The sequence below is a fragment of the Tardiphaga sp. genome, assembly GCF_041424195.1.
GTDB lineage: Bacteria > Pseudomonadota > Alphaproteobacteria > Rhizobiales > Xanthobacteraceae > Tardiphaga.
This window is the reverse complement of sequence record NZ_JBGMOE010000224.1, coordinates 63,493-119,733: the sequence shown is the minus strand read 5'-3', so window position 1 is coordinate 119,733 and position 56,241 is coordinate 63,493. Positions and strand designations below refer to the sequence as shown.

General features: G+C 61.1%; 54 protein-coding genes, 1 tRNA gene and 2 pseudogenes (2 of these 57 cut by a window edge). 40 read left to right on the top strand and 17 right to left on the bottom strand.

Translation table 11 applies throughout. The features are described 5' to 3' along the window. The 9 genes from ACEK02_RS31045 to ACEK02_RS31005 all read left to right on the top strand — a co-directional run. A protein-coding gene (locus ACEK02_RS31045; RefSeq protein WP_371425374.1) for a LysR family transcriptional regulator crosses the window boundary here: on the top strand, positions 1 to 36 show its 3' end. It extends 861 nt beyond the left edge of the window; only the last 36 of its 897 coding nucleotides appear in the window; its start codon lies beyond the left edge, outside the window; it ends in the stop codon at positions 34 to 36. A gap of 184 nt (positions 37 to 220) precedes the next feature. Then, positions 221 to 1,225, top strand: a complete 1,005-nt coding sequence (locus ACEK02_RS31040) for a Bug family tripartite tricarboxylate transporter substrate binding protein (protein ID WP_371425372.1) — start codon at positions 221 to 223, stop codon at positions 1,223 to 1,225. Beyond that, the gene (locus tag ACEK02_RS31035) at positions 1,222 to 2,091 is read left to right on the top strand and encodes an amidohydrolase (protein ID WP_371425370.1); all 870 of its coding nucleotides are present in this window, start codon (positions 1,222 to 1,224) and stop codon (positions 2,089 to 2,091) included. Before ACEK02_RS31040 ends, ACEK02_RS31035 begins: the two co-directional genes overlap by 4 nt. A 28-nt stretch (positions 2,092 to 2,119) precedes the next feature. Beyond that, positions 2,120 to 2,842, top strand: a complete 723-nt coding sequence (locus tag ACEK02_RS31030; protein WP_089267177.1) for a PIG-L deacetylase family protein — start codon at positions 2,120 to 2,122, stop codon at positions 2,840 to 2,842. Further along, positions 2,839 to 3,531, top strand: coding sequence for a 4-carboxy-4-hydroxy-2-oxoadipate aldolase/oxaloacetate decarboxylase (locus ACEK02_RS31025; RefSeq protein WP_371425368.1), 693 nt, complete (start codon positions 2,839 to 2,841; stop codon positions 3,529 to 3,531). Before ACEK02_RS31030 ends, ACEK02_RS31025 begins: the two co-directional genes overlap by 4 nt. A gap of 17 nt (positions 3,532 to 3,548) precedes the next feature. Next, a complete protein-coding gene (locus tag ACEK02_RS31020; protein ID WP_371425366.1) occupies positions 3,549 to 4,397 on the top strand; it encodes an ABC transporter substrate-binding protein in 849 nt (282 codons plus the stop codon). A gap of 151 nt (positions 4,398 to 4,548) precedes the next feature. Beyond that, the gene (locus ACEK02_RS31015; protein WP_371425364.1) at positions 4,549 to 5,499 is read left to right on the top strand and encodes a catechol 2,3-dioxygenase; all 951 of its coding nucleotides are present in this window, start codon (positions 4,549 to 4,551) and stop codon (positions 5,497 to 5,499) included. Between the two features lie 72 nt (positions 5,500 to 5,571). Beyond that, positions 5,572 to 6,993: a cytosine permease gene (locus ACEK02_RS31010; protein ID WP_371425362.1), complete on the top strand. Its 1,422-nt coding sequence runs from the start codon at positions 5,572 to 5,574 to the stop codon at positions 6,991 to 6,993. Between the two features lie 188 nt (positions 6,994 to 7,181). Next, positions 7,182 to 7,255, top strand: a tRNA-Gln gene (locus tag ACEK02_RS31005). Positions 7,256 to 7,425: 170 nt separating this feature from the next. On the opposite strand, the gene ACEK02_RS31000 is transcribed toward ACEK02_RS31005, so the two are convergent. Continuing rightward, complete coding sequence (locus tag ACEK02_RS31000; RefSeq protein WP_371425360.1) at positions 7,426 to 8,244, bottom strand: YdcF family protein; 819 nt, start codon at positions 8,242 to 8,244, stop codon at positions 7,426 to 7,428. Between the two features lie 305 nt (positions 8,245 to 8,549). On the opposite strand from ACEK02_RS31000, the gene ACEK02_RS30995 reads away from it, so the two are divergent. Then, positions 8,550 to 9,245, top strand: coding sequence for a class I SAM-dependent methyltransferase (locus ACEK02_RS30995; protein WP_371425358.1), 696 nt, complete (start codon positions 8,550 to 8,552; stop codon positions 9,243 to 9,245). A 48-nt stretch (positions 9,246 to 9,293) separates the two neighbouring features. Here ACEK02_RS30995 and ACEK02_RS30990 read toward each other — a convergent pair whose 3' ends face one another. Genes ACEK02_RS30990 through ACEK02_RS30970 form a run of 5 tightly spaced genes read right to left on the bottom strand, consistent with a single transcriptional unit; the run spans position 9,294 to position 15,346 of the window. Further along, positions 9,294 to 9,560, bottom strand: a complete 267-nt coding sequence (locus ACEK02_RS30990) for an acyl carrier protein (protein WP_371425356.1) — start codon at positions 9,558 to 9,560, stop codon at positions 9,294 to 9,296. Positions 9,561 to 9,598: 38 nt separating this feature from the next. After that, positions 9,599 to 11,167, bottom strand: a complete 1,569-nt coding sequence (locus ACEK02_RS30985) for a class I adenylate-forming enzyme family protein (RefSeq protein ID WP_371425490.1) — start codon at positions 11,165 to 11,167, stop codon at positions 9,599 to 9,601. Then, entirely contained in the window at positions 11,167 to 13,197 is a 2,031-nt protein-coding gene (gene asnB / locus ACEK02_RS30980) for an asparagine synthase (glutamine-hydrolyzing) (RefSeq protein WP_371425354.1), read from the bottom strand. Before asnB ends, ACEK02_RS30985 begins: the two co-directional genes overlap by 1 nt. Positions 13,198 to 13,202: 5 nt before the next feature. Continuing rightward, positions 13,203 to 14,210, bottom strand: a complete 1,008-nt coding sequence (gene nadE / locus ACEK02_RS30975; RefSeq protein WP_371425352.1) for an NAD(+) synthase — start codon at positions 14,208 to 14,210, stop codon at positions 13,203 to 13,205. Beyond that, positions 14,207 to 15,346: a thioesterase domain-containing protein gene (locus ACEK02_RS30970; RefSeq protein ID WP_371425350.1), complete on the bottom strand. Its 1,140-nt coding sequence runs from the start codon at positions 15,344 to 15,346 to the stop codon at positions 14,207 to 14,209. The genes nadE and ACEK02_RS30970 overlap by 4 nt, the downstream gene beginning before the upstream one ends. 851 nt (positions 15,347 to 16,197) lie before the next feature. Here ACEK02_RS30970 and ACEK02_RS30965 point away from each other — a divergent pair. The 3 genes and pseudogenes from ACEK02_RS30965 to ACEK02_RS30955 all read left to right on the top strand — a co-directional run bounded on the left by ACEK02_RS30965 (position 16,198) and on the right by ACEK02_RS30955 (position 18,694). Beyond that, on the top strand, positions 16,198 to 17,889 hold the full coding sequence (locus tag ACEK02_RS30965) for a methyl-accepting chemotaxis protein (protein WP_371425348.1): 1,692 nt from the start codon (positions 16,198 to 16,200) through the stop codon (positions 17,887 to 17,889). 305 nt (positions 17,890 to 18,194) lie between these two features. Next, positions 18,195 to 18,324, top strand: a pseudogene (locus ACEK02_RS30960) (chemotaxis protein CheR); the annotation flags it as partial. A 43-nt stretch (positions 18,325 to 18,367) separates the two neighbouring features. Further along, positions 18,368 to 18,694, top strand: a complete 327-nt coding sequence (locus tag ACEK02_RS30955; protein WP_371425346.1) for a PilZ domain-containing protein — start codon at positions 18,368 to 18,370, stop codon at positions 18,692 to 18,694. Here the strand turns inward: ACEK02_RS30955 and ACEK02_RS30950 are convergent. Next, on the bottom strand, positions 18,670 to 18,927 hold the full coding sequence (locus ACEK02_RS30950) for a response regulator (protein ID WP_371425344.1): 258 nt from the start codon (positions 18,925 to 18,927) through the stop codon (positions 18,670 to 18,672). The two genes, ACEK02_RS30955 and ACEK02_RS30950, sit on opposite strands and share 25 nt — an antisense overlap. Before the next feature lie 189 nt (positions 18,928 to 19,116). Between ACEK02_RS30950 and ACEK02_RS30945 the strand changes: the two genes are divergently transcribed. After that, entirely contained in the window at positions 19,117 to 19,842 is a 726-nt protein-coding gene (locus tag ACEK02_RS30945) for a spermidine synthase (protein WP_371425342.1), read from the top strand. A gap of 12 nt (positions 19,843 to 19,854) precedes the next feature. On the opposite strand, the gene ACEK02_RS30940 is transcribed toward ACEK02_RS30945, so the two are convergent. Both ACEK02_RS30940 and ACEK02_RS30935 read right to left on the bottom strand, forming a co-directional pair. Next, the gene (locus tag ACEK02_RS30940) at positions 19,855 to 22,998 is read right to left on the bottom strand and encodes a multidrug efflux RND transporter permease subunit (RefSeq protein WP_371425340.1); all 3,144 of its coding nucleotides are present in this window, start codon (positions 22,996 to 22,998) and stop codon (positions 19,855 to 19,857) included. A 2-nt stretch (positions 22,999 to 23,000) separates the two neighbouring features. Then, complete coding sequence (locus tag ACEK02_RS30935) at positions 23,001 to 24,164, bottom strand: efflux RND transporter periplasmic adaptor subunit (RefSeq protein WP_371425488.1); 1,164 nt, start codon at positions 24,162 to 24,164, stop codon at positions 23,001 to 23,003. A gap of 336 nt (positions 24,165 to 24,500) precedes the next feature. On the opposite strand from ACEK02_RS30935, the gene ACEK02_RS30930 reads away from it, so the two are divergent. From ACEK02_RS30930 to ACEK02_RS30905, 6 genes are all read left to right on the top strand, one after another. Then, a complete protein-coding gene (locus tag ACEK02_RS30930; protein ID WP_371425338.1) occupies positions 24,501 to 24,740 on the top strand; it encodes a hypothetical protein in 240 nt (79 codons plus the stop codon). Positions 24,741 to 24,974: 234 nt separating this feature from the next. Then, positions 24,975 to 27,353: a TonB-dependent receptor gene (locus ACEK02_RS30925; RefSeq protein ID WP_371425336.1), complete on the top strand. Its 2,379-nt coding sequence runs from the start codon at positions 24,975 to 24,977 to the stop codon at positions 27,351 to 27,353. A 12-nt stretch (positions 27,354 to 27,365) separates the two neighbouring features. Continuing rightward, positions 27,366 to 28,055 (top strand): Fe2+-dependent dioxygenase, encoded by a 690-nt coding sequence (locus ACEK02_RS30920; RefSeq protein WP_371425334.1) that lies wholly within the window; start codon positions 27,366 to 27,368, stop codon positions 28,053 to 28,055. A 2-nt stretch (positions 28,056 to 28,057) separates the two neighbouring features. Beyond that, positions 28,058 to 28,987, top strand: coding sequence for a tonB-system energizer ExbB (gene exbB / locus ACEK02_RS30915; RefSeq protein WP_371425332.1), 930 nt, complete (start codon positions 28,058 to 28,060; stop codon positions 28,985 to 28,987). A gap of 2 nt (positions 28,988 to 28,989) precedes the next feature. Then, a complete protein-coding gene (gene exbD, locus ACEK02_RS30910) occupies positions 28,990 to 29,472 on the top strand; it encodes a TonB system transport protein ExbD (protein WP_371425330.1) in 483 nt (160 codons plus the stop codon). Between the two features lie 15 nt (positions 29,473 to 29,487). Next, a complete protein-coding gene (locus tag ACEK02_RS30905) occupies positions 29,488 to 30,273 on the top strand; it encodes a TonB family protein (protein ID WP_371425328.1) in 786 nt (261 codons plus the stop codon). A gap of 67 nt (positions 30,274 to 30,340) precedes the next feature. On the opposite strand, the gene ACEK02_RS30900 is transcribed toward ACEK02_RS30905, so the two are convergent. The 3 genes from ACEK02_RS30900 to ACEK02_RS30890 form a co-directional block, all read right to left on the bottom strand. Continuing rightward, on the bottom strand, positions 30,341 to 31,087 hold the full coding sequence (locus ACEK02_RS30900; protein ID WP_371425326.1) for an SDR family NAD(P)-dependent oxidoreductase: 747 nt from the start codon (positions 31,085 to 31,087) through the stop codon (positions 30,341 to 30,343). Positions 31,088 to 31,103: 16 nt separating this feature from the next. Next, positions 31,104 to 31,838, bottom strand: coding sequence for an SDR family oxidoreductase (locus ACEK02_RS30895; RefSeq protein WP_371425324.1), 735 nt, complete (start codon positions 31,836 to 31,838; stop codon positions 31,104 to 31,106). Between the two features lie 204 nt (positions 31,839 to 32,042). Further along, positions 32,043 to 33,851: an IlvD/Edd family dehydratase gene (locus tag ACEK02_RS30890; RefSeq protein ID WP_371425322.1), complete on the bottom strand. Its 1,809-nt coding sequence runs from the start codon at positions 33,849 to 33,851 to the stop codon at positions 32,043 to 32,045. 233 nt (positions 33,852 to 34,084) lie between these two features. Between ACEK02_RS30890 and ACEK02_RS30885 the strand changes: the two genes are divergently transcribed. The 14 genes from ACEK02_RS30885 to ACEK02_RS30820 all read left to right on the top strand — a co-directional run bounded on the left by ACEK02_RS30885 (position 34,085) and on the right by ACEK02_RS30820 (position 48,671). After that, entirely contained in the window at positions 34,085 to 35,152 is a 1,068-nt protein-coding gene (locus ACEK02_RS30885; RefSeq protein ID WP_371425320.1) for an ABC transporter ATP-binding protein, read from the top strand. A 71-nt stretch (positions 35,153 to 35,223) separates the two neighbouring features. Continuing rightward, the gene (locus ACEK02_RS30880) at positions 35,224 to 36,549 is read left to right on the top strand and encodes an ABC transporter substrate-binding protein (RefSeq protein WP_371425318.1); all 1,326 of its coding nucleotides are present in this window, start codon (positions 35,224 to 35,226) and stop codon (positions 36,547 to 36,549) included. 97 nt (positions 36,550 to 36,646) lie between these two features. Beyond that, positions 36,647 to 37,060, top strand: coding sequence for a RidA family protein (locus ACEK02_RS30875; RefSeq protein ID WP_371425316.1), 414 nt, complete (start codon positions 36,647 to 36,649; stop codon positions 37,058 to 37,060). Positions 37,061 to 37,130: 70 nt separating this feature from the next. Continuing rightward, a complete protein-coding gene (locus ACEK02_RS30870) occupies positions 37,131 to 38,090 on the top strand; it encodes a carbohydrate ABC transporter permease (RefSeq protein WP_371425314.1) in 960 nt (319 codons plus the stop codon). Then, positions 38,083 to 39,000 carry a carbohydrate ABC transporter permease gene (locus ACEK02_RS30865; protein WP_371425312.1) on the top strand — a complete coding sequence of 306 codons (918 nt, stop codon included), beginning with the start codon at positions 38,083 to 38,085 and terminating at the stop codon, positions 38,998 to 39,000. Before ACEK02_RS30870 ends, ACEK02_RS30865 begins: the two co-directional genes overlap by 8 nt. Positions 39,001 to 39,143: 143 nt before the next feature. Beyond that, positions 39,144 to 40,130, top strand: a complete 987-nt coding sequence (gene denD, locus ACEK02_RS30860; RefSeq protein WP_371425310.1) for a D-erythronate dehydrogenase — start codon at positions 39,144 to 39,146, stop codon at positions 40,128 to 40,130. 5 nt (positions 40,131 to 40,135) lie between these two features. Next, complete coding sequence (locus ACEK02_RS30855) at positions 40,136 to 41,062, top strand: sugar kinase (protein WP_371425308.1); 927 nt, start codon at positions 40,136 to 40,138, stop codon at positions 41,060 to 41,062. A 13-nt stretch (positions 41,063 to 41,075) separates the two neighbouring features. Continuing rightward, positions 41,076 to 41,738, top strand: coding sequence for a bifunctional 4-hydroxy-2-oxoglutarate aldolase/2-dehydro-3-deoxy-phosphogluconate aldolase (gene eda / locus ACEK02_RS30850; protein ID WP_371425306.1), 663 nt, complete (start codon positions 41,076 to 41,078; stop codon positions 41,736 to 41,738). 49 nt (positions 41,739 to 41,787) lie between these two features. Further along, entirely contained in the window at positions 41,788 to 42,957 is a 1,170-nt protein-coding gene (locus ACEK02_RS30845) for an acetyl-CoA acetyltransferase (RefSeq protein ID WP_371425304.1), read from the top strand. Positions 42,958 to 42,972: 15 nt separating this feature from the next. After that, positions 42,973 to 44,511 (top strand): class I adenylate-forming enzyme family protein, encoded by a 1,539-nt coding sequence (locus ACEK02_RS30840; RefSeq protein ID WP_371425302.1) that lies wholly within the window; start codon positions 42,973 to 42,975, stop codon positions 44,509 to 44,511. Between the two features lie 247 nt (positions 44,512 to 44,758). Then, positions 44,759 to 45,982, top strand: a complete 1,224-nt coding sequence (locus ACEK02_RS30835) for a CaiB/BaiF CoA transferase family protein (protein ID WP_371425300.1) — start codon at positions 44,759 to 44,761, stop codon at positions 45,980 to 45,982. 3 nt (positions 45,983 to 45,985) lie between these two features. Beyond that, a complete protein-coding gene (locus ACEK02_RS30830; RefSeq protein ID WP_371425298.1) occupies positions 45,986 to 47,152 on the top strand; it encodes an acyl-CoA dehydrogenase family protein in 1,167 nt (388 codons plus the stop codon). A gap of 17 nt (positions 47,153 to 47,169) precedes the next feature. Further along, on the top strand, positions 47,170 to 48,306 hold the full coding sequence (locus tag ACEK02_RS30825; protein ID WP_371425296.1) for a thiolase family protein: 1,137 nt from the start codon (positions 47,170 to 47,172) through the stop codon (positions 48,304 to 48,306). Further along, the gene (locus ACEK02_RS30820) at positions 48,303 to 48,671 is read left to right on the top strand and encodes a Zn-ribbon domain-containing OB-fold protein (protein ID WP_371425294.1); all 369 of its coding nucleotides are present in this window, start codon (positions 48,303 to 48,305) and stop codon (positions 48,669 to 48,671) included. The genes ACEK02_RS30825 and ACEK02_RS30820 overlap by 4 nt, the downstream gene beginning before the upstream one ends. Before the next feature lie 148 nt (positions 48,672 to 48,819). Here the strand turns inward: ACEK02_RS30820 and ACEK02_RS30815 are convergent, their stop codons facing one another. After that, the gene (locus ACEK02_RS30815) at positions 48,820 to 49,947 is read right to left on the bottom strand and encodes an S-(hydroxymethyl)glutathione dehydrogenase/class III alcohol dehydrogenase (RefSeq protein WP_371425292.1); all 1,128 of its coding nucleotides are present in this window, start codon (positions 49,945 to 49,947) and stop codon (positions 48,820 to 48,822) included. A gap of 101 nt (positions 49,948 to 50,048) precedes the next feature. Here ACEK02_RS30815 and ACEK02_RS30810 point away from each other — a divergent pair, with 101 nt between their 5' ends. Next, positions 50,049 to 50,936, top strand: coding sequence for a DMT family transporter (locus tag ACEK02_RS30810; RefSeq protein WP_371425289.1), 888 nt, complete (start codon positions 50,049 to 50,051; stop codon positions 50,934 to 50,936). Between the two features lie 105 nt (positions 50,937 to 51,041). On the opposite strand, the gene ACEK02_RS30805 is transcribed toward ACEK02_RS30810, so the two are convergent. Further along, positions 51,042 to 51,437, bottom strand: a complete 396-nt coding sequence (locus tag ACEK02_RS30805; protein ID WP_371425287.1) for a hypothetical protein — start codon at positions 51,435 to 51,437, stop codon at positions 51,042 to 51,044. A gap of 44 nt (positions 51,438 to 51,481) precedes the next feature. Further along, a complete protein-coding gene (locus tag ACEK02_RS30800) occupies positions 51,482 to 52,960 on the bottom strand; it encodes a deoxyribodipyrimidine photo-lyase (protein ID WP_371425285.1) in 1,479 nt (492 codons plus the stop codon). A 123-nt stretch (positions 52,961 to 53,083) separates the two neighbouring features. Between ACEK02_RS30800 and ACEK02_RS30795 the strand changes: the two are divergent. Beyond that, positions 53,084 to 53,487, top strand: a pseudogene (locus ACEK02_RS30795) (DUF2177 family protein). A 182-nt stretch (positions 53,488 to 53,669) separates the two neighbouring features. On the opposite strand, the gene ACEK02_RS30790 reads toward ACEK02_RS30795, so the two are convergent. Further along, complete coding sequence (locus ACEK02_RS30790; protein ID WP_371425283.1) at positions 53,670 to 54,329, bottom strand: peroxiredoxin; 660 nt, start codon at positions 54,327 to 54,329, stop codon at positions 53,670 to 53,672. A 68-nt stretch (positions 54,330 to 54,397) separates the two neighbouring features. On the opposite strand from ACEK02_RS30790, the gene ACEK02_RS30785 reads away from it, so the two are divergent. The 4 genes from ACEK02_RS30785 to ACEK02_RS30770 all read left to right on the top strand — a co-directional run bounded on the left by ACEK02_RS30785 (position 54,398) and on the right by ACEK02_RS30770 (position 56,059). Further along, a complete protein-coding gene (locus ACEK02_RS30785; RefSeq protein WP_371425281.1) occupies positions 54,398 to 54,619 on the top strand; it encodes a hypothetical protein in 222 nt (73 codons plus the stop codon). Between the two features lie 94 nt (positions 54,620 to 54,713). Then, on the top strand, positions 54,714 to 55,280 hold the full coding sequence (locus tag ACEK02_RS30780; RefSeq protein ID WP_371425279.1) for a hypothetical protein: 567 nt from the start codon (positions 54,714 to 54,716) through the stop codon (positions 55,278 to 55,280). Positions 55,281 to 55,374: 94 nt separating this feature from the next. Then, positions 55,375 to 55,677, top strand: a complete 303-nt coding sequence (locus ACEK02_RS30775; RefSeq protein ID WP_371425277.1) for a type II toxin-antitoxin system HigB family toxin — start codon at positions 55,375 to 55,377, stop codon at positions 55,675 to 55,677. Positions 55,678 to 55,687: 10 nt separating this feature from the next. Then, complete coding sequence (locus ACEK02_RS30770) at positions 55,688 to 56,059, top strand: type II toxin-antitoxin system HigA family antitoxin (protein ID WP_371425275.1); 372 nt, start codon at positions 55,688 to 55,690, stop codon at positions 56,057 to 56,059. 47 nt (positions 56,060 to 56,106) lie between these two features. Here ACEK02_RS30770 and ACEK02_RS30765 read toward each other — a convergent pair whose 3' ends face one another. Beyond that, on the bottom strand, positions 56,107 to 56,241 hold the 3' end of the coding sequence (locus ACEK02_RS30765) for an alkaline phosphatase family protein (protein WP_371425273.1). 1,695 nt of this gene lie beyond the right edge of the window; only the last 135 of its 1,830 coding nucleotides appear in the window; its start codon lies beyond the right edge, outside the window — the gene reads right to left on this strand; the stop codon is at positions 56,107 to 56,109.

Genomic DNA, 56,241 nt, shown 5'->3' with positions numbered 1-56,241 from the left:
GATCTGACCCGCAAATACTTCCAGTCAGCGGGATAGTCCGCCCTTGAGGGATATATGCAGGAAACTGCACGATTATCCCAGATTTCTCATTTGTTTCATATATCGGAATTGGATACTGCCGTAAGCGGAACGGTCCATGGCATGGTCGCGATGACGTGACGGCCATTGGTGCCGACATAAAAACGGCGAGGGTGGACGCGTGAGGCGTCTTCGATCCATCATGACGCTCTGCTTTCCGACCAAACTCAAGCATTTGCTGAGCGCCGCGCAATGGGCGCTCGGCGTGATATTTCTCACAGGCGCGGTGTCTTTGGCGCAGGCGCAGTCCGGCTATCCGACCAGGCCTATTCGCGTGATCGTGCCGTTTGCGGCCGGTGGTGTCGCTGACATCACCATCCGCATCGTGGCCGACAAACTCGGCGACAATCTCGGCCAGCGCCTCGTGATCGAAAACATGCCGGGTGCCGGCGGCGTCGCCGCAGCGCGCGCAGTGCTGTCGTCGCAGCCGGATGGCTATACGCTGGCGCTGCTCAGCAACGGCACCGCCGTCAGCGTGCCGCTGTTCAAGAGTCTGCCATTCGACCCCGTGAAGAACTTCGCGCCGATCTCCAGCATCGGCTTCTTCGATTTCATCGTCGGCACCAATGCGAATTCGCAGCACAAGACGCTGGCCGACGTCATCAGGTTTGCGCGCGACAATCCGGGCAAATTGAATGTCGGCACCATCAGCGTCGGCAGCACCCAGAACCTGTCGGCCGAACTGCTCAAATCCACCGCCGGGATCAACTTCCAGATTGTGCCCTATCGCGGAACGCCTGAGGTCATTGTCGGGCTCCTGCGCGAAGACATCGATCTCATGATCGACAATTATGTCGGGATGAAATCCGCGCTGCAGGACGGCAAGATGCGTCCAGTCGGGACCACGGGCGAATCCCGTTCGGTGATCCTGAAAGACGTGCCGACGATGATCGAGGGGGGCGTGAAGGGATACGACGTGGTCTCCTGGAATGCGCTGTTCGCGCCATCAGGCACCCCGCCCGAAGCTGTCGCGCGATTGAATGCCGGTCTGCGCGAGGTGTTGGCACTGCCCGATGTGAAGCAGAAGCTGCTCGATCTCGGGATCGAGGCGAAAGCCAGCTCGCCCGAGGAATTAAAGGCCCGGCTGGTCGACGACATCGCGAAGTGGACCGCCGTGATCGACAAGGCAGGAATTCCGAAACAATGACGAAACCAACCGTCCCGGGTCCCGATCCGCACACCAAGGTGCCGAAGTTCAAGCTGCCGCCGCTGGCCTGCGACGCGCATACGCATATCTTCGGGCCCGGCGCCAAATATCCCTATGTGGGTTCCTACATTCCGCCCGACGCGCCGCTGGAAGATTTTCGGGCATTGCACGGGAAGCTCGGCATCGGCCGTGCCGTTATCGTCAATGCCAGCGTGCACGGCACTGATAACCGCGTAGCGCTGGACGCCATCGCGGTGAGCGGCGGCCGCTACCGTGCGGTGGCCAATATCGATGGCACGATCACGGAGCAGGGACTCCGCGAACTGCATGAAGGTGGTTTCCGCGGCTGCCGCTTCAATTTCGTGCGGCATCTCGGCGGCACGCCGGACATGAAGGTGTTTCATCGTATCATCGACATGATCGCGCCGATGAACTGGCATGTTGATCTGCATTTCGATGCGGTCGATCTGCCCGACTATGCCGACCTGCTGGCGAAGCTGCCGGTGATCTACACCATCGATCATATGGGCCGCGTCAAGGCCGGCGATGGCCTGGAGCAGCGGCCGTTCCGCACCTTGATCGACCTGATGAAGCGCGACGAGAAATGCTGGGTGAAGGTCTCGGGCTGCGAGCGCGTGACCTCCATGGGCCCGCCCTTTACCGATGCCGTGCCGTTCGCGAAGACAATCTGCGAGACCGCGCCTGATCGTGTGATCTGGGGCACCGACTGGCCGCATCCCAACGTCAAGGCGATGCCGAACGACGGCGATCTCGTCGATCTGATCCCGCTCTTCGCACCGGATCCGGTGATTCAGCAGAAGATACTCGTCGACAATCCCGCGCGTCTGTTTGAATTCGATACCTGAGCGGCAGAAAGAACCAAGGAAAGATTCGATGTCCAAAGCCAAGACAGGTCTTGTGGTCTCCGCGCATCCTGGCGATTTCGTCTGGCGCGCCGGCGGCGCGATCGCGCTGCATGCGAAGAAAGGCTACCGCGTCAAGATCGTGTGCCTCGCTTACGGCGAACGCGGCGAGTCGCAATTCGCCTGGAAGCAGGCGGGCATGACGCTGGACAAGGTCAAGGCCGGACGGAAAGACGAAGCCGAGCGTGCAGCGGCATCGCTGGGCGCCGAGATCGAATTCTTCGACGCCGGGGACTATCCGCTGCATCTGACGGAAGCCCACAAGGAGCGGCTGATCGATATCTATCGCGAACTCAATCCGAGCTTCGTACTGACGCATTCCCTCGAAGATCCGTACAATGTCGATCATCCCGCAGCGACCGCCGCTGCGCAGGAGGCCCGCATCATCGCGCAGGCGATGGGGCACAAGCCGGAGGCGGAATATAGCTACTCCGCGCCCCCGGTGTTCCTGTTCGAGCCGCATCAGCCCGAGATGTGCAATTTCAAGCCGCAGGTAATCCTCAACATCGATGAGGTCTGGGACATCAAGCGCAAGACGTTCGAAATTCTCGCTGCGCAAAAGCACCTCTGGGCCTATTACGAGCGTGTGGCGCTTCAGCGCGGCATGCAGGGCGGCCGCAACACCGGCGCGGCGATGACCTATGGCGAGGCCTATCAGCGCCTGTTCCCGATGACCGTGGAGACACTGGCATGAAACCCGTCGTCGTCAGAAACATTCAACGCGCAGATACCGATGTGGTGCAGCGGCTCGGCGCGCTCGGCGTCTCCACTGTCCACGAGGCCTATGGCCGCTTTGGCCTGATGAAGACCTATATGCGCCCGGTGTGGTCCGGCGCGGAGGCTGCCGGCACGGCGGTCACGGTGCTGGCACAGCCCGGCGACAACTGGATGCTGCATGTGGCCATTGAGCAGTGCAGACCCGGCGACATGCTGGTGGTGGCCTGCACCACGGACAACACCGACGGCATGTTCGGCGATCTCCTCGCGACGTCGCTGAAAGCGCGCGGTGGTGTCGGCCTGATCATCGATGCGGGCTGCCGCGATATCAAGACGCTGCGCGAGATGGGTTTTCCGGTGTGGTCACGCGCGATCTCGGCGAAGGGGACGGTGAAGGCGACGCTCGGCGCGGTGAACGTGCCGGTGGTCTGCGCCGGCGCGCAGGTGATGCCGGGTGACGCCATCGTCGCCGACGAAGACGGCGTTGTGGTGATCCCGCGCAAACATGCTGCGGAGGTTGCGGTGAAAGGCGAGAAGCGTTTTGCCGAAGAAGACGCCAAGCGCCAGAAGCTGGCTTCCGGCATTCTCGGCCTCGACATGTACAATATGCGCGAGCCGCTGGCCAAAGCGGGTCTTGTTTACGTCGACGATCCCGATCAAGCGTGAGCGGGGAGGAGGCGGCGATGCGGCTTCGCATATTGCTCGGCGATCATCCGCATACGGCGGCGCTGAAATCCGGCGCGATCACATCAGATCTGGTTCAGCTGGATTTTGCCGACTACACGCCCACCAACAAGGGCTTCAAACCCATGGTGCGTGATGGGGCCTTCGACGTCGCCGAAATGGCCATCGTCACCTATCTGATGGCGAAGAGCTACAACAAGCCGATGGTGCTGCTGCCTGATGTGATGATGGCGCGGCATCAGTTTAGGTTCGCGGTCACCAACCCGGCAGCAGGCATCACCGGGCCGAAGGATCTCGAAGGTAAATGCGTCGGTATTCGATCGTTTACGACGACGACGGGCGCGTGGCTGCGCGGCATGCTCGCCAATGACTACGGCGTCAATCTGGATGCGATCGAATGGATCACCTTCGAGGAGCCGCATGTCGCGGAATATATCGACAGCACCACCAAGGCGCCTGCCGGCAAGCAGATCATGCAGATGCTGTTCGATGGCGAACTGGACGCCGTGCTCGGCGAGAAGAGCGACGACCCACGGGTGACGCAGTTGTTCCCGGACGTCGCCGCAGAAGAGAAAGTCTGGCTGGCCAGGCATGGTGTGGTGCCGATCAACCATATGGTGGTCGTCAGCCAGCAATTGTCCGATACGCGCCCCGATGTGGTGCGCGAAGTCCACCGTATGCTGGGGGCGAGCAGGGCGGCGTCAGCCGGCAAGAGCCTGTCTTTCGATGCGGATGCCATGAATCGTTCGCTGGCTCTCATTACAGACTATTCTGCGCAGCAGGGACTGATCCCGCGCAGGTTCAGCGTTGATGAGCTGTTCGACGACGTGACGCGCGCGTTGCGATAGCGCGCCGTCGCCTTCATCCTGAGGAGCGGTGTCTTCGACCGCGTCTCGAAGGATGAGCGCCCAATTCCTCATGGTTCGAGACGCGCGAAGACGCGCTCCTCGCCATGAGGGGATCGAGTAAGCTCGACTGGAATACTGGAGGAAACGACCAATGACTCCCGAACCGATCTTCGATCTCGCCCATCTCGAATTGCTGACGCCGAAGCCGGACGAGAGCCTGAAATTCTTCGTCGACGTGATGGGCATGACCGTCAGCGGACGACAGGGCGAGTCCGTGTATCTGCGTGGCTGGGACGACTATGAGCGCTATTCGCTGAAGCTGACGGCGGCGAACACCTCTGGCATGGAGCATATGGCGCTGCGCGCACGCAGCCCGCAGGCGCTGGAGCGCCGCGTGGCGGCACTGAAGGGGTCCGGCTACGATATTGGCTGGACCGACGGTGACCTCGGCCACGGGCCGGCATTTCGCTGCCGCGATCCCGACGGACATATTGTTGAGCTCTATTACGAGACCGAATGGTACGAGGCGCCGCCGGAACTCAAGCCGGCGCTTAAAAATCAGGCGCAGCGCTATCCGGCGCGAGGCATCAACGTGCGGCGGCTCGATCACCTCAACTGCCTTGCGGTCGACATCAAGGCCAACCGCGAATTTTTCGAGCAGTATATGGGGCTCCGCCTGACCGAGCAGATCGTGCTCAATGACGGCACGGAAGCGGCGATGTGGATGACCATGTCGAACAAGAGCTACGACTTCGCCTATTCGCGCGATCACTCCGGCACCAAAGGGCGCTTCCATCACGTCACCTATGCGCTGGACAGCCGTGAGGACATTCTGCGCGCGGCTGATATCTTTCTGGAAAACGGCGTCTTCATCGAGACCGGCCCGCACAAACATGCGATCCAGCAGACCTTCTTCCTCTATGTCTATGAGCCCGGCGGCAACCGTGTCGAAGTCGCCAATGCCGGCGCACGGCTGATCCTGGCGCCGGACTGGAAGCCCATCGTCTGGACCGAGGAGGAGCGCAAGAAGGGCCAGGCCTGGGGCCTCAAGACCATTGAGTCGTTCCATACCCACGGCACGCCTCCGGTGCCCCACAAGTAGCAAGCCGCTCTGCCGGGATTGGTACGCGTCTTGCTTTGTTGACCTCAGGCTGTCTTTGACGTGGGGGCGAGCATGACTAACTCTGAGTTGCGGGCCGACATTCACAGTATCGAACCGATCCCCGATGCCGACCGGGATTCCACCGGGCCACAGCAGATGTGGATCTGGGCCGGCGCCAATATCGCCCCGGTGAACTGGGCGCTCGGCGCGCTCGGTATCATTCTCAAGCTCGGTCTGTGGGAGACGATCGCGGTCATCGTCATCGGCAACGCGGCGGGCTCCGCGATCTTCGCCGCCTTCACGGTCATGGGCCACAAGACCGGCGTCAATCAGATGGTGCTCAGCCGCGCCGCCTTTGGGCGCCGCGGTGCCTATCTGCCGAGCCTGTTGATGTTCCTGATGACGCTCGGCTGGATCGGCGTGAACACCTATTTCCCGGTGAAGATCTCGATGGCCATTCTCGGCCAGTTCGGGGTCACCGATAGCTGGTTCGCCAATCTTGTGGTCATCACCATCGTGATGGTGACGCAGGTGCTGATCGGCACCTATGGTTTCTATGCGATCCGCACCTTCGAGAAATACACCGTACCGGTCACGGTTGTGATCATGGTGCTGATGAGCGTGCTGGCCTGGAGCCAGCCTGGCGTCGTCAACTGGAATCTCACGACCTCGCTGCCGCCAGGGCCGCATCTGGCGATGTTGTCGCTGCTGATGACCGCTGTTGGCGTTGGCTGGGGCATTTCGTGGGTGACCTGGGCGTCGGACTATTCGCGCTTCGTGCCGCGCTCGACCTCGTCGAAAGCCGTGTTCTGGTACAGCTACGTCGGCATGTTCGTGCCGTCGGTGTGGCTCGCCGTTCTTGGCGCCACGATCGCCTCGGTGACGCTCGACACGGATCCCGCCAAGATGGTCTCGGCAGTGTTCGGCGGCGTCGCCAGCATCCTCGTGCTGCTGCTGGTGCTGCACGGGCCGATCGCAACCAATATCCTCAACGTCTATTCGTCGGCGCTGGCGGCGCTCAGCATGGGTGTTCGCTTTTCGCGGACGATGCTGGCGCTGATCGTCGGCGTCGCCGGCTATGCGGTGACGGTGTATTTCATCTTCGCACCGTCTTTCGCGAAGGCGTTCGACAACTGGCTGGTCAGCCTGCTGATGTGGATGAGCCCCTATGCCGGGGTGGTGTTGGCCGACTTCTTCGTCAGGCGGAAGAGCCAGATCGACATCGCCGAACTCTACAAGTCGCCGGAGACCAGCATCTATGGCGATATCAACTGGAGCGGCATGATCGCGTTCTTCGCTGGCTTGATCGCCACCTGGCTGTTCCAGGATGGCCTGGTGCCCGCGTTGCAGGGACCCATCTCGATCAACCTTCTCGGCGGCGCGGATCTGAGCTGGCTGGCGGGCATCGTTGTATCAGGCGGTGTCTATCTGGCGCTGGGCAAGCATCTGGCACCGGAGCCGATGGCCATTCCGGCCGGTGGGCCGGGGGAATAAGGGCGAGGCGACCGGGCAGGCCGCGCCCTGCGTGGCCTGTTCGTTGCCAGCGGTGTCAATGAGCCGTCATTTCCGTTCAGAGGCCTTGCGCTTTGTCCGGCGGACGGGCTAGAACCCGCCCGAACGAGATGACATCTCTGTTCCAATCGATTCCAGACCGGGTTTTTCCCCTAAGTCTCTGAATCGTTTGGGGAATGGTGTAACGGTAGCACAACAGACTCTGACTCTGTTTGTCTAGGTTCGAATCCTAGTTCCCCAGCCACATTCAAATTTCCCTTCGCAGATCAAAGGCTTCTAACCCGCAGCCTTTTCGAAAAACCCGGTGATCCGTAACAGCGGCCCACGAGGCTCGAATGGCGTCCGGTCGGCGCCTGGGCGGCGTGGTCATACTGGTTGTCGTTTCCGATGGCGCTGAGGCGCTTGCCGCTTGCCTTATCGCTGGCCCGGAGAATCAATGTTCATCGGCCCCGGCAGCAAGTCGTCGATCCGTCCCGTGGCTCGATAGGCAATCAGCCCAAACCATTCGCGCACCGCAATGTCGGTCCGAGCCAGCCCATCAAGGGCGAGGGTGGTGAAGGAAAGTGTGTCACGGCGACCGCCGACCCACCAGTCGACTGGATAAGCCTCGACCGGAAATCCGGCTTTGCGAAACAAACCAATCGATCGCGGCATATGGAACGCTGATGTCACCAGAACCCAGCGCTCGCCCGGCTTTGGCGCCACGAGCGCTTTGGTGAATTCGGCGTTCTCATGCGTGTTGCGCGATTGCCGCTCCATGATCAATCGCGATCTGTCGACCCCAAGGCTTTCGAAGATCGCCGCGGCGTAATCGGCCTCCCTGGCATCCGACACCAGCCTCGGACTGCCGCCGGTGAACACCACGCGTGCATTCGGATATCGTCGTGCCAGCGCTGCGGCTGCGATCATGCGGTCGGGCGAGCGACGGACGACCGGTGTGTCGCGCGCAAGCGAAACATCGGCTTCGATCGAGCCGCCGAGCACGATGATGCCATCAGGCGCACGCTGTCCGGGATCCCAGGGCGGGAAGCGCGATTCAAGCGGATAGATCAGCAATCTTCCAGCCGGCGAAAACGCGGCCACCACAAGCAGTACGGCGGCTGTGATCATAAGCCCGCGGCCAAGCGAAAAAAAACGTGTTGCCGAAAGGATTGCGCCGAGCACACCGAGGCCGATCAGGAAATTGACCGGCGCGAGCGCGTTGCCAAGAGTCTTGGACAATACAAAAAACAACGTAAGGCCTCGGCCTCGTTGATACCAAGAGCGCCATAGCAGCAAACGGCCAATGAAGCCACCGCTACGAATCGTTAGCTCGCCGGATAGGGTGCCGGATCGCCGCGGATGACGATGCAGCCGGTGGGCTGCCGCATCGGCAAATGCGTATGGATCGTTGCCGAAAACAACTGTATTGCCGCTGCCGGCCCATCTACCTCGTTGTGACTACCGCCATTGCCACACGGGCAGGGCATGATTCTGTCCGGCGCTGGATCACGCCGTATGCAACAGTTGTCGCGCAACGTCCGGGCAGGGTGACCGCAATGAGCGAAGCGATCAACGTGGCCAAAGCTTACGATAAGGGACGCACTCTATTCATGGGAATAGAGCTGCTGGTCGCACCCGGTGCGCTCATCCCCCGGCCTGAAACCGAATTGCTTTGCGCCAGCGCGGTCGATGCTCTGCGTCGGTTAAACGTGCCGGAGCCGCGGGTGATCGACATGTGCTGCGGCGCAGGCAATCTGGCATGCGCCATCGCTCTCAATAATCCCGACGCGCGCGTCTGGGCGAGCGATCTAACCGATGGATGTGTCACTGTCGCACGTCGCAATGTTGCCTATCACGGACTCACGCAACGCATGTCGGTGCTTCAGGGAGACCTGTTCGACGCTTTTTCAGGTCTGCCGCTGGATGGGACCATCGATCTGATCGTCTGCAACCCACCCTATATTTCGGAAACGAGGCTCAGAGGCGACCGTGCCTCCTTGCTCGAACTCGAACCGCGTGAGGCATTCGCAGCGGGTCCCTACGGACTTAGCATCCATATGCGGGTGACGAAGAACGCGGTCAGATATCTGCGGCCCGGCGGTATCCTCCTGTTCGAGGTCGGCATCGGTCAGGCGCGGCAGGTGGCAACCCTTCTTGAGCGCAGCCAAAGCTACGAAAGCATCAGGGTGGTGACGAACGAAACGGGTGAAGGCCGCGTCGTTATGGGATACCGCAGAGGTACAAATACTTGAACCGGTGCGGTGGCATTCGCGACGCGGTCTGGACGTTGCAGACAAGTATCAGCCCTTCTTGCGCATGACGAAGCCTGCAATTCCTTCGATGGAGTCGAGGTTCTCAGGCAAGAGCTCGCTGTCTTCGACCGTGATTCCGAAGGTTTCCTCGATGAAGCCGATGACCTCGAGCACTCCCGTCGAGTCGATGATGCCCTGGTCGAGCAGCGATGTGCCGACCTCAAGCGAATTCGCTTCAGCAACGTAGAAGTTCGACAGCAAGAAATCGCGAACTTGCCTTCGGCAGGTCTCGAGTGGTTCTCCGACTAGCAACATGTTTCAGCTCCAATGCGTAAAGAAAATTCACGATCAGATCATTCGGAAATCGAATCCTGCAGTGCTCTCTTGTTGAGTTTTTCTGTATTCGTTCGCGGCAGTCTGGGCACGATCACAATACACTTCGGCACCATGAAGCTTTCGAGGCGTCGCTGGCACTCTTTCTGAAGCTGCTTCTCGCTCAGTGTTATTCCCTGCTCAATAACGACAAATGCTTTGACCGCCTGACCGAGGAGCTCGTCGGGAACGCCAATGACCGCGGCTTCCCTCACGCCCGGAATATCCATCAGCACGTTCTCCACTTCCTTGGGGGCGATCTTCTCTCCTCGCGACTTTATGATCTCGTCGCTGCGGCCAACGAAGTAGAGGTAGCCTTCCGCGTCCATCCGGCAGTAGTCACCGGTGTACAGAACCTGCTCGCCTGGCAGCGGGCCGGGCTTGAGTTTCCTGGCGGTGGCCTCCGGCTTGCCCCAATAGCCGCGCATCACCGTCGCGCCGCGAATGACAAGCTGGCCGACCATGTCGGGCCCCACGCGTCTGTCGCGCTCGTCGACAATCCACATCTCGGTATTCGGGATGGCGATCCCTACGCTCAAAGGCTTTCGATCGATATCCTCCGGGGGGAGAAAGGTGCAGCGCTTGCATTCGGTGAGGCCGTACATGGAATAAATGCGCGCTTCCGGGAATAGATCCTGCAGCAGACGAATATGCTTCATCGGCAGCGCAGCTCCGGTGTTCGTGACATAGCAGATACTCGAGAGGTCGTGCTCCTTGATCGACTTGAGCCCCGACAGCGTCGAGAAGATCGTCGGCACGCCGGGCAGGCCGGTCACCCGCTCGTCGGCGATAAGGCCGAGAATCTGTGCCGGAAAAGCGAACGACCGTTCGAGGACCAGCCGCGCCCCCATGCGAAAAGCCATGATCATTTGATACAGGCCGTAGTCGAAGGCGAGCGGCAGGACATTCAAAATGACCTCGTCTTCGCGTAGCGCGAGATATGAGGCGATCGACGTGCACGCGGCCAGCATATTCCGGTGCGTCAGCATCACGCCCTTGGGATCGCCCGTCGATCCGGAAGTGTACACGATGGCCGCGAGATCAATATCGATGCAGCAGCGCGCCGGAGCTACGTCGCGACCGGCGGCGCCTGCCTCGTCCCAGCGTATCGCATGGGGCAGCCCCATCAGCTCGGCATCGTCGATGGGCCCGGAAACGATCACCCGGCGTAACGACGGGCATGCCTGCGCGGGCTCCTTGAATATAGGGAAGAGATGCTTGTCGGTGATGAGCGCCGACGGCTGGCAATCATGAAGCAGATAGCCAAGCTTGTCGCGCTTGGTGAGCGGATTGACGATGCACACCACGGCATTCGCCTTCAGCACGGCCCAGAAACTGACGACGGTCTCGACAGTATTGTCGGCGAAGATAATCACCCGATCGCCACGTGCGACCCCGCTTGCGACCAGATAATTTGCGATTGCATTGGAGCGCGCCTCGAGCTCGCCGTAGCTGACGCGATGCTTGCCGCACACCAGCGCCACCTTTCCACCGAGATGACGGGCGGAGTGGATGAGGTAATCATGCAGGAGCGGTACGGGACCATGCATCAGCAAAGGGCCCCCTCAACCCGGTGCTCGCGATCGATATCGACGGTCAGCTCCAGAGCGTGGCGCCCACCAGGGCGGCTCGCGACGAATTGCTGGTGCAGGAGCTGAGTCGATAGCACGCCGACCATGGCCATGTTGTCGGAGTTCGAGAGATTGCCGTTGCCGGTTGCAGCCTGGGTCCGGCACTTGCTGCGCAGGCGCGCGACCGCGCCTGGATCGAAGACGTTGGCTTCGCGAATCGCCGTTTCTGAAATCGCGTCGTCGATATAGGCGGGCGTACCGCGGCCAACGAAACATAGGGCGTCGGGCGCGCGGAATGGCTGCTTCTTGCGGGCGATGATGTCCGACGGCACGATCGATTGTGCGACGCGCTTCAGAACGAGCTTCTCGTCAAGGACGCGGAGCTTGTAGGCAGGCGGCAGCGAATTCGCCAGGGCGACCACGTCCTCGTCAAGGAAAGGAAAGCGTCCTTCAACCGAATGAGCCATGAGCATTCGGTCGCCCTGAGAGGACAGGAGATATCCCGACAGCAATGTCTGGATTTCAAGATATTGATCCTGCGCTAGCGAGCTCCATCGCGTGAATTCCGGAGGCAGACCGGCGATCAAATCGGAAACCGCATTGTGCCTCGCCGACTCCGCGCACATGTCGCTGGAGAATAGTCGTTTGATGCCGCTGGTCGTTCGCCAGCGGGTGTCATGCGCGAAGCCCGGCGTGGCGTGCTCCGACAGATTGCGCCCAAAAAACTGCCGGGCCATTGCCTGCTGCTGTACCGGCGAGCGTGTGAGATAAGGGTAGAGACGCTCAAGCAGTCGCGCGCGGCGTGTCGAAGCGGGTTGCCGCCCCCAGAAACGGCGGACCTTGCCTTCGCGAAAGAGATCGTAGCCGGCAAACATTTCGTCGGCGCCTTCGCCGGACAGCACAACCTTGACGCCGCAGGCGCGTACCAGGCGCGACAGCAGGAACAACGGCGCCGGCGCCGTTCTCAAGATCGGACGCTCGGTGTGGTATATGACCTGCGGAAAGATCTCGGCGATGTCGCTACGCGAAACAACCACTTCATGGTGCTCACTACCGGTGACACGGGCGACCAGTCGCTGGAAGTCGGTCTCATCATATTCGGCGTCGGCAAAACGCAGCGAGAATGTCTGGAAGCGTTCGCCGGCAAACCGGCATCCCATTGCCGCAATAAGCGAACTGTCGAGCCCGCCGGACAAATAGCTGCCGACGCTGACGTCGGAGCGCACCATTCGAAGCGACGTCGCGGATTCGAGCGCGCTGCGCACCTGCGTTACAGCTTCGTCGAGCGAACCGAAAAACCGGCCGTCGCGCGAGCTGGACAATTCTGGATATTGCGGCTTCCAGAACACTTTCTCGCGAATGTTGTCGTTTTCATAGATGCGGAAATGTCCCGGGACGAGCTCCTTGATCCCTTGAAACACGTTCTGCGGCGGCACAACGGTCCAGAAAGTGAATGTCTGGTCGATGCCGGCAGGATCGAAAGTGCGGGGAATCGCTGCGTCCGCCGCGAAGATGGCCTTCACTTCGCTGGCGAAATACAATCGACCTTCGCGCTCGCAGAAATGCAAAGGGCAAATGCCGGTGCGGTCGCGCGCCAACACCAGACGGCGGGCTACCGAATCCCAGATCGCGAGCGCCCACTGTCCGGTCATCCGCTCGAAGGCGTCCTCGCCCCATGCCCGATAGGCGTTGACGATGACCTCCGTGTCGCTGCGGGTCCGGAACCTGTAGCCAAGCCTGATCAGCTTCTCACGCAACTCAACGTAGTTGAAGATTTCGCCGTTGAATACGATCCACGTCGTGCCGCTCGCGTCCGCGAGAGGCTGCTGACCGGTCGAAATGTCGATGATGGACAAGCGGGCATGTGCCAATCCCGCGCGTTCGTCCCGGTATAGGCCGCGCTCGTCCGGGCCGCGATGGGCGAGCGCGCCGAGCATGCGCATCAAGGCCTCGCGCGAGGGTGGCCCTGCGGCGGCGCTTACTGATACTATGCCCGCGACACCGCACATGCAGGTCAGTCCTCGAATACTTGAGTGACGAGCAGGGGTCGTGCGTGGAGGTAGCGTGTCACACGACGCTTGGCGTCAATATCCCTGAATACCAGATCGACCTGGGCTGCTGTCAGTCCGATGGCCTCTGCGACATCGTCTGACAGAATCCCGTGATTCACTGCGTAAAGGCACAGATCCATCTGGTGATACGGCAGCGCAAAATAGAACTCTTCCTGGCTCTGCGGCATCGAGAACGTATCCGTGGTCGGCGGCCTGCGCCGGATCTCCTCCTCGACCTCAAGGTATTTCGAGAGCTGATAGACCTGCGTCTTGTAGAGATGGGCAATTGGCATCACGTCCGCGATTCCGTCGCCCTGTTTGACGAAAAAGCCCAGATCGTGCTCGAGACGGTTCGGTGTGCCGACGACTGCGTATCGGAGGCGGTCGGCGTGGTAGTACTCTGTCATCTTGCGGACGCGCTGCTTGAAGTTGGTCGCGGCGACGATCTGGAGGTAGGCGTTTGACGAGAGGCGAACGGTGCGGGTGCTGCCGTCGCGGCTCTGGACCGTGAGACGGGTGATATTCAATCCGTTGCTCGCGAAAACCGACGGTAGCACCAGCTTGCACTTCCAGCCCTCGTCATATTCAGGAATGACGGTCCGGATTGCCTCGATCTGCCGGCGATAGGCGCCGAGCCCCTCGAGGGCGGGCGATATGTCTTCCAACGCAGTATCGATGCCAAGCTGCGCCGCCCAACTGCGGCCGAGCCTCAGTGAGTCGTCCGAAGAATGGTGCTCGGGCATGAAGACGCCCAAGACCTTGTCCTTGCCGAACGCGCGCACGCATAACGCAGCGACAACGGAGCTGTCGATGCCGCCGGAAAGACCAACGACGGCGCCGCGGCGTCCCAGCACGCCCAGAACCTGTTTGCGTAACGTCTGGACAATCCTCTCGACTTCGGCAGCGGGATCGAGCGCCAATACGTTCTTGCTGAACTCCTGCCCAGGCGGAATGTGCGCAGCGAGGGTCATGACTGCGCTTTCCGCCTGTTAAATTCGGCCGGTGTGTAGGTTTGCATGACCGCACGCTCGACCAAGGGGAGGTTGGTGGCGAGATAGGGCTCGACGACGAGCTCGATATGCGTGCCTGCAATGGGGATCACATCCAAGCTTGCGAGGGCGCAATCCCAGCCGAGCGCGTGCGGCGCTCCATCTCGGTTGCAGCGAAACAGTGTAGCCCCGATCGGCAAAGACGGTTTGGGCGAAGCCAGCCATTGGTAGAAAGCTCGCGACCGCAACACCTCTTGCAGTTCAAGCCTAATTCGGAAGCTGGTGGCGTTGAACTTCCCTCGCGTATAGCGGTGAAGCATCCAGGCAAGGGATGCCTCGCCACCGATTGCAGCCGTAGCCTTTGCGAGTGCTCGGCAGGCTATCCGCGAAATATTCACACGATTGGCGCGGAGCCGTCGCAACGTTCGGGCGAGCGTCTCCCGGTAATCGCGGCCCTCGTTGATGATCGTTGTATCGAGAATCCCCAGGAACCTGATAGACCGCCGTGCTTCCAGCAGCCGCGCCGCAACTTCGAACGCCACCACACCACCAAGGGAATGACCGAGAAGGCGAACATGTCCGACAGGTTGGCTCCGGCGAATTTGCTCCATCGCGGCATCTGCCATGGAAGCGACCGTGTTGTTTCCGTTGAGGATGCTCGCCAGGTCGGGGTATTTGATCGGGACGACCCGGGCGATCTTGCCGAGCCCCGCTGCAAAAGCGGCCATGCTCGGGCCGTACCCCAGGGACCCCGGCAACAGGAACAGGACTGGACGCACATCGGCTTGCACGTCCACGGCTTTGGCGGTTGCCTTCCCGGACACAATCGCCTTGACCATATCGGCGGCTGTCATATCGCGCGCGAAGTTTCCGACTGACAGCTCAAGCCCGGTGGCGCTCTCGATTTCTTGAATGCACCGCAGCAGCCTCGATAGATCGTCCGCTTCCTCCCAGGCTCGAGGCATGTCACGGCTGCCGAAACTCTTGGCCCAGGCATCCTGGACGATTTGATAGATCGTCGGCTCGCGTCCTTGCATCCTTGAGGGATGCAGCTTTGGGTTGACGAACGGATCGGCCGGCCGCTCCGCCATTTCCGGTTGGAGATAAGTCTGAGCCATGGATCACCTGCCGAGCCCACGACTTGTTATTGCCAGCCATGGAAATTTCGACATCCTGCGTTTGAAGGATGTTGCCTTCCGCTGGAAGGTCGGCAGAACGCCATCGCGATCAGAAAACGGCGGCACTACGCCGAGCTTTTCACGCTTGGATTGCCACGATTGTCTTGGGTTGAGCTTGGCCAGGCAGCTTTAACGGTGCGGCTGGGCATTATCTTACCGACTAGGCCCCGGCGCTTAGACAGGTTAGGCAACCATGGTGTGCCACTATGCCGCGGCGCGGCTTGAAGGGTTCCACAGCGGAATCCACGGCGTGCCCGTAGGCCGCCGTGGCTGGACACGACAGCACTGTAGGCCGTTGGTTCCTGATCGGCATCGTGGGCCTGGCTGAAATCCTGGTTCCCCAGGCAACACTTTCAGTCGTACTCCCGCGCCGCTTTGTTCTCTGGCTGACGATGGATAAACTTCAGGTCGGCAATGCTGGCGACTGGGATCAAAGGTTGCGTTCCCGATTCGCTGCTTTGCCCGGAGGCGCGATGTCGTCGTGGACCAAGGCCGGGACGCCTCCACAAGTAGTGAAGTAATAGTCGTCAACTTCAGATGATCGTTGCTAACTGGCTGATATTGCAAGACATCGAAAAAAGCGACGTTCGGTTCATTTTTAATCTGCCAGAATGTCGCACCTTTACCAACGGTTTACGTAATACCTACAAATTGAAGCGCAGGGGCTCGATAACGAGAATGTCATCGAACCCGTATCCGCTGCTTTGCCATCGCACTTCTGCGGACTGCTCAATTTTCACAACACCCCGCACATTGCGGACCAACGGTCGAAAACCGAGGGACCCTTCGTCATGCTCGCCAGCCTGTCCATTCGTGCCAAGATCACTATCGTCCTTTCATTTTTGCTGCTCGCCATGACGAGCATGGGCCTGATCGCCGTCCGAAAAATGCAGGCGATCAATGCCAATGCGGTGGACATCCAGGCAAACTGGCTGCCAAGCGTTCGCGTGCTTGGCGAATTGCGCGCGGGCGTGATCACTTATCGTAACGTGATCCGCCAGCACATGCTGTCTGAAACGCTTGAAGAGAAGCTGGCGAACGAAAAGACCGTGGATAGTGTGGTCGCAAGCAACCTCGCCATCCGCGCGAAGTATGAAAAGCTGATCACTTCGCCGGAAGAACGTGCTCTTTACGAGGAATGGGGCAAGGTGTGGGACGCGTACAAGAAAGGCACGCTCGAGGTGATGGAGTTGTCCCGCAAGAGCGTGGGCAAAGTGCCGCAGGAAGCCATTACGCTGAACACCAAGACCGTGAACCCGATTGGCCTGAAGGCTGACGAGCTTCTCAACAAGGACATCGAACTCAACAACAAGGGCTCCGACGTCGCCGGTGCGGAGGCAAGCGCCAATTACGACGCCGCCTTCACGATGCTCGTGGCCATCCTGGCCGTCTCGGCCGTGCTCGGTATCGGCATCGGCATCTATCTTGTGAAGGACGTCTCCAGCGGCATCGCATCGATCGTCAAGCCGATGCAGGCATTGGGGCAGGGCGATCTGACCGCCATCGTGCCGCATCAGGGCATGAAGACCGAGATCGGCACCATGGGTGATGCATTGCAGGTGTTCAAGCAGGCGCTTATCGACAAGCGTGCGGCGGACGAAGCAGCAGCAGCCGATGCAGAAGCCAAGATCGAGCGTGGTCGCCGCGTCGATAGCATCACCCGCGAATTCGAAGCGATGATCGGCGAGATCGTCGAGACGGTGTCGTCGGCTTCGACCGAACTGGAAGCCTCCGCCGGCACGCTGACCGCGACCGCCGAACGTGCGCAGGATCTGACAACGACCGTGGCAGCCGCATCGGAAGAAGCCTCGACCAATGTGCAGTCGGTTGCTTCGGCGACGGAAGAGATGGCCTCGTCGGTGAACGAGATCAGCCGCCAGGTGCAGGAATCGGCCAGCATCGCCAACCAGGCTGTGGATCAGGCACGTCTCACCAACGATCGCGTCAGTGCCCTGGCCAGCGCGGCAGCACGCATCGGTGACGTCGTCGAGCTGATCAACAACATCGCCGGTCAGACCAATCTTCTGGCACTCAATGCAACGATTGAAGCAGCACGCGCCGGTGAAGCCGGGCGTGGTTTCGCGGTCGTCGCATCGGAAGTGAAGGCGCTGGCCGAGCAGACGGCGAAAGCCACAGGCGAGATCAGCACGCAGATCTCTGGCATCCAGGCGGCGACGCAGGAGTCAGTGGGCGCGATCAAGGAAATCGGCGATACCATCGGCCGCATGTCCGAGATCGCCTCGACGATCGCATCGGCCGTGGAAGAGCAGGGCGCTGCGACCCAGGAAATCTCCCGCAACGTGCAGCAGGCGGCACAGGGTACCATGCAGGTCTCGGCGAACATCACCGACGTGCAGCGCGGTGCGTCCGAGACCGGCTCGGCATCCTCGCAGGTGCTCTCTGCAGCGCAGTCGCTGTCATCCGATAGCACGCGTCTGAAGGTCGAAGTCAGCAAGTTCCTGAACGCTGTACGCGCAGCCTGATAGTACGAAATATCAAGACATCAAAGCCGGCGCGCAAGCGCCGGCTTTTTTGTTATCGATGGGGCGATTTTCTGTTTCCGCAACATCCGGCGGGCAGCACGCGATACCATACAATTCTTTTCAAAGAGCACGCGCCGCAAGCGCACGGTCCGGTTCCGGCGGGATCAGCCACTTCCTGCGACATCTTGGCGATCTCTTAGTCATTTACTGCAATCGTGTGATTGCGCGCTCCCTTTTTGCGCGGAGCAATATACCGTCGTCGCTGCGAAGTTATTCTGACCGGTGTTGCGTCTTAGAAAGAGACCATGACCCCTATCGATTACGAATACTTGCAGAAGATCCTGAAAGATCGTTCGGGGCTCGTGCTATCGGCCGACAAGAAGTATCTGCTGCGAAAGCAGGTTGATGCCGCGATCATGCCCCGCATGGGTGCCGGACTGAAAACGTCTCCCGCCAGTATGCGCGTATAGGAGGGAACATGGCAGACGAAGTTGCTACCAACGGGCGCGTTATCTTCGGGCGCGGCTACAATGTCTGGATCATGGCCATTGACGGGACGTGGCGGCGCAGTTGCGTGCTGAAGGCCGTGTCGAGCTATGACGCCGAGTTGATCCTCGATACCTCCATCGAGGGCCTCAACCTCAAGGAATTCTTCCTGCTGCTGTCATCGACCGGACTTGCCTATCGCCGGTGCGAACTGGTCAAGGTGAACGGCGCCCAGATCGACATTCGCTTCCTGAACACCAAGGGTACCAAGAAGAAATCGCCGGCGAAAAACGATCAAGGGGACATGGCGGACGCTTGATCATCCGTCATCACGCGTGGCGCACGCTGATGGAACACGCGCATGGATTTGAAGCCGCGCATCTCCAGCATGACGATATCGACGATCATCGCATCGAAGCCGGCATCTTCCAGCGCCAATAGACCGGCCTCGTCACCATCGGCCGAGACGGTTTCGGCTCCTTCACGTCCCAGTGCCAGCCTGATGGACATGGAAACGAGCGGGTCGTCGTCGACGACCGGACTGCGCTGCATGGCGGCGCCCCCGGCGGGCTCGAGTGAATCTGCAGTCACTCTCCACGCAACACGCCACCATGACGCAACGAATCGTCGACGACCTCGAATTTCTATCCGTTCTGCTGGAGGTGTCTGTCCAGATTTGCACACTTGGGGCATTTCGTTGTTGCCGCGTTGCACGCGTCATGTACATGGTCGGATATGAGTATGATGTTCGAAGAACTGGATTATCGCCCGACGCCGATGGGCGTCCTGACCCTGCGGCGCCGGCGGAAGCCGGGGACCGATACCGATATCTTTGAAATCAAGCTCGGCGACGAATTTCTGATGTCGAGCGCCTTCACGGCTGCCGAGATTGCGCTCGCGGATATCGGGTTGGCGTCGCTAACCGGCAGCGGGCTGGATGTTGTCGTTGGCGGCCTCGGTCTGGGCTATACCGCGCAGGCGGTTCTCGCGCATGAGAAGGTGGGGTCGCTCGTTGTCATTGACGCGTTGCCTGAAGTGATCGAGTGGCATCAGGCCGGCCTGATCCCGATCGGCCGCGAATTGTCGGCGGACGGGCGCTGCCGTCTCGTTCATGGTGATTTCTTCAAGATGGCGACGTCAACGCACGGCGATCTCGATCCCGATACGGCCGGCCGTCGCTTTGATGCGGTGCTGGTCGATATCGATCATGCGCCGGACAAGCTGCTGCATCCGAGCCATGCTGTGCTCTACACGCCGGCCGGGCTGCAGCGTCTGTCGGAGCATCTCAAACCCGGCGGCGTGTTTGCGCTGTGGTCGAACGATCCACCGGAGGCTGCTTTCACGGCGGTGATGGAGAGCGTGTTCGGCGCGGTGACCGCGCATGTTGTCGCATTCGACAACCTGAACGCCGACGAAGAAGTGTCCAACACGGTCTATGTCGGAACGAAGATCGAAGCGGTCATATAGCGCGCCGGTCTGCTATTCGGCGGCCTGTTTCGCCAGCACCTGCTTATCGGGAGGGGCACCGTCGGCGCGCTTCGATCGTCCCCAGCCCGACATGATGTTCGAAAGCTTGTCGAGATAGACATAGACCACCGGCGTCGTGAACAGCGTCAGAGCCTGGCTGACGATCAGGCCGCCGACCATCGCGTAGCCGAGTGGCTGGCGGATTTCCGAGCCGGTGCCGGTGCCGAGCATCAAGGGCACGCCGCCGAGCAGCGCCGCCATGGTCGTCATCATAATCGGGCGAAAACGCAAGATGGCGGCCTTGCGGATCGCTTCTTCCGGCTCGAGATGTTCGTCGCGTTCGGCGCTGATCGCGAAGTCCACCAGCATGATGCCGTTCTTCTTGACGATGCCGATCAGCAGGATGATGCCGATCAGCGCGATCAGGCTGAAGTCGAAGCCGAACGCCATCAGGATCGCCAGCGCGCCGACGCCGGCCGACGGCAGGGTAGAGAGGATCGTCAGCGGGTGGATGTAGCTCTCATAGAGAATGCCGAGGATCAGATAGACCACCACCAGTGCCGCAAGGATCAACAGTGGCACCGTCGATAGCGATTGCTGGAACGCCTGCGCCGTACCCTGGAAGGTGCCGCGCAAGGTCGAAGGTGCGCCCATCTCCTGCATGGCATTCTGCACGGCGTCGGTCGCCTGTCCGAGCGCAACGCCCTGTGCCAGGTTGAAACTGATGGTGATCGCCGGGAACTGGCCCTGATGGCTGATGGACAGCGGTCGCACGGGCACCGTGGTCCATTTGGCAAAGGCTGATAGCGGCACCATGTCACCGGTTGTCGGCGACTTGATGTAGATCTTGTCGAGCGAATCCAGTTTGCCCTGCATCTCCGGCAGAATTTCGAGAATGACGTGGTAGCTGTTCAACTGGGTGAAATATTGCGCGACCTGCCGCTGGCCGAATGCGTCATACAGCGTGTCGTCGATCAGTTGCGGCTGAATGCCGAAACGCGAGGCGTTGTCGCGGTCGATGGTCAGTGTCAGCGTCGTGCCTTTGGTTTGCTGGTCGGTGGCGACGTCGCGTAGCTGGGGGAGCGTCTGCATCTTGGCCAAAATCTTCGGCGCCCATTCGTTCAGTTCGGCCAGATTGGCGTCCTGCAGCGTATATTCGAACTGGGTGCGCGTGGCGCGCCCACCAAGCCGGACGTCCTGCGCAGCCTGCATGAACAGGCGTGCGCCCTGAACCTTCTCCAGCTGCGGCCGTAACCGTGCAATGATCTGCTGCGCGCTGGCGGTGCGTTCATCGCGCGGCTTCAGCGTGATGAACATGCGTCCTGTATTCAGCGCACCACCACTGCCGCCGATCGCCATCGCGACGGTGGCGACATCAGGATCGGCCTGCACGATCTTGCCGAGTTCTTCCTGATGCACCTTCATGTCCGCAAAGGAAATGTCCTGTGCCGCTTCGGAGGCTGCGGTGATCAGGCCGGTGTCCTGCTGCGGGAAGAAACCCTTGGGGATGATGACGAACAGATAGACCGACAGGCCGAGCGTGGCGAAAAACACCATGAGCGTCGTCAGTCGCCAGCGAAGCACCAGGTCGAGGCCGCGCTCATAGGCGCGCAACATGGCGTCGAAGGCATTTTCGCTGAGCTGATAGAGCCGGCCATGCTTGGCGTGCTTCTGCTCGCGCAGGAAGCGCGACGCCATCATCGGGGTCAGCGTCAGCGACACCACCAGCGAGACGAAGATGGCCATGGCCAGCGTTACCGCGAATTCGCGGAACAAGCGGCCGATGATGCCACCCATCAGCAGCAGCGGGATCAGCACCGCGACCAGCGAGATTGATATCGAGACGATGGTGAAACCGATTTCGCCGGCGCCTTTCAGCGCGGCGGCCATCGGTGCTTCGCCTTCCTCGATATAGCGCGTGATATTTTCCAGCATCACAATGGCGTCGTCGACGACGAAGCCAACCGAGATGGTCAGCGCCATCAGCGACAGGTTGTCGAGCGTATAGCCGAAGACCCACATCAGCGCACACGCGCCGAGCAGCGCCAGCGGTACGGTGACGCTGGGAATGATCGTCGCCCAGACGCTGCGCAGGAAGATGAAGATCACCATCACGACAAGGGCAATGGTCAGCAGCAACGTGAACTGTACGTCGGCTACTGCTGCGCGAATGGTTTGCGTGCGATCGCTCAGCAGCTCGATCTTCACGGTCGGCGGAATTGCCGCCACCAGTCGCGGGAGTTCAGCCTTGATCTTGTCCACGGTGTCGATGACATTGGCGCCGGGTTGCTTGAAGATTACCAGAAACACGCCGCGCTTGCCGTTGGCCCAGGCCGCCTGTTTGGCGTCTTCCGGGCCTGTCACCGCCGTGCCGATATCCTTGATCCGAAGTGGGCCGCCATTGCGATAGGCGATGATGACGTCGTTCCAGTCCTTCGATTCCGGCAACTGGTCGTTGGCGTAGATCGTGTAGCTGCGGGTCGCGCCGTCGATATTGCCTTTCGGGCTGTCGACCGTGGTGATCGCGATCTGGCTGCGGACATCTTCGAGCTGCAGCCCCTTGGCCACGAGTTTGGCGGGATCGATCTGGATCCGGATCGCCGGCTTTTGCTGGCCGCCGATGGAAACCTGGGCGACACCGGAGATCTGGCTGATCTGCTGCGCCAGTTGCGCATCGACACTGTCGCTGACTGTTGTAATGGGGAGTGTATCCGACGTCGCCGACAGCAGCATGATCGGCGAGTCTGCCGGGTTGACCTTGCGATAGGTGGGCGGGCTCGGAAGTGCTTTCGGCAGTTGTCCGCTGGCGGCATTGATCGCGGCTTGCACGTCATTGGCGGCGCCATCGATCGAACGGTTGAGATCGAACTGGATCGTAACCGCTGACGTCCCGAGCGAACTCGTCGACGTCATCTGCGCAACGCCGGGGATCTGCGCGAGCTGTCGCTCCAGCGGCTGCGCCACCGACGAAGCCATGGTCTCCGGACTGCCGCCGGGCAGGGTGGCGGACACCTGGATGGTCGGGAAGTCGACTTGCGGCAGCGGCGCGACCGGAAGCAGCGGATAGGAGACCACGCCGACGAACAGGATGCCGGCCATTAACAACGATGTTGCGATCGGATAGCGAATGAACGGCGCTGAAATTCCTCCGTTCATGGCTACTGGCCCTTCGTCGGAGTGGTCGCAGAGGTTGCGATGGACGTCGCCACCAGCGCGCCCGGCTGAACCTTGTACTGCCCGGCGACGATCACACGCTCTCCCGCGTTCAGCCCATCCTCGACCACGGTGCGGCCATCGGTGGAATTGCCGACCTTGATCTTCTTCAGTTCGGCCTTGTTGTCGGTGCCGACCGCAAAGGCGTAGAGCCCATCGGTGCCGTGCTGAACCGCGTCATCGGGAATGACGGTCGCATCCTTCAGCGTGGTCACCAGCAGCCGCGTCGAGACCGAGAGGCCGGGCCAGAGTACATGGTCCTTGTTGTCGAATACCGCCTTCAGCCGGATCGTGCCGCTGGTGGTGTCGACCTGATTATTGATCACCGACAGCGTGCCTTCCGACAGCACGCGCTTTCCGTCGGTGGTCAGCGCGATCACCTTGAGCGGATTCGCCGCGAGCGACCGGTTGATGTCGACGAGGTTCTGTTCAGGCGCGGTGAAGATCACCGCAATCGGTTCAATCTGCGCGATGGTGACGATGCCCGTCTGGGTCGCCGCATTGACGATGTTGCCCTTGTCGACCTGGCGAAAGCCGACGCGACCGGAGAGCGGCGCCTTGATCGTGGTGTAGTCGAGCTGGGTCTGGGCGTTCGAGATCGCCGCATCATCGGCGGCGATCTGCGCGCTCAACTGCTGCACGGTGGAGCGTTGTGTGTCTGTTTGTTGCCGTGTCGCGAATTCGCCTAGTTTGGTGTAGCGCTGCAGGTCGAGATTGGCGTTGGCGAGATTGGCTTCGTCCTGCGCCTTCTTGGCCTTGGCCTGATCGAGCGCTGCCTGGAACGGGCGCGGATCAATCTGTGCGAGCAGGTCACCTTCCCGAACGATCTGTCCTTCGGTGAAAGCGATCGTGTCGATCTGGCCATCGACGCGAGTCCGCACCACCACGGTGTTGAAGCCTTGCACAGTGCCCAAACCGCCGAGATAAACAGGGAAATCGGTTGTCTCGACGGATGCGATTTTTACCGGGATGGGGGCGGGGCCACGCGGTTTGTCAGCATTCGCCCGCTGCGCTCCGGTAGCCTCGTAGTGGCGCCAGGCGAGGGTTCCGCCGGCGGCTAGGAGCGCCAGAAGGATCAAGCCAGTCCATCGAAAACGGGTACGCGTTATCATGGTGATCCCATCAATCTCTTGGCGACCAGTGAAGCACACATGCGCATCCAATGCGCGCCCGCAGGGTGGCTCTTGATCAGCTAGGTGGCGACTCAAATGCTGTAAACACACGACCGCTTGAACACGTGCTTCATTGCGAAATCTTCATGTTCGCTATGATTTACGCGTGGTTTCTCGCATCGTTCCAGTGGGACATTGCGCCTCATTTTGTGCGGCGTCTTGGACAATCCATCGACGCAGTGAGGCGCGCCTGGTGTTGTAACTGCGCGCTGTATCCGCCATAGGCTCGACCAAGCCGGCATTGCGGCTGCAAACATATCCCGGGAGTGCAATATGGACGAGTTGAACGGGCGGATGATCGCCTGTCAGATTTTGATCACCGGATTGATCGCGAGGGTCGCCAATGACTCGCCAGATCCGCTGCGCTTCCTGACCGACTATCGGGACGAGATCAAAGCCGTCGTGCGTGGCATCAACATCGCCGGAATGGAGAATACGGATCGGGTGAGGCAGGCGGCGCTTCAGACCGTCGATGAAATGTTCTCGCTGATGAAGCCGCCGAGCTCGGATTGAACGAGTTCACTACGGGCCGCTTTTCCCGCAGGTTGGATGGCGCTGGCTTCGTCGTGCTTGCCAAATATTAGAACGATTTCAATATCAGTTTAGAATCGTTTTTATCTGGATGTATTCAAGCGTGTGACTGTCTTGATTCCGCCCGAATGTGTTGACGCTCCCGCTCGCGCCAAGCTACCGCTGCCTCGAATTGGCGCAGAATGAGCTGCGCATGGGACGGCAGGGGCAGAGTTTATGGGGTTAGCGAAGATTCCGGTATCGTTGCGTTCGAGTGTCACGACGGCCACCAACGAACGATCCGATAGCAACCATTCCGCGCGCAAGACCTCTGCAGTTGCCGGGATGATCGCCGTCGCCTCGTTCGGCGGCGCGGAAGCCCAGCAATCGGTACTCCCGCCGGTGACGGTCGATGCACCGGTCGTGCGACCGCGTCCGGCGGTGCGGCCGACACCCGATCAGATACGTGCGCGAACCGCACTACGACGCGCGGCGCGTCGGACCCAGCCAGTGCAAGTCGCGCCGGTGCCTTACCCGAATGCAGGTGGCCTCGCGGCAGACGCCAATCCTTACGCCGACGCTGCAGCGCCTTATAAAGGCGACCGGCTTGCGGGAACGAAATTCTCCGAAAAGCTGATCGACACGCCGCGTACGGTCACCGTGCTGACCAAGGAAATCCTCGAAGACAAGAATGCGACAAGCCTGAAGGAAGTGGCGCGCACCACGGCCGGTGTCACGCTCGGTACAGGCGAGGGCGGTAACGCTTTCGGTGATCGCTTTTTTATCCGCGGCTTCGATGCACGAAACGACATCTTCATCGACGGTGTGCGCGATCCGGCCATCAGCATTCGTGAAAATTTTTTCACCGAGCAGGTGGAGATTCTGCGTGGTCCGGCGTCGTCCTTTGCTGGTCGCGGCACGGCGGGTGGCGCCATCAATATCGTGACCAAACAGGCCGGTGACCGCAATTTCCAGAAGGTCGAAACGACCTATGGCACCGACCAGACCAAGCGCATTACCTTCGACGTCAACCAGGTCGTCAGTCCCACCCTCAGTTTGCGCACCGGCGGACTCTATCAGGATGCCGAAGTGGCTGGCCGGAACTACGTGACGGACGATCGCTGGGGAGCATTCGGTGCTTTGAAATGGACGCCGACAGACGCCTTCAAGGTTACCGCCAACTACGTCCACACCGATCTCAGCGGCCTGCCGGATTTTGGCGTACCCTATAACCGCACCGCGCGTGCGCCCGTGACCGACATCAACGTGCCGCGGGAAACCTATTACGGCTTCGTCAACCGCGACTTTCAGAAGGCCCGGCAGGATTTTGGTACAGTAATCGGTGAATTGAAGATCACGCCCGATATCACACTCACCAATAAGACCCGACTGGAGCGCTCGATCCTCGACTACGTCGGGACGCTGCCCAGCAATGCCACGGCAACCACGGCAACGCTTTCCGCGCAGAGCCGCTACCAGGTTACGGATGTGGTGGCCAACGTCACCGATGCGACGTTCAAGTTTGACGCCTACGGAATCAAGAACACGTTGGTGACCGGCGTGGAGATTTCGCAGGAAAGCGTGATGCGCGATAATTATACGGGTTTGACGTCCGAGCTGAACGGCATTTTGAGCGGTACGCAACTCATCGTGCCGATCGCCAATCCGCCCAACCTGTTCCCATTCAACAATGCGCCCCAGCGCGCGAACAACCCGACCAATATCAATGTGGATACCAAGGCGGCTTACGCCATCCATACAGCGAATTTTCAGGACGTCGTGATCCTGAATGGCGGAATCCGCTACGATGACTATGAGATCAACGGCTCTAACCTGACTTCAAGTACTGGCGTGAAGACCGGCATGGTTAACTACAACCTCGGCGCTGTTCTGAAGCCGGTGCCGTATGGCAGCCTCTATGGCGCATTCGCTACGTCGTCCAATCCGGTCGGAGCTGAACTCGATGCGACTGGCACGGCGTATGGCGGACTTGTGGTCAACAATACGACCTTCCAGGCCTTGGCCCCCGAAGAAAACCGGTCGTCGGAAGTGGGCACCAAATGGGAGCTGTTCGATCGCCATCTGCTGGTCACGGCGGCGCTGTTCGAGACCGTCAAGAGCAATGCTCGCGAAACAAGCGGAAGTGACATCATCGCCGGTGCGCAATATCGCGTGCGCGGCGTCGATCTCGGTATGGGCGGTAAGATCACCCCGAGCTGGAGCATGTTTGCCGGTGCAGTGTTCATGGAATCCAAAGTTCTGAAGTCAATCGATCCGACGCAGGTCGGCGCGCAACTCGCCAACATCGCGCACGAATCCTTCAACTTGCTGACCAAGTACCAGATCACCGAGCCATGGGAGATTGGCGGACAAGCAACTTACGCTTCGCAGATCTACGGAGGGACGTTCGGTGCCGTTAACGGCAATGTGTTGCCGTCACACTGGCGGTTCGATGCTTTCACGGAGTACAGGTTCGACAAGCACCTGAAGGCGAAAGTATCGGTCAACAACATCTTTGATACGGTCTATTATGACGCGTTCTATCGCAGCAATACGCCATTCACGTTCATCGCGCCCGGACGGTCGGTCTGGTTTACTCTCATGGGGTCACTATGATCGCCGGTCGTCATGCTGACCTGCATCCCTGACGTTCTGAGCAAGAGTGATGTGGCGGAGTTCCGCCGCATCATGGATGCGGCCGGTTGGGAGGACGGTCGCTCCACTGCTGGTGCCCAATCCGCACTGGTCAAACGAAATGAGCAACTGCCGCCGGACAGCGAGGTTGCCCGCGCGCTCGGCAATCGCATCATCTCGGCACTGACGTCGAATCCGCGGTTTTTATCTGCGGCAATTCCGCTGCATATCTTTCCGCCGTTGTTCAATCGTTACGTCTCGTCGGATGGACATCACTTCGGCGTGCATGTCGATAATGCGGTGCGCGGCGATCATCTCACCGGAATGCGTATCCGCACCGACCTGTCAGTCACATTGTTCCTCTCTGAACCCGACGAATATGATGGCGGTGAGCTCGTCATCGAAGACAATTACGGCTCGCACGAGGTGAAGCTGCCGGCCGGTCATCTCGTACTTTATCCTGCTTCCAGTCTGCACCTTGTAACGCCTCTAAGGGCAGGTATGCGCGTAGCGTCTTTTTTCTGGCTTCAGAGCATGATACGAGATGCTCACGCGCGCAGCATGATCTTCGATCTCGACAGCGCGATTCAGAGCCTGGTTGAACGTCTCGGAAGGGACGACCCAGAAACGGTCAAATTGACGGGCATCTATCATAATCTCATTCGCTACTGGGCCGAGGTATAAGCTTGTTTAGAACCGTTCTTAAGTCGCTGGCTGTGCTGGCAGTGGTCGCGTTTGCGTCGCCAATCATTGCGCAGCAAGCTGCAAAGCCAGCGGCGCCGGTGGTTGTTCAGCCAGCTCCCGCTGCGACGCAGGCCCCGGTCGTCGCCCAGCCGAGCAGCCCGGCGGCGAGTCCGGCTGCCTCGACCGCTCTTGCGAGCCCGGTGGCCGAGGCCGCGGCGCGACCGATTGTGGCGACCGGCGAGCACGATTTATCGCCCTGGAAAATGTTCATGGGCGCCGACATCATCGTCAAGGCGGTGATGGTGGGTCTGGCTTTCGCATCGATCGTGACCTGGACGGTCGGCATCTTCAAGATGATGGAACTGACCTGGGCCATGCGTCGCCTGAAGGCCGCGCTTCGCAAGATCGGTGAAGCACGCTCGCTGTCCGAAGCGCAGATGGCGCTCGGCGAGCGCGGGACGATCCTGTCGCGCCTGTTGGCGGCGGCGATGCGGGAAGGGCGGATGTCCGCCGGCATTTCGAGCGATGAAGGCATCAAGGAGCGCGCCGCGTCGAGTTTCGGCGAAATCGTCCGCGCTGAAGGCCGCAAGGTGCGCACCGGTATGGGCGTGCTCGCCACCATCGGTGCAACGTCGCCGTTCGTCGGACTGTTCGGCACCGTATGGGGCATCATGAACAGCTTTATCGGCATCTCGAAGTCGCAGACCACAAATCTTGCAGTGGTGGCGCCCGGTATCGCCGAAGCACTGCTGGCCACCGCCATTGGCCTCGTCGCGGCGATCCCGGCTGTCATCATCTACAATCACTTCGCGCGCGTGACGAAAGCCTACATGGAAATCGTCGGCCGTGCGCAGGGCGCCGCCGGTCGTCTGCTGTCGCGGGACCTCGACCGCACACATTCGAGTTCACACACGCGCGCGGCGGCTGAATAACCATGGGCATGTCGCTTTCCGAAGGCTCCGACGACGATGATGATTTCGCTGAAAATCACGAAATCAATGTCACCCCCTTCATCGACGTCATTCTGGTTCTGTTGATCATCTTCATGGTGGCCGCGCCGCTGTCGACGGTGGACCTGCCGATCAATCTACCATCCTCCACGGCGACGCCGCAGAAGAAGCCGGACAAGCCGACTTATGTGAGCATCAAGCCGGATCTCGCTGTGGCGATCGGCGAAAACATGGTCAAGCGCGTCGACCTCGTGCGCCAGCTCGATGCGATGGGCGACGGCAACAAGGATCGTCCGATCTTCCTGCGCGTCGATCGCGGTGTGCCCTATGGCGAATTCTTCGATGTGATGGAACGGCTGCGTGCCGGCGGCTATCAGAAGACCAAGCTCGTTGCGCTGGAAGGTGTTCCGGATGCCGCGGCGGCATCGCCGGCATCGACCTCTGTGCCTGACGCGCCGAAGCCCTGACGTTACGGAAGCGCTATGTCCGAGCTCGATAGGAAGTCGTCTTGGCGACTGTGGCTGATCGCGGCGCTTGTCGCGGTGGTGCTGCATGTCGGCGGCATTGCTGCGGCTGTGTTCGAGATGCAGCAGGAAGACGATGGCGACGGCCTCGGCGCCAATGCCATCGAGGTCGGGATGGAAGTGGTGTCGCCCGACGTCGAGCCGACCGATCTTCCGCAGGGCCCGGATTCGGAGGCCTCGACAGCGTCTCCGGCCGTTCAGGAGCAGAAGGCTGTCGAGAAGCAGAGCGATCTCCCCAGGGAGACGCCGCATGAGAGCGAAGAACCCGATCAGGTCGTGACCGAGAGCAAGGCGACCAAGCCGGAAGAAGAGACACCCGAAAAGGCGCAAAAACAGCAGCAGGCGTCGCAGGAATCCGTCGCGTCGGAAGCCGCCGCACAGCAGAAACTCGATGACTCCAAGACCGGGGAGAAAGCGCAGGCCCAGCAGGCCGGTATCGGCGTCGACAAGAAGCGCTTGTCAGCAAAATGGGAGCGGCAACTCAGCGCCTATCTGGAGAGAAACAAACGCTATCCTGATGTCAAGAAGTTCAAGAACTTGACGGTGAAAATCGGCTTCAGACTAGATCGGATGGGCAAGGTGATGTCCGCCAATGTGGTCGAAGGATCTGGCGATTCAGCCTACGATGAGGCTGCAGTTTCAATCCTGCATCGCGCTAAGAACATGCCGCCACCTCCGCCGGAGCTGGCCGATGAAACATTGAGTTACGTTGTCGACATCCGTTTCACGGAAAAGAAGACCTAATTCATCTACCGGCCGCCCGCCGGCATTTGCTCCAAAGCACCTGCCGGCGATGCCCAAAATCTCTCGGTTAATACGTCGCCCGTCCGCCCGAAATGTCGAACACCGCGCCGGTCGAGAAGGCGCAGTCTTCCGAGGCCAGCCAGGCGGCCATCGCGGCCAGTTCCTGCACCAGCACGAAACGTCCTTTCGGAATCTTCGACAGCATGAAGTTGATGTGCTGCTCCGTCATCTGGTCGAAGATCGCGGTCTTCGCGGCAGCAGGCGTGATGGCGTTGACGTTGATCTCGTGGCCGGCCAGTTCCTTGCCGAGCGACTTGGTCAGCGCGATCAGACCGGCCTTCGATGCCGAATAGTGCGAGGCGTTCGGATTGCCTTCCTTGCCGGCGATGGACGCGATGTTGACGATGCGGCCGTAATTTTGCTTCAGCATCACCGGGACGACGGCCTTGCAGCACAGGAACGGGCCGTCGAGATTGATGCGCATCACCTTGCGCCAGTCGTCGTAATCGATCTCCCACACCGGCTTGTTGAATCCGGTGATGCCGGCATTGTTGACCAGGATATCGATCTTGCCGAACTCCTGAAGCGTCGCATCGCGCGCTTCATCAATTGAAGCCACGTCGGTGACGTCGACTTTGAGGGCAATCACTTCGTCGCCGATCTCGCTCGCCGTTTTTACGGCCAGGTCAATGTCCTGATCCCAGATCGCCACCTTGGCGCCGGAAGCGACGAAACGTTCGGTGATCGCGCGGCCAAAGCCCTGGGCGCCGCCCGTGACCACGGCGCAGCGGCCGTTCAGATCGATCTTGTTCATGATGCGGTGTCCTCGGTTAAAGCGTCCAGCCGCCGTCGATGATGTGCGCCACGCCGGTGGTGAAGGCGCTTTCGTCGCTGGCGAGATAGACGGCGAGGGAGGCGATTTCCTCGGCGGTGCCGAGACGGCCCATCGGTTGCCGGCTCACGAACAGCTCGCGGCCATTCGGGCCTGCGGCCGCGGCGCGGTCGAGCATCGATGGTGTCTCAATGGTGCCGGGGCAGATGGCGTTGCAGCGAATGCCCTTGGTGATGAAGTCAGCCGCGACCGCGCGGGTGAGGGCGGCAACGGCTGCTTTCGTGGCGCCATAGACATAGCGGTTGGGGGCGGCCTTGAAGACGCCTGCAGCGGAGGAGATGTTGACGATCGCGCCATGGCCATTCTCGAGCATGCCCGGCAGAAATGCCTTGATGGTCCGGTGCATGGATTTGACGTTGAGGTCGAACGAGAAGTCCCAGTCGCTGTCGGAACATTCCAGCACAGTGCCGTGATGCACGAAGCCGGCGGCATTGAGCAGGATATCGACAGTGCCGACCTTCTTCGCCATCGCTTCGACGGCGGCGGTGTCGCGCACGTCGAGCCGCGCGGTTTCCGCCACGCCATCCTTGGTGAGCAGGGCGACGCCCTTGTCGTCGATATCGGTGGCGAACACCGTCGCACCTTCGCGTGCAAAGGCCAGCGCGCAGGCGCGGCCGATGCCGACGGCACCGGCGGTGACGAAGGCGCGTTTGCCTTTCAGGCGATCAGTCATGAGAGTTCTCCCTGAATTCTATTTGTGATTTTCTTGCCTGCCAGTGTTTTGCGCCGGCAGTGCACTCCCTCGCCCCGCTCTTGCGGGGAGAGGGTGGGGTGAGGGGCTTTGGCAGAGCTTCGCAGCGGGCTCCCCCTCACCCGGATTACTCGCTACGCTCGCAATCCGACCTCTCCCCGCAAGCGGGGAGAGGTGAAGGAAGCGCTAGTGATTATGGCGCGCCGTTCCGACCTTGCCGGCGATATCGTGATAGCGCGTGGCCAGTTCGAGGCAGGCGCCGGTGGCCTGTTGACCGACGGTGTTGCGGTAAAGCTCCTGCCATGGCGTCTGGTTGGCCGGATACTTGAATCCGCCATTGGCCATCAGTTCGGCGCGACGTCGCTTCAGTTCCTCGTCGGAGATCAGGATGTTCGCCGAGCCCTTGTTGAGGTCGATGCGGACCTTGTCACCCGTTTTCAGGATTGCAAGGCCGCCATTGGCTGCAGCTTCAGGCGTCGCGTTGAGAATCGAGGGCGAGCCTGACGTGCCGGATTGGCGCCCATCGCCGATGCAAGGAAGTGAGTGGATCCCGCGCTTGATGAGTGCCGCCGGTGGCTGCATGTTCACCACTTCGGCGCCGCCGGGATAGCCGATCGGACCGGTGCCGCGCACGAACAGGATGCAGTGTTCGTCGATATCGAGTGACGCGTCGTCGATGCGATGGTGATAGTCCTCCGGCCCCTCAAACACGATGGCACGGCCTTCGAACGCATTTGGATCGTTCGGATTGATCAGATAGCGATCGCGGAATTCCTTGGAGATTACCGAGGTCTTCATGATCGCTGAGTCAAACAGGTTGCCGCGTAGCACGAGGAAGCCGGCATCCTTCACCAGCGGCTTGTCGTAGGACCAGATCACATCATTGTCCGGCACTGGCGACCTGGCGCAGTTCTCGCCCATGGTCTTGCCGTTCACGGTCATTACATCCTCGTGGATGCGCTTGTGCTTCATCAGCTCGCGCACCACGGAGGGGACACCGCCGGCGCGGTGATATTCCTCGCCGAGGTAGAAGCCGGCCGGCTGCATGTTAACCAGCAGCGGGACGTCGTGGCCGAATTTCTGCCAGTCGTCGATGTCGAGCTCGACGCCGATATGGCGCGCCAGCGCGTTGATATGGATCGGCGCGTTGGTCGAGCCGCCAATGGCGGAATTGACCACGATGCAGTTCTCGAAGGCCTTGCGTGTCAGGATGTCCGACGGCTTGAGGTCCTCCCACACCATGTCGACGATGCGGCTGCCTGTCTCATAGGCAATCTGGCCGCGCTCGCGATAGGGCGCCGGAATTGCCGCGCAGCCGGGCAGGGACATGCCGAGCGCTTCAGCCAGCGAATTCATCGTCGACGCGGTGCCCATGGTGTTGCAATGCCCGACCGATGGAGCGGATGACGCGACCAGCGTCATGAATTCCTCGTAGTCGATCTCGCCCGCGGCCAGCCGCTCGCGTGATTTCCAGACCACGGTGCCGGAGCCCGTGCGCTGGCCTTCGTGCCAGCCGTTCAGCATCGGTCCGCCGGACAACACGATCGCGGGGAGATTGACTGTCGCCGCCGCCATCAAACAGGCCGGCGTGGTTTTGTCACAGCCGGTTGTCAACACGACCCCGTCGAGCGGATAGCCGAACAGGATTTCCACAAGGCCGAGATAAGCGAGGTTGCGATCAAGCGCCGCAGTCGGCCGCTTGCCGGTCTCCTGTATTGGATGGACCGGAAACTCCATTACCAGACCGCCGGCGGCGGTAATGCCTTCGCGCACGCGCTTGGCGAGTTCGAGATGATGGCGGTTGCAGGGCGACAGGTCGTTGCCGGTCTGCGCAATGCCGATGATCGGCTTCCCGGACTGCAATTCGTGACGCGTCAGGCCGTAGTTCAGATAGCGCTCAAGATAGAGTGCGGTCATTCCGGGATTGTGGGGATCGTTGAACCATTCGCTCGAACGAAGTTTGCGCTTGGTGGTCCCCGAATTCGGCTTGGTCATCATTTCTCCCGCAGCGCACACTTTTTGAATGGTGCGTCGTCTCTTTTGATTGGTCACGAATGTTTGCACGCCGCCGGATGCTTCGCAACGTTTGCATCGGCAACATTTTTCTACGACTATGATCCAACGACATGTCGCCGGAAATCTGGTAGGATGTCAGACAAGTAAGAACATGCGGCCCCGGCAATCGGAGGACGCAGTCTCTAAAAATGAGACATTTGGGAGGGAAATGTATGGCGTCCGTGCAGATTCACGACGTTCGTAAGTCTTTTGGCGGTTTTGAGGTTCTTCACGGCGTATCTGTCCCCATCGAGGATGGGCAATTCGTCGTGCTTGTCGGGCCATCCGGCTGCGGAAAGTCCACATTGCTGAGAATGCTTGCGGGACTGGAGAAAATCACCTCCGGCACGATTTCGATCGGCGACCGCGTGGTCAATGATGTCCAGCCGAAAGAGCGCGACATCGCCATGGTGTTCCAGAACTATGCGCTTTATCCGCATATGACGGTTGCCCAGAATATGGGCTTTTCGCTCAAGCTGCGCGGTGCCGACAAGAGCGAGATCGATCAGAAGGTCAATCGCGCCGCCGATATTCTCGATTTGAGGCGCTTGCTCGATCGCTTTCCTCGGCAGTTGTCGGGTGGTCAGCGCCAGCGCGTCGCCATGGGCCGCGCCATCGTGCGCGATCCGCAGGTCTTCCTGTTCGATGAGCCGCTGTCGAATCTCGATGCCAAGCTGCGCGTCGCCATGCGTGCCGAGATCAAGGAACTCCATCAGCGCCTGAAGACGACGACGGTTTATGTAACGCATGACCAGATCGAGGCCATGACCATGGCCGACAAGATCGTGGTGATGCAGGATGGCATCGTCGAGCAGATGGGCGCGCCATTGGAACTCTACGATCACCCCGAAAACAAGTTCGTTGCAGGCTTCATCGGATCGCCTGCGATGAATTTTCTCGAAGGCACGCTGAAGGTGAATGGTGGCCAGCCATGGGTCGAGACCGCCAACGGCGCGAAGCTGCCGATCACGGCGGCGCCCGCAACGGCGAACGACAAGTCGGTGACCTACGGCATTCGGCCCGAGCATCTCGAATTTGCTGATGACGGGATCGAGGCCGAGGTCGTGGTGGTCGAGCCGATGGGGTCGGAGACTCAGGTCGTCGCACGCATCGGCACCCAGGATATCATCGCGATCTTCCGTGATCGTCGTCCGGTAGCGCCGGGTGACAGGATTCATCTCAGGCCGCGCGCGAATTCGGCGCATCTGTTCGACAAGGAGACCGGCAAGCGCGTCAACTGACGCGCCTTGCACCCATCAATTTCAAAACATTGGTCGATCAACGAACCAATATCACAGGGAGAAGACGAAAGATGACTGGATTTACACCGGATCGCCGATCTCTGCTCAAGGGCGGGGCGATCACGCTGGCTGCCGCGGCGACCATGTCCGCGGATCAGCTGCTGGGCTACGCCAAAGCCTGGGCGCAGACCTCACAGTGGAAGCCGGAAGCTGGCGCCAAGATCAATCTGCTGCGCTGGAAACGCTTCGTCGAAGCCGAAGACGTGGCCTTCATGAAGATCGTCGACGCCTTCCAGAAGGCGACCGGCGTCACCATCACCGTCTCCAACGAATCCTATGACGACATTCAGCCCAAGGCTTCGGTTGCCGCGAATACCGGGCAGGGCCTCGACATGGTCTGGGGATTGTACTCGCTGCCGTTCCTGTTCCCGACCAAGTGCATGGACGTCTCCGACGTTGCCGACTATCTCGGCAAGAAGAACGGTGGCTGGGCCAATTCCGGCGAGCAGTATGGCAAGTTCAACGGCAAGTGGATCGGCGTTCCCGTCGCTGCCACCGGCGGTCTCGTGAACTACCGCGTTGCTGCGGCCGAAAAGGCCGGCCACAAGACGTTCCCCGAGGATCTGGCCGGCTTCCAGGATCTCGTGAAGGGCATGAACAAGAACGGCACGCCAGCCGGTATGGCGCTTGGTCATGCGTCGGGCGATGCGAATGGCTGGCTTCATTGGGCACTGTGGGCTCATGGTGGCAAGCTGATCGACAAAGACAACAAGGTCGTTGTCAATTCGCCGGAGACCGCCAAGTCGCTGGAATACGTCAAGTCGCTGTATGACAACTTCATTCCCGGCACCGCGTCCTGGAACGACTCCTCCAACAACAAGGCGTTTCTTGCCGGCCAGTTGCACCTCACTGTCAACGGCATCTCGGTCTATGTGACGGCGAAGAAGGAAGCGCCGGCAATCGCCGAGGATATGAACCACGCCCATTTGCCGAAGGGGATGGACGGCAAGCGGCGCGAGCTGCATCTCGGTTTCCCGATCCTGATCTTTTCCTTCACCAAGTTCCCGCAGGCCTGCAAGGCGTTCACTGCCTTCATGATGGAGCCGGAGCAGTTCAATCCGTGGGTCGAATCTGCCCAGGGCTATCTGTCGCCGTTCCTGAATGCCTATGAAAAGAACCCGATCTGGACCGCGGATCCGAAGAACACGCCGTATCGCGACGTTGCCACCTCGGCATCGACGCCAGCCGGCGAGGCGCAGATGAGCGAGAATGCGGCGGCGGCGATCGCCGACTTCGTGGTCGTTGACATGTACGCCAATTACTGCACGGGCCGCGAGGACGTGAAGACCGCGATGTCGTCAGCCGAGCGCGCGGCGAAGCGCATCTTCCGCGCCTGATGACGACCTGCCGGCGCGGAGCGACCCGCGCCGGCATCTCTCCGGAGCAGCCGTGACTTTCGTGTCGCAAAAGGCTGCCTGAACAATGGGAATGGGAATGCCAGAGATCGACTACAAGACTGTTCTCCCCGAGGGCTGGGCACGGCCGCGCGGTTTCGCGCATGCGGTGGTGGCCGGCGGTACGCGGAGCATCCGCATCTCAGGTCAGCTCGGCAAGCGGAACGGGCAGGGCGAGGTCGCCGCGGAATCCGACTTCGGGACGCAGTGGCGCTATGCAATGGAGAACCTCGTCACCGTGCTGAAGGCGGCGGGCGGTGAGCCCGGGCAGATCGTGATGCTGCGTGCCTATGTCACGGACATCAATGCATTCAAGGCATCCGGCGCCGCCGTCGGCGAGGCCTGGGGCGCCACGCTCGGCAAGCATTTTCCAGCGATGACGCTGGTTCAGGTCTCCGCCCTGATCGATCCGCACGCATGTGTCGAGATCGAGGGCGAAGCGATCCTGCCGTAACCGGATAGTGACGCATGACTGACTGCACGACATCAGACCGAAGCCGACATCCGACTGGAGCTATCTTGCAATGACCACGATCCAGACATCGATGCCGGGGGCAGGGAAAGTGATCCCCAGATCCTCGGCCTGGGACCGACTACGGGTCAACCGCAACTGGCTCGCCATGTGGTTCATGTTGCCGGCAGCGGCGTTCCTGATCCTGTTTCTCGCCTATCCGTTGTTTCTCGGCGTCTGGATGAGCTTCACAGACGACCGCATCGGTCGCGGGGGCGTCTTCGTCGGTCTCGAGAACTATGAGTGGTTGCGCGACGATTCCATCTTCTGGCTCTCGGTATTCAATACGCTGCTCTATACGATCGTCGCCTCGGCCATCAAATTCGCCGTCGGCCTCTACCTGGCGCTGCTCTTGAACCGGCATATGCCGTTCAAGGCGCTGATCCGCGCCGCCGTGCTGATCCCGTTCATCGTGCCCACGGTACTGTCGGCCATCGCGTTCTGGTGGATCTACGACTCGCAGTTCTCGATCATTTCATGGTCGTTGATCAAAATGGGGTTGATCGACCACAACATTAATTTCCTGGGTGACAGCAACTGGGCGCGCGCCAGTGTGATCTTCGCCAATATCTGGCGCGGCGTGCCGTTCGTGGCGATCACGCTGCTGGCCGGCCTGCAGACCGTGTCTCCGTCGCTCTATGAGGCGGCGACGTTGGACGGCGCGACGTCGTGGCAGCGCTTCCGTTTCATTACCTATCCGCTGCTGACGCCGATTATCGCGGTCGTCATGACCTTCTCGGTGCTGTTCACCTTTACCGACTTCCAGCTGATCTGGGCGCTGACCCGCGGCGGTCCCGTCAATGCAACGCATCTGATGGCGACGCTGAGCTATCAGCGCGGCATTCTGTCGGGTCGGCTCGGCGAGGGCGCCGCCATCGCGACCGCCATGATCCCGTTCCTCCTGGCAGCCATCGCCATTTCCTGGTTCGGCATGCAACGCCGCAAGTGGCAGCAAGGCACTGACAATGACTGACCACGCTGTAGATCACCGTACTGCCGTCGCCCCGACCGTCGAGAAGGACGATCACAGCGAGGGTATGGCCTATCTGGAGTCGCTGCCGAGGCGCGTCGTCACGCTCTATATTCCGCTGTTCATCATCGTGGTGATCCTGCTGTTTCCGTTCTACTGGATGGCGCTCACCTCGATAAAACCTGATGAACAGCTGATTGACATGGAGCGGTTCAATCCGTTCTGGGTGATCAAGCCGACCTTCAAGCACATCTACAAGCTGCTGTTCGAAACCAACTATCCACAGTGGCTCTGGAACACGATGTATGTGGCGGCGGCATCGACGCTGCTGTCGATCATCGCCAGCGTGCTCGCGGCCTATGCCATCGTGCGGCTGCGGTTTCGCGGGGCGCAGACGGTCGGCGCGCTGATCTTCATGGCCTATCTCGTGCCGCCGTCGATCCTGTTCATTCCGCTGGCGACCGTCATCCAGGCTTACGGCCTGTTCGACTCCCCGCTGTCGCTGATCCTGGTCTATCCAACGCTGCTGATCCCGTTCTCGACCTGGCTGTTGATGGGCTATTTCAAGACCATTCCGTTCGAGCTCGAGGAATGCGCCCTGATCGACGGCGCCTCGCGCTGGCAGATCCTGGTCAAGATCATCATTCCGCTGGCGGTGCCCGGGTTGATCTCGGCCTTCATCTTCTCGTTCACGCTATGCTGGAACGAGTTCATCTATGCGCTGACCTTCCTGCAATCGACCCAGAACAAGACCGTGCCGGTGGCCATCGTCAACGAATTCGTTGATGGCGACATCTACAAATGGGGCTCGCTGATGGCCGGCGCGCTGGTTGGCTCGCTGCCGCTGGTGATCCTGTATGCGTTCTTCGTCGAGCACTATGTGTCGGCGATGACGGGAGCGGTGAAGGAGTAGGCGGCTTACCCAATGTACCGCTCTCATCCTGAAGAGCGGTCGTCTTCGACCGCCTCATTCATGGTTCGAGACGGCGCCAAAGTGGCGCCTCTTCACCATGAGGGCCAGATTCGAATCCAAGAACAACAAGAAGGAGTTTTCCCTTGCACATTCTCATCCTCGGCGCCGCCGGCATGGTCGGCCGCAAGCTCACAGAGAAACTGGTTCGCGACGGCCGTCTCGGCAATCGCGACATCACCCGCATGACCCTGCAGGATGTGGTGGCGCCGGCAAAGCCAGCGGGCGCGTCGATCCCGATCGAACTGGTGACGTCGGATTTCGCCGATCCAAAGACGGCTGCGCCGCTGGTCGCCCACAAACCGGAGGTGATCTTCCACCTCGCCGCCATCGTTTCAGGGGAGGCGGAGGCCGATTTCGACAAGGGCTATCGCATCAATCTCGATGGCACCCGCTACCTGATCGACGCGATCCGCGCTATCGGCGGCGGCTACAAACCGCGGCTGGTCTTCACCTCGTCCATCGCGGTGTTCGGCGCACCATTCCCCGACAAGATCGGCGACGAATTCATTCACACGCCGCTGACCTCCTATGGCACCCAGAAGTCGATCTGCGAAATGCTGATCGCCGACTACACCCGCAAGGGTTTCCTGGATGGCATTGGTATCCGCCTGCCGACCATCTGCGTCCGGCCGGGTGCACCGAACAAGGCCGCTTCCGGTTTCTTCTCCAACATCATCCGCGAGCCGCTGGCCGGCAAGGAAGCCATCCTGCCGGTGTCCGAGGATGTCCGGCACTGGCACGCATCGCCGCGCTCGGCGGTCGGCTTCCTCATCCATGCTGGCACGATGGATCTTCAGGCGATGGGCCCGCGGCGCAACCTCAGCATGCCCGGCATGTCGGTCACCGTCGGTGAGCAGATCGCGGCGCTCGAGCGCGTCGCGGGCAAGGGCGTCGTCGCCCGCATCAAGCGCGAGACCGACCCTGTGATCACCGGCATCGTGTCCGGCTGGCCGCGCGATTTCGACACCGCGCGCGCGCTGAAGCTCGGCTTCACCACCGCCGAGAAGACCTTCGACGACATCATCCGCATCCATATCGAGGATGAACTCGGCGGCAAGTTCGTCGCCTGAGGCGCATGATGCGGATCGCCAGCATCGGCGAATGCATGATCGAGCTGCGTCAGATGCCGGATGGGCACCTGACGCGGTCCTTTGGCGGTGACACGCTGAACACTGCGGTCTATCTGGCACGGCTCGGTGCCAGCGTCGACTACGTTACCGCGCTGGGCGACGATCCGCTTAGCGACGAGATGATTGCCGGCTGGCAGTCCGAAGGCGTTGGTACAGAGCAGGTGGTTCGGCTCAAGGGCAAGTTGCCCGGCCTCTACATGATCGAGACCAATAGGGCAGGCGAGCGCCGCTTCTATCACTGGCGCGATGCTTCGGCGGTGCGTGGCCTGATGAGCCTGCCGGAAACCGACGCGCTGCTGGCGTCGCTTGCCGAGTATGACCTGATCTATCTCTCGGCCATCACGCTGTCGCTGTTCGACATCGCCGGCCGCGACCGCCTGATTGCGGCACTTCAACATGCGCGCGGGGCAGGCGTCCGTGTCGCCTTCGATACCAATTTCCGCGCCCGCGGCTGGCCCGATCTCGATCTCGCACGCAACGCGTTCCAGAAGGCCTTTGCGGCGTCTGATATCGTGCTGGCCTCGGTCGAGGACTTGTTGCCACTCTATCCTGGCGATGCCGAGGACAAACTGCTGTCGCGCATTGAAGCGGAGGAAGTGGTGCTCAAGCGCGATATCCCCGCGAGCATCATACGGCATTACGGCCAGCGGCAGCGCGTCGAGGCAGAGCCGGTCAGTGGCGCGGTGGTTGATACCACGGCGGCCGGCGACAGTTTTGCCGCTGCCTATCTGTATGCACGTCTGAGCGGCGCTCAGCCTGTCGCTGCCGCAAGGGCTGGCCACCATCTCGCTGGCACTGTCGTCTGCCATCCCGGCGCGATCATCCCGCGCGACGCCATGCCCGATATGATCGCGTTGGATACACCCTCATGAGAGGACCATTCGCATGAACAAGCCTCTTGATATCGGTCAGCGTCAGGATCACCTGCGAAAGCTGCTGAAGGCAGCGTTCGTCGTTCCCGTGCTCACGATCGAACGTGTCTCAGACGCCGTACCGCTGGCGCGGGCGTTAGTCGCCGGCGGTATCCGCACGCTGGAAATCACCTTGCGCACCGAGGCCGCAGTGGAGGCGGCGAAGGCCGTCATCGCCGAAGTGCCTGAGGCCATTGTCGGGATCGGGACCGTGTTATCACCGGGGGATTTCCAGACGGCCTATGCCATTGGCGCGCGCTTCACGGTCAGTCCCGGCGCGACGCGTGAATTGCTGGATGTCGCAGCGTCAAGCGATCTGCCGTTGCTGCCCGGCGTCGCCACCGCGTCGGAACTGATGCAGGCGCGCGAACGTGGCTTCGACACGCTCAAGTTCTTTCCGGCGGAACAGGCCGGCGGCATGGCGATGTTGCGCGCCTGGGCAGGGCCGTTTCCCGACGTGAAATTCTGCCCCACGGGCGGGATCGGCGAGGCCAATGCGGCGAGCTGGCTCGGCGAGCCGATGGTTCTGGCGGTCGGCGGGTCCTGGATCTGTCCGTCGTCAATGATACGTTCCGGCGATTGGGCGGGCATAACGGCCATGTGCGCGCGCACCATGAAAACCCTGCAAGCGCTCTGAAGCCGGGCTATAACGGGCGCAATATTTGAAATCGATCAGGGAGACGACCATGACTGCCAGCATCGTTGGATGGGCCCACATGCCCTTCGGAAAATTCGACGCCGAGACCGTCGAGAGCATGGTGGTCCGGGTCGCGACCGAGGCCATGGCGGATGCCGGCATTTCCGCGGCCGATGTCGATGAAATCGTGCTCGGCCATTTCAACGCGGGCTTCTCGCCGCAGGACTTCACGGCCTCGCTGGTGCTGCAGGCCGATCCGGCATTGCGCTTCAAGCCCGCAACCCGCGTCGAGAATGCCTGTGCCACCGGTTCTGCCGCCGTGCATCAGGGCATCAAGTCGATTGCCGCCGGCGCTGCCAAGATCGTCCTCGTCGTCGGTGTCGAACAGATGACCCGCACGCCAGGGCCGGAGATCGGCAAGAACCTGCTGCGTGCGTCTTACCTGCCGGAAGACGGCGAGACGCCCGCGGGCTTCGCCGGCGTCTTCGGTGGCATCGCGCAAAAATACTTCCAGAAATATGGCGACCAGTCCGACGCGCTGGCCATGATTGCCGCCAAGAACCACGCCAACGGCGTCCACAATCCCTATGCGCAGATGCGCAAGGATGTCGGCTTCGAATTCTGCCGTTCCGAAAGCGACAAGAACCCGTTCGTCGCCGGCCCCTTGAAGCGCACCGACTGTTCGCTGGTGTCGGACGGCGCCGCGGCATTGGTGCTGACGGATTCCGAAACCGCCAAGACCATGGGCAAGGCAGTCAACATCAAGGCCACCGGCCATGCGCAGGATTTCCTGCCGATGTCGAAGCGCGACATCCTTCAATTCGAGGGCTGCACCGTGGCGTGGCAAAAGGCGCTGAAGACTGCGGGCGTCGAGATCGGCGACCTTTCTTTCGTCGAAACCCATGACTGCTTCACCGTCGCCGAACTGATCGAATACGAAGCCATGGGCCTGACACCGCGCGGGCAGGGTGCGCGCGCTATCAAGGAAGGCTGGACCCAGAAGGACGGCAAGCTGCCGGTCAATCCGTCCGGCGGCCTCAAGGCGAAGGGCCATCCGATCGGTGCCACCGGCGTCTCCATGCATGTGCTGAGCGCGATGCAATTGCTGGATCAGGCGCCGGAGGGCATGCAGATCAAGAACGCAAAACTCGCCGGCATCTTCAATATGGGCGGCGCCGCGGTGGCGAACTACGTCTCGATCCTCGAGCCGGCGAAGTAACGCGCGGGCGACGCCATGAATGTCGCACAATGGCTGGCATCGTCGGCGCGTCTGCATCCGCAGGCGCCGGCGCTGCTGACGGGCACCACGGTCCAGGCCGACTACGCCACATTCGCGCGCCGTGCCGCGGCTATCGGCGCGGGCCTCGTGCGGGACTACGGCATTCAGCCCGGCGACCGCGTCGCGCTGTTCGCGTCGAACTGCACGCAATATCTCGAATGCCTCTATGCGGTGTGGTGGATCGGCGCCGTCGTGATCCCCATCAATGCCAAGCTGCATGGCCGCGAGGCGGCATGGATCTGCGACAATGCCGGCGCGAGGCTGGCCTGTGTCGACGACGACAGCCGTGGTGCGCTTGTTCAGGTTGAGGAAGACCTGCCGACCTGCATGCAGATGCTGTCGATCGACAGCGAGACGTTTCACGAATTGCAGCACGGCGAACCGACGTCACAGGTGCCGCTGTCGCGCGAAGACAATGATCTCGCCTGGCTGTTCTACACATCCGGCACCACCGGGCGGCCGAAAGGCGTGATGCTCAGCCACGGCAATCTGGTCGCCATGTCGATGTGCTATCTCGCCGATGTCGATCAGGTGCATCAGCGCGATGCCATCCTCTATGCCGCGCCGATCTCGCACGGCGCCGGCCTCTACAATTTCATCCACATCCGCATGGCCGCGCGCCACGTCGTGCCGGAGAGCCAGGGCTTTGAGCCGGACGAAGTGCTCGATCTCGGCAAGCAACTCGGCGATGTCGCGATGTTCGCTGCACCCACTATGGTGCGCCGTCTGGTCGATGCGGCGAAAAAGCGCGGCGAGACCGGCGACGGGCTGCGCACCATCGTCTATGGCGGCGGCCCGATGTATCTGGCCGATATCCGCGACGCCATCGCCACCATGGGCCAGCGCTTCGTGCAGATCTATGGCCAGGGTGAATCGCCCATGACGATCACCTCACTGCCGCGCGGATTTCACGCGGATGTGGATCATCCCCGCTACCTGGATCGGCTGGCCTCCGTCGGACCGGCACAGAGCGTGATGGAAGTGCGCATCACGGATGCCGACGGCAAGCCGTTGCCGGCAGGCGAGACCGGGGAGGTCGAGGCCAAGGGGCCGGCTGTGATGCTCGGCTACTGGAACAACGACAAGGCCAACAGCGAGACGCTGAAGGACGGCTGGCTACGGACCGGTGATGTCGGGCGGCTCGACGAAGACGGCTTCCTCACTTTGTCCGACCGCTCCAAGGACGTCATCATTTCCGGCGGTACCAATATCTATCCGCGCGAAGTCGAGGAGGCGCTGCTGACGCATCCCGCCGTGCGGGAAGTCTCGGCCATCGGCGTGCCCGAGCCGGACTGGGGCGAGGTGGTGGTGGCCTGTGTGGTGCTGGAGCCGGGCGCATCGGCCGACGATGCTGCGCTGGACGCCCATTGCCTCGCCAATATCGCCCGCTTCAAGCGCCCGAAGCGCTACGTCTATCTCGACGCGCTGCCGAAGAACAATTACGGCAAGGTGCTCAAGACCGAGTTGCGGGAGATGATGAAGCACCGGTCGTAGGATGGGGAGTGCGCGGGCGCACCGCGCCGCAGCGAAACCCGTCAATCCGCGGCATGAAGGCGATGGGTTTCGTGACGACGCTCTACCCATTCTACCGGCCGCGCACGCTGCCACTTTGACGCGTGCCGGCTTCCCGCGCATACGGCCCCGCGTCTGGCGCCCTTGCGTCCGCAAAGCCGCTCCCGCTAAGACGAAGCCAACAGGGCGCTACTGGCGCCTGATCACACGCTTTCGGGAGCAAACGATTTTGGCGGGACCACTGCACGGGATCAGGATCATCGATATGACCTCGGTGATGATGGGGCCATACTGCACCCAGACGCTGGGCGACTACGGCGCCGATGTCATCAAGGTGGAGTCCCCCGATGGCGACGTGGTCCGCGCGATCGGGCCGATGCGCAATCCCGGCATGGGACCGATTTTTCTCAACACCAACCGCAACAAGCGCTGCGTCTGCATCGACCTCAAGAAGGAAGAGGGCCGCGAGGCGCTGCTGAAGCTGGTCGCGAGTGCCGATGTGCTGGTTTACAATGTCCGCCCGGCCGCGATGGTCCGGCTCAATCTCGGCTATGACGTCGTCTCGAAGATCAATCCGCGCCTGATCTATGCCGGCGTGTTCGGCTTCAGCCAGGCCGGCCCCTATGCCGCCAAGCCCGCTTATGACGATCTGATCCAGGGCGCCACCGCGCTGGCGGCCTTGAATGCACGGATCAGCCCCGACGGCGTGCCGCGCTATGTGCCGAACGCGCTGGTCGATCGCATCGTCGGTCTCAATGCGCTCGGCGCCATCCTGGCCAGCGTCATCCATCGTGACAAGACCGGCGAGGGCCAGCGCGTCGATATTCCGATGTTCGAGACCATGGCGGGCTTCATGATGGGCGATCACATGGGCGGCCTCACTTTCGACCCGCCGCTCGACAAAGGCGGCTATGGCCGGCATCTGTCGCCGGACCGCCGGCCGTATCAGACGTCCGACGGCTATATCTGCGCCATGGTCTATAACGACAAGCAGTGGAAGAGCTTCCTCAAGCATGTCGGCCGCGAGGAGCTGTTTGATGATCCGCGCTTTGCGACGTTCCCGCAGCGCATCCAGCATATCGATACGGTGAATGCCGAACTCTCGCGGATCTTCCTGACGCGGACGACCACGGAATGGGCCAAACTACTCGACGAGGCCGACGTGCCATCGGCGCCGATGCACACGCTGGACAGCATGATGGAAGACCCGCACATGGTGGCGACGGACTTCTTCCAGCAGGTTGAGCATCCGACCGAAGGCGCGGTTCGCAACATGAAGGTTGCCGCGACCTGGTCGAAGACGCCGGTGGATCTCACGCGTCTCGCCTCGCATCTCGGCGAACAGAATGCCGAGGTGCTGGCCGAGGTCGGCTATACGGCCGAGCAGATCGAGAAAATGCACAAGGACGGCGTGCTCCGACAGGCCGCTATCCCAGATACGTCGGAGCTATAACGCATGGATTTCGCCCTCGACGCCAACCAGGAATCCATTCGCGACGCCATCGAGAAGATCTGCGCGCGCTTCGACGATGCCTACTGGCTGAAGAAGGACAAGGAGGGCGGCTTCCCCATCGACTTCCACAAGGCGATGGCCGATGCCGGCTGGCTCGGCATCTGCATCCCCGAGCAATATGGTGGCTCGGGATTGGGGATCACCGAGGCGGCGATCATGATGCGGGCGATTTCGGAATCCGGCGCCGGCATGTCGGGCGCGTCCGCCGTCCATATGAATGTGTTCGGCCTCAATCCGGTGGTGGTGTTCGGCACACCCGAACAGTGCGCGCGCATGCTGCCGCCCATCGTCAACGGCACGGAGAAATCCTGCTTCGCGGTGACCGAACCCAATACCGGCCTGAACACCACGCAGCTCAAGACCCGCGCCGTGCGCAAGGGCGATCGTTATGTGGTCAACGGCCAGAAGGTCTGGATCTCCACCGCGCAGGTCGCCGAGAAGATCCTGCTGCTGGCGCGCACCACGCCGCTGGAAGACGTCAAGAGCCCGACACATGGGCTCAGCCTGTTCTATACGGACTTCGATCGCGCCAAGATCGCCGTGCACGAGATCGAGAAGCTCGGCCGCAAGGCGGTGGACTCCAACGAGCTGTTCATTGCCGATTTCGAGATCCCGGTCGAAGATCGCATCGGCGAGGAGGGGCGTGGCTTCGAATACATCCTGCACGGCATGAATCCGGAGCGCATCCTGATCGCCGCCGAAGCGGTCGGGCTCGGCAAGGCGGCGCTGAGGAAGGCGGCTGACTACGCCAAGGTCCGCAACGTGTTCAATCGCCCGATCGGCCAGAACCAGGCGATCCAGCATCCCCTCGCGAAGAACTGGATGGAACTGGAGGCGGCCTGGCTGATGACGCTGTCGGCCGGCTGGCAATATGATCAGGGATTGCCATGCGGTCCCGCGGCGAACTCCGCAAAATATCTCGCGGGCGAGGCCGGTTATCACGCCTGTGAGCAGGCGGTGATGACCCATGGCGGCTTCGGCTATGCCAAGGAATATCATGTGGAGCGCTATCTGCGGGAGTCCCTGATCCCGCGCATTGCGCCGATCAGCCGCGAACTGATCCTGAGCTTCATCGCCGAGAAGGCGCTTGGTCTGCCAAAGTCGTATTAGAGCAAAGAGAAACCGACATGAGCTTCATCACCGGCGTCGGTCTGCTCCCTTACGGCAAACACGAGGGTTCATCGACCATCGATCTGATGAGCCGCGCAGCCGAGCTCGCGCTGGCCGATGCGGGGCTCAAGCGCGGCGACATCGACGGCTTTCTGTGCGGCTATTCCACCACCATGCCGCATATCATGCTGGCCACGGTCTTCGCCGAACACTTTGGCATCACGCCATCTTACGCCCATGCGATCCAGGTCGGGGGCGCCACCGGCATGGCGATGGCCATGCTGGCGCATCAGCTGGTCGAGGGCGGTGTCGCCAGACATGTGCTCGTGGTCGGCGGCGAGAACCGTCTCACCGGCCAGAGCCGCGATGCCTCGATCCAGGCGCTGGCTCAAGTTGGTCATCCCGCTTATGAAGTGCCGCTCGGCCCGACCATCCCGGCCTATTACGGCCTCGTTGCTAACAGATACATGCACGAATACGGCGTCACCCAGGAAGACCTCGCCGAATTCGCCGTGCTGATGCGCAAGCATGCGCTGACCCATCCCGGCGCGCAGTTTCACGAGCCGATCACCGTCGCCGATGTCATGGCATCGAAGACCATCGCGACGCCGCTGAAGCTGCTTGACTGCTGCCCGGTCTCCGATGGCGGCGCGGCCTTCGTGATCAGCTATGAGCCGACCAGCGAGGCGAAGATCAAAGTGCGCGGCGCTGCACAGGCGCATACGCATCAGCACATCACCGCAGCGCCGGCATTGTCCGAACTCGGTGCCGAGATTGCCATTGCGCGCGCGAAGAAGGCGACGGGCATCGAGATCTCCGACGTCCGTTACGCCGCCGTCTATGACAGCTTCACCATCACTCTGGCGATGCTGCTGGAAGATCTCGGCCTCGCCGGTCGTGGCGAAGCGGCGGCACGCGTGCGATCTGGCCATTTCAGCCAGCACGGCACGATGCCGCTCAACACCCATGGCGGTCTGCTGAGCTACGGCCATTGTGGCGTCGGCGGCGCCATGGCGCATCTCGTCGAAACACATCTGCAGATGACGGGCAGGGCGGATAACCGCCAGGTCAAGGATGCCTCGGTCGCGCTGCTTCATGGCGATGGCGGCGTGCTGTCGTCCCATGTCAGCATGTTTCTGGAGCGCGTGTCATGAGCGAGCTGAAGCCTGCCGCCGACTGGACCACCGGGACTGAAGCGATCGGCTATCAGTCGTGCCGTGCCTGCAAATCAATCCAGTATTTCCGCCGCAGTTTTTGCGCGGCCTGCGGGTCGCCCGATCTCGACGACAGGCGCGCGAGCGGCGAGGGCACCGTCTATGCGACGTCCCTCGTGCTGCGCGCCGGGACGCCGGAAGCGCGCGAGCATGTGCCGTACAATATCGTGCTCATCGACACCGCCGAGGGCTTTCGGATGATGGCCCACGGCGCCAACGATCTCGTCATCGGTGACAAGGTAAAGGCCGGCTACCGGCAATTCACCGGCCGCCTCGTTCCGTTCTTCGAACGGTTCACGTCATGAGCCGGGAGTAGGAGCGTCCTACCCCCGAATTGTCGTCGCCCGGCTTGACCGGGCGACCCAGCACACGACGTAGGCGTGGGACCCGCGAGCCGCGGTGCCTACGGGATCGCCCGCTTTCGCGGGCGATGAAAGTGAGAGCGAATGGCGCTCAGAACGTCACTACCCCGCGGATACTCTCCCCGCGCTTCATCAGATCGAACCCCTTGTTGATGTCGCTCAGCGGCATCACGTGGGTGATCATCGGGTCGATCTGGATCTTGCCCTGCATGTACCAGTCGACGATCTTCGGCACGTCGGTGCGGCCGCGGGCGCCGCCGAAGGCCGAGCCCTTCCAGACACGACCCGTCACCAGCTGGAACGGACGCGTGGAGATTTCCGCGCCGGCCGGTGCCACGCCGATCACGATCGACTGGCCCCAGCCGCGATGGCAGGCTTCGAGCGCCTGGCGCATCACGGTGACATTGCCGGTGCAGTCGAAGGTGTAGTCGGCGCCGCCGATCTGGTCCGCGCCCTGCTTGGTCATGTCGACGAGGTGCGGCACCAGATCCTTGCCGAGCTCCTTCGGATTGACGAAGTGGGTCATGCCGAAGCGTTCGCCCCAGGCCTTGCGGTCATTGTTGATGTCGACGCCGATGATCATGTCGGCGCCCGCAAGTCGCAGGCCCTGCAGCACGTTGAGGCCGATGCCCCCTAAGCCGAACACGATGGCCTTGGCGCCTTGCTCCACCTTGGCCGTGTTGAACACCGCGCCGATGCCGGTGGTGACGCCGCAGCCGATATAACAGACCTTGTCGAACGGCGCGTCCTCGCGGATCTTCGCCACCGCGATCTCAGGCAGCACGGTGTAATTGGCGAAGGTTGAGGTGCCCATATAGTGGTGGATCGGCTTGCCCTCGAGCGAGAAGCGCGAGGTGCCGTCGGGCATCAGGCCCTGGCCCTGGGTGGCGCGAATGGACGTGCAGAGATTGGTCTTGCGCGACAGGCACGACGGGCACTGGCGACATTCCGGCGTGTAGAGCGGGATGACATGGTCGCCCTTCTTCACCGAGGTGACGCCGCGGCCGACATCGACGACAACGCCGGCGCCTTCATGGCCGAGGATCGCCGGAAACAGACCTTCGGGATCGGCGCCGGACAGCGTGAACTCGTCGGTGTGGCAGATGCCGGTGGCCTTGATCTCGATCAGCACTTCGCCGTCGCGTGGGCCTTCGAGCTGAACGGTGGTGATCTCCAGCGGCTTTCCGGCACTGATGGCAACGGCGGCGCGAACGTCCATGGCAAATCCCTTCGATAATGGTCTCGGTGTTGTGATGTCAGGCGGGCAGGTCCGCGCAAACAGCCATTGCCGCTTAGCACATGATGGGGCACTGAGCAGCCATGAAACAGGCTCAGACAAGCGATCTTGAAACTCTGATCGGGCGCGCCGCACCCATCGTCTTCGTGCTGCTGTGGAGCACCGGCTTCATCGGCACGAAATATGTGCTGAACGGCGCCGAGCCGCTGACCTATCTCACCGTGCGCATGATGCTGGCCGTCGCGATCATGGCGGTGGTCGTCGCATGGGTGCGACCGGCATGGCCGGATCGCACCGGCATTGGCCACAGCATCGTTGCCGGTCTGCTGGTGCAGGGGCTCTATCTTGCCGGCACCGTGTTCGCGGTGGCGCACAAGGTTCCGGTCGGTCTGTCGGCGCTGATCCCCGGCCTGCAGCCGATCCTCACCTCTATTCTGGCGAGCCGTTTCCTCGGGGAGCGGGTCACGCCGCTGCAATGGGGCGGGCTGGCGCTCGGTCTCGCTGGCGTATTGCTGATCCTGCATGGCCGGCCGATGACGGGCGAGGCGGGCTGGGGCTGGTTCGCGTCAGGTATTTCTCTGATCACGATCACTGTCGGCACGCTCTATCAGAAGCGCTATTGCGGCGGCATCGACTGGCGCGCCGGCAGCTTCATTCAGCAACTCGCAGCAATGGTCATGCTCGGCATCGGCGCGCTGGCCTTTGAGACCAATGTGATCCATTGGACCACCGAGTTCGTGCTGTCGGTGGTGTGGCTCGCGGTGGTGCTGTCGATCGGCACCGTCGGGCTGCTCTACTGGCTGCTGCGGCGCCAGGCCTCGAGCCAGGTGGCGAGCCTGTTCTATCTGGTGCCGGCCGTGACCGCGCTGATGGCCTTCATCCTGTTCGGCGAGAAGCTGGATGCTGTTGCGATCGTCGGCATGATCGCCTGCGGCGCTGCAGTGTTGCTGGTCAACCGCGCCAAGGCCTGATGCAAGGCTTGATGCAAGGCCTGACGCATCCCGCGTCAATCCAGACCCCAGACATGAAAAAGCCTCCGGGCTTGGACCCGGAGGCTTTCACATCTGCGAAGAAGCTTACTTCTTCTTGGCAGCCTTCTTGGCCTTCTTGGCCTTCTTCGGAGCGGCCTTCTTGGCGGCCTTCTTCACGGTCTTCTTGGCGGCTGCCTTCTTCACGGTCTTCTTGGCAGCTTTCTTGACGGTCTTCTTCGTTGCTTTCTTAGCCATTGGTCTCGCTTTCTGGGTTTTCTTCTTTGAAGATTTCTTCGCAGAAGATTTCTTGGTGGACTTCTTCGTCTTCTTAGCCGGGGTCACTTTCTTTGCGACTTTCTTTGCGGCCTTCTTGACCTTCTTCACCACCGAGGTGGCGACTTCCTTAGTCGCGTCGGCTGCGCTGCTAAGCGCGTCCGTCACTTGCTCCAGGACTGGAGTGTCGTCGTTCATAGCATCCCCCAACATTGTCGACTTTTTCACGTTAGTCCGATTCGGGCGCGTGTTGAAGAGTGTGTCATGGACAGTCAACTATTTCGTATCGTTGTGTACGCCTTTAATGCGCGCTCGCGACCGACTTTGTGATCGACGATCGGCGACGGATAGTCTTTGCCTAAAGTGATTCCCGCGCTTTTCAGTTCGAGCGGTGAAGCGGTCCAGGGTTGGTGAATCTGTTTTGTGGATAGTTCTGCCAGTTCGGGCACCCAGCGCCTGACATAGACACCATCGGGATCGAACTTCTCACCCTGTAGGATCGGATTGAAGACGCGGAAGTAGGGTGCAGCATCCGCGCCGGAGCCTGCGACCCACTGCCAGTTGGCGGGATTGCTGCCCGCATCCGCATCGACAAGCGTATCCCAGAACCACCTCTCGCCTTCGCGCCAGTCGATGAGCAGATGTTTGACGAGGAAGGATGCGACCACCATGCGTACGCGATTGTGCATCACACCGGTGTGCCAGAGCTCGCGCATACCCGCATCGACGATCGGATAGCCGGTCAATCCGCGTTGCCACGCGCGGAGCGCCTTGCGATCGGTCTTCCATGGGAACTGATCGAAGGATGATTGCAGATTGCGCGTGGCCAAATCGGGAACATCGAACAGGAGATGGCGACAGAACTCGCGCCAGCCGATTTCACTCATGAACTTTGCGATGTCGCTGCCGAGCTTCGGATGTTCTGCAGCTGCGAAATGCGCGGCGGTCCAGATCTGCCGCGGACTGATCTCGCCGAAGCGAAGATGCGGCGACAAGTGCGATGTGATCTCGCGGTCGGGTCGGTCACGATCGCTGCTATAGCCCGCGATGTCCTTGAGGAAGCGCTTCAGATGTTTCTGCGCGCCTGCTTCGCCGGGCGTCCATGTCTCGCGCAGGCCGCCGGCCCAGTCAGGCTTCGATGGCTCGAGCTTCCAGTCGGCGAGCTTGTCGCTCCTCACTTTCGGTGCGGGAAGCAGTTTCTTCGGCGCCGGTACCGGTTTGGTCGGTCCGCCCGCCGCCTGAACGCGTCGCCAGAACGGCGTGAAGACCCGCAAGCCACGGCTCTCCTTGTTGGCGGTCTCCTTGGCGCGGATTGCGGCAGGATGCGCCAGCAGGTCGCCCGGAAAGCTCTGTGTGCCGACATCGAGATCGGCGAGCACTTCGGTGACGCCATCGGCGACGGCGAGGTGCGGCGCCTGCGCGATCTCGTTCCAGAACACGTGGCTGGCATCGATCTCGCGCGCGATGTCCACGATGACGTCGGCCGCGGCGCCCTTGCGCAGCACCAGTGTTCCGCCGATGGCATTGAGGCTTGCCTCAAGCGCGCGCAGCGACTGCGACAGCCACCATCGCGTCGCGCTGCCCATCGGCCGCGCCTGCGGTGGCTTCAGTGCGTTGCTCTGTTCATCGAGGATGTAGAGACAGATCACCGGCGCATCGCGCCTGGCCGCGGCATGTAGCGCGGGGTGATCGGACAGACGAAGGTCGTCGCGAAACCAGACGATCGTCGGTGTTTGGGATTGATCGGTCATCACTTCATCTAACACGGATGTCGAGTGATTGATCCGGCTTCGAATATTGCGCAAGCTTGCAACCTTGCGTGTGCTGGCGCGTAGTATCAGGATATTTCTTACCGAATTGGTACCGAGGCCGCTTTGAAGCGATACGCGATCCTCCATGTGACGACGTTCGTCGTCATGCTGTCGCTGGATCTGCTCTTCCTCGGCCGCGTCGCGAAAGGCATCTTCGTCAGGCCGGCGACATGCTCGGCGAGGCGCGTGTCGCGCCGGCGATCCTGTTCTACTGTCGGTACATCGCGGGCATGCTGATCTTCTTCAGTGGCTCACCCGATGCGACCTGGCGCTCGACCTTGCTCTATGGCGCGCTGTTGGGCTTCTTCTGCTATGCGACCTTCGAGCTGGCCTCGCTGTCGCTGCTCAAGCACTGGACCTGGCCGGTGGTGGTCGTCGACGTCGCCTGGGGCACGTTCGTCACGGCGACGGCGTCGACATTGGGCTTGCTGATTGCCAACCGGCTGGCTCCGCGCGGTTGGCGCTGAGTGCAGGATGGGTAGAGCGGAGGTGCACCGCGCCGGAGCGAAACCCATCATCCGCCGTGCTCAACGTGATCGGTTTCGCTGCGCTCTACCCATCCTACGCGTCGGCGTATCGGCACGACGCGCAAAAAAAGCGCCGCGATCTCTCGCAGCGCTTCTCTCGTTCTTGCAAACCAGTCGCAGTGTTACTTCGGCTGCGGCACGATGCGGATATAGGGCTTCGGCTCTTTCCAGCCGTTCGGATAGATCGTCTTGGCTTCGTCGTTGGTGACGGAGCCGGCGATGATGACGTCCTCGCCCGGTTGCCAGTCGGCCGGCGTTGCAACGCGATGCTTTGCGGTCATCTGCACTGAATCGATCACGCGCAGGATTTCCTGGAAGTTGCGGCCGGTGGTCATCGGATAGACCAGCACCAGTTTGATCCTCTTGTCCGGTCCGATGATGAAGACGTTGCGCACGGTAGCGTTGTCCGCCGCGGTGCGGCTGTCGGCATCGCCCGCCACGTCGGCCGGCAGCATGTTGTAGAGCTTGGAGACCTTGAGGTCGGTGTCGCCGATCATCGGGAAGGTCGGGCGGGCGCCCTGGGTTTCGTTAATGTCGTCGACCCACAGCGCGTGCTTGTGCACGGGATCGACGCTGAGGCCGATCAGCTTGACGCCGCGCTTGTCGAATTCCGGCTGCAGCTTGGCGAGCGCGCCGAGCTCGGTGGTGCAGACCGGGGTGAAGTCCTTCGGATGCGAGAATAAAAGAGCCCAGCTATCCCCGATCCAGTCGTGGAACTTGATGCGGCCGGCCGTGGTTTCGGCCTCGAAATCGGGGGCGACGGCGTTGATCTGGAGCGTCATGATGGACCTCATGTCATTCTGATTACAGATGAATTTTGCGAGCGGACTATAGAGGCGCACACTGGTAAATGGAACTGTCCGGCGAAAAGGACAAGAACTTTCTTCAAATTCGCCGCGCGCTGGCATCCAGTTTCACGCAAGGAGGCTGCGGCAAAACAGCTACGCAACATGATGTTATCGGATGCCGCGATGTTGCCGCCCGTCCGGCGCAATCCCGCCTGACCGGGTCGTCACATCACATCGAACCCAGCAGCGCCCCGGCGCGACTGAACTGCAACGGTTGGGGATAAGAAAATCCCGGATCGAGTTCTTAACCGAGCGTTAAGTCGACCATGGAATTGCTGGGTCATGTTGAGAAATATGCTGAAAACAGAAGAGTTTGAAATGTCATCCGCTGCCGCTGCCGACCTGTTCGGCGCCATCGAAACCTCCACCATCGACAACCATCGCGCTGCGGCACAGGCCCTCGCCATCGTGCGCGACGGCGTCATTACCGGCGAAGGCCCGACCACCCGTGGCCGTATCCATTTCTCCCGTGCGCTCGATGCCGATGACGCCGCCTGGTGCGAGCGCATCCTGAATGCGTCGGCACTGGCCAGCCAGCCGGTCAGCCGCGACGAGGCCGAGGCGCTGTTCGCGATCAACGAAGCTGCCGCCGAGCGCAGCGATGACGGTCGCTTCGACGATCTGTTCGCCAAGGCTGTGGTGCACCACGCTGCGTCTGCATCGGGACTGCCGGTGCCGTCGCGCGCGGTGGCGCTGTCGCCCGATGTTGCCATCGAGACCTGGGCACCGACCAAGGCCGTCGGCGTGAATATCGAAGTGCTGGAATGGATCGCCTCGCAGATGCGCGCCAAGCGCGTCAGCAACGCCACCATCATGACCCTGGTCACGACCGTGGTTGGCGCCGCGACCCTGCAGCTGCCGAACGTGTTCGACATCGGCATGTAAGCGGGTCGCAGGTCATCAGAATACGGAAACGGCGGAGCGTGGCTCCGCCGTTTTTTGTTGCGATGTTCCCGTTTTGGGAACATAATTTGTAATCATGAGGATCATCGCGTGGAGCGTTCTTGCCTCATATGCGCAAACGCATCCCGAGACCAAGGCATCGCTGCACCGGTGGAGATCACTGGTCCGTGCTGCCGCATGGGGCTCGATGGAGGATGTGCGGTTGGCAGCTCCGGGCGCGAAGATTCTAAATGGAGAACGCGTCAGGTTTGAAGTTGCTGGCGGCATTTTTCGGATGATCGTCGCTTTCGATTTTCAGAGAAGCATCGCGTTCATCAAATTCATTAGTTCGCACGCCGAATATGATCGCATCGATGCTTTGACAGTTTCGCAGTTCTAGGAAGCAGGCCATGGATATTCGCCCCATCCGGAATGACGACGATCATATGGCCGCCTTGCGCGAGATCGAGAGACTGTGGGGCGCTGCCACAGGTACGGATGACGGCGATAAGCTCGATGTCCTCGCAACACTCGTCGAGAAATATGAAGAGACGCGCTGGCCTTCTGTCGACGCAGCTGACCCCGTAGATCTGCTGACTTATGCGATCGACGAGCTTGGTCATACGCAGGCCGAGCTGGCCGAATTGCTCGGCTCGCGATCACGCGCGTCCGAATTGCTCAATCGCCGTCGACCGCTGACAGTCGAGATGATCTACAAGATCAGCGAAGCGTGGAAAATTCCTGCCGACCTTCTGGTGCGGCCTATCCGATCTGCCGCTTGACAGGAAACGGCGGAGCGTGGCTCCGCCGTTTTTTGTTTGCGCTGTCCTTACTTCGCGTCGAGGCCGACCGTCCGGCCGGGGAAACCGGCGACATCGAAATACTTGTGTTCGCCGACCTTCTGTAGTTGCAGCACCGTGACCAGACCCTGATCGTCGGGCGCCGAACGCATCATGTCGGTCGT

Excerpts from the sequence above, each read along its gene's own strand:
- ACEK02_RS30810 (WP_371425289.1), top strand. The coding sequence starts at position 50,049 with ATGAAACAGGCTCAGACAAGCGATCTTGAAACTCTGATCGGGCGCGCC.
- ACEK02_RS30790 (WP_371425283.1), bottom strand. The coding sequence starts at position 54,329 with ATGACGCTCCAGATCAACGCCGTCGCCCCCGATTTCGAGGCCGAAACC.
- ACEK02_RS30945 (WP_371425342.1), top strand. The coding sequence starts at position 19,117 with ATGATGTTCGAAGAACTGGATTATCGCCCGACGCCGATGGGCGTCCTG.
- asnB (WP_371425354.1), bottom strand. The coding sequence starts at position 13,197 with ATGTGCGGTGTCGCGGGCATAGTATCAGTAAGCGCCGCCGCAGGGCCA.
- ACEK02_RS30965 (WP_371425348.1), top strand. The coding sequence starts at position 16,198 with ATGCTCGCCAGCCTGTCCATTCGTGCCAAGATCACTATCGTCCTTTCA.
- ACEK02_RS30770 (WP_371425275.1), top strand. The coding sequence starts at position 55,688 with ATGGATATTCGCCCCATCCGGAATGACGACGATCATATGGCCGCCTTG.
- ACEK02_RS30990 (WP_371425356.1), bottom strand. The coding sequence starts at position 9,560 with ATGTTGCTAGTCGGAGAACCACTCGAGACCTGCCGAAGGCAAGTTCGC.
- ACEK02_RS30890 (WP_371425322.1), bottom strand. The coding sequence starts at position 33,851 with ATGACCAAGCCGAATTCGGGGACCACCAAGCGCAAACTTCGTTCGAGC.
- ACEK02_RS30870 (WP_371425314.1), top strand. The coding sequence starts at position 37,131 with ATGACCACGATCCAGACATCGATGCCGGGGGCAGGGAAAGTGATCCCC.
- ACEK02_RS30825 (WP_371425296.1), top strand. The coding sequence starts at position 47,170 with ATGAGCTTCATCACCGGCGTCGGTCTGCTCCCTTACGGCAAACACGAG.
- ACEK02_RS30785 (WP_371425281.1), top strand. The coding sequence starts at position 54,398 with ATGGAACTGTCCGGCGAAAAGGACAAGAACTTTCTTCAAATTCGCCGC.
- ACEK02_RS30855 (WP_371425308.1), top strand. The coding sequence starts at position 40,136 with ATGATGCGGATCGCCAGCATCGGCGAATGCATGATCGAGCTGCGTCAG.
- ACEK02_RS30920 (WP_371425334.1), top strand. The coding sequence starts at position 27,366 with ATGCTGACCTGCATCCCTGACGTTCTGAGCAAGAGTGATGTGGCGGAG.
- ACEK02_RS30970 (WP_371425350.1), bottom strand. The coding sequence starts at position 15,346 with ATGGCTCAGACTTATCTCCAACCGGAAATGGCGGAGCGGCCGGCCGAT.
- ACEK02_RS30780 (WP_371425279.1), top strand. The coding sequence starts at position 54,714 with ATGTCATCCGCTGCCGCTGCCGACCTGTTCGGCGCCATCGAAACCTCC.
- ACEK02_RS30830 (WP_371425298.1), top strand. The coding sequence starts at position 45,986 with ATGGATTTCGCCCTCGACGCCAACCAGGAATCCATTCGCGACGCCATC.
- ACEK02_RS31030 (WP_089267177.1), top strand. The coding sequence starts at position 2,120 with ATGTCCAAAGCCAAGACAGGTCTTGTGGTCTCCGCGCATCCTGGCGAT.
- ACEK02_RS30940 (WP_371425340.1), bottom strand. The coding sequence starts at position 22,998 with ATGAACGGAGGAATTTCAGCGCCGTTCATTCGCTATCCGATCGCAACA.
- ACEK02_RS30900 (WP_371425326.1), bottom strand. The coding sequence starts at position 31,087 with ATGAACAAGATCGATCTGAACGGCCGCTGCGCCGTGGTCACGGGCGGC.
- ACEK02_RS30820 (WP_371425294.1), top strand. The coding sequence starts at position 48,303 with ATGAGCGAGCTGAAGCCTGCCGCCGACTGGACCACCGGGACTGAAGCG.
- ACEK02_RS30880 (WP_371425318.1), top strand. The coding sequence starts at position 35,224 with ATGACTGGATTTACACCGGATCGCCGATCTCTGCTCAAGGGCGGGGCG.
- ACEK02_RS30815 (WP_371425292.1), bottom strand. The coding sequence starts at position 49,947 with ATGGACGTTCGCGCCGCCGTTGCCATCAGTGCCGGAAAGCCGCTGGAG.
- ACEK02_RS30800 (WP_371425285.1), bottom strand. The coding sequence starts at position 52,960 with ATGACCGATCAATCCCAAACACCGACGATCGTCTGGTTTCGCGACGAC.
- ACEK02_RS31020 (WP_371425366.1), top strand. The coding sequence starts at position 3,549 with ATGCGGCTTCGCATATTGCTCGGCGATCATCCGCATACGGCGGCGCTG.
- ACEK02_RS30995 (WP_371425358.1), top strand. The coding sequence starts at position 8,550 with ATGAGCGAAGCGATCAACGTGGCCAAAGCTTACGATAAGGGACGCACT.
- ACEK02_RS30950 (WP_371425344.1), bottom strand. The coding sequence starts at position 18,927 with ATGCAGCGCAGTCCGGTCGTCGACGACGACCCGCTCGTTTCCATGTCC.
- nadE (WP_371425352.1), bottom strand. The coding sequence starts at position 14,210 with ATGACCCTCGCTGCGCACATTCCGCCTGGGCAGGAGTTCAGCAAGAAC.
- ACEK02_RS30925 (WP_371425336.1), top strand. The coding sequence starts at position 24,975 with ATGGGGTTAGCGAAGATTCCGGTATCGTTGCGTTCGAGTGTCACGACG.
- ACEK02_RS30885 (WP_371425320.1), top strand. The coding sequence starts at position 34,085 with ATGGCGTCCGTGCAGATTCACGACGTTCGTAAGTCTTTTGGCGGTTTT.
- ACEK02_RS31040 (WP_371425372.1), top strand. The coding sequence starts at position 221 with ATGACGCTCTGCTTTCCGACCAAACTCAAGCATTTGCTGAGCGCCGCG.
- ACEK02_RS31010 (WP_371425362.1), top strand. The coding sequence starts at position 5,572 with ATGACTAACTCTGAGTTGCGGGCCGACATTCACAGTATCGAACCGATC.
- ACEK02_RS30895 (WP_371425324.1), bottom strand. The coding sequence starts at position 31,838 with ATGACTGATCGCCTGAAAGGCAAACGCGCCTTCGTCACCGCCGGTGCC.
- exbD (WP_371425330.1), top strand. The coding sequence starts at position 28,990 with ATGGGCATGTCGCTTTCCGAAGGCTCCGACGACGATGATGATTTCGCT.
- ACEK02_RS31035 (WP_371425370.1), top strand. The coding sequence starts at position 1,222 with ATGACGAAACCAACCGTCCCGGGTCCCGATCCGCACACCAAGGTGCCG.
- ACEK02_RS30865 (WP_371425312.1), top strand. The coding sequence starts at position 38,083 with ATGACTGACCACGCTGTAGATCACCGTACTGCCGTCGCCCCGACCGTC.
- ACEK02_RS30905 (WP_371425328.1), top strand. The coding sequence starts at position 29,488 with ATGTCCGAGCTCGATAGGAAGTCGTCTTGGCGACTGTGGCTGATCGCG.
- ACEK02_RS30775 (WP_371425277.1), top strand. The coding sequence starts at position 55,375 with ATGAGGATCATCGCGTGGAGCGTTCTTGCCTCATATGCGCAAACGCAT.
- ACEK02_RS30930 (WP_371425338.1), top strand. The coding sequence starts at position 24,501 with ATGGACGAGTTGAACGGGCGGATGATCGCCTGTCAGATTTTGATCACC.
- ACEK02_RS30955 (WP_371425346.1), top strand. The coding sequence starts at position 18,368 with ATGGCAGACGAAGTTGCTACCAACGGGCGCGTTATCTTCGGGCGCGGC.
- ACEK02_RS30845 (WP_371425304.1), top strand. The coding sequence starts at position 41,788 with ATGACTGCCAGCATCGTTGGATGGGCCCACATGCCCTTCGGAAAATTC.
- ACEK02_RS31025 (WP_371425368.1), top strand. The coding sequence starts at position 2,839 with ATGAAACCCGTCGTCGTCAGAAACATTCAACGCGCAGATACCGATGTG.
- ACEK02_RS30875 (WP_371425316.1), top strand. The coding sequence starts at position 36,647 with ATGCCAGAGATCGACTACAAGACTGTTCTCCCCGAGGGCTGGGCACGG.
- ACEK02_RS31015 (WP_371425364.1), top strand. The coding sequence starts at position 4,549 with ATGACTCCCGAACCGATCTTCGATCTCGCCCATCTCGAATTGCTGACG.
- eda (WP_371425306.1), top strand. The coding sequence starts at position 41,076 with ATGAACAAGCCTCTTGATATCGGTCAGCGTCAGGATCACCTGCGAAAG.
- ACEK02_RS30840 (WP_371425302.1), top strand. The coding sequence starts at position 42,973 with ATGAATGTCGCACAATGGCTGGCATCGTCGGCGCGTCTGCATCCGCAG.
- ACEK02_RS30985 (WP_371425490.1), bottom strand. The coding sequence starts at position 11,167 with ATGCATGGTCCCGTACCGCTCCTGCATGATTACCTCATCCACTCCGCC.